We start from the raw sequence: 57,671 nt of genomic DNA on the forward strand, positions 1-57,671 counted from the left end.
GATAGCACTACTGGAACGACTGGTGCAGGTAGCACTACTGGAACGACTGGAACGACTGGTGCAGGTGGTTCAACTTCTGGGACAACCACGGCTCCTTACGGTACCACGACAACTCCTGATGCCACGACTGGGACAACCACGGCTCCTGATGCCACGACTGGGACAACTACGGCTCCTGATGCCACGACGACAACTCCTAGTGATACTACGGGAACAACCACTTACTCTGGAGTTCGTTCTGAAACACGCGATAGCAATTCCTGGGGCTGGCTAGGTTTGCTTGGTTTAATCGGTTTAGCCAACTTGTTCCGCAACCGTCAAGAACCTGTGCGTCAACGTTAATCCAAACTGCTGCGAGTGCGGATGGCAGTAAGGTTATGGTGGCGAATTCTGGCTGTTGATATTAAAACGCTTAATTTCAACAGCCTAGATAACGCCTGAGATAGACAATTCCCAAAACACACCTCTTAAGAGTGTGTTCTGGGAATTGCTGCGATCGCAAGTTTGTTTTAGTATTCAAAGCAATAAAGCTGATTTTTCAGTAAGATATTTTAAATTTAAGAGTAATGAATATATATACAGATGCCCGACTTCTTTGAGAAGTCGGGCATCTCGCATTCACAAATCGTTTAGCGCTGCTATAGACTAATATTTTTTAGATGGGTTTAAAAAAAAAGCCTGGGAGTTTCTGGGTGGAAGCCAAGGGCAATGTTAAGGATTTTTACAATAGCGAGAAGCTGCGTAATCGTGACATACGCGATCGCATAAAGCTCGACTACAACCCGGAACGCTTCCCTCACGGGGAGCGAACCTAGCAAAGTGCATTTGGGCCATTCTGCGTCAGCTCTCTTCCCAGTTCTAAAGGAACTTGTATGCTGTAGACTTTACGCTTACTGCATAGCCGGACTTATCGCATTAGTTTGTACCTTCTGGCTCATGAGTCTAGCGGAGACTTAGGAGTTAGTGCCTTATTTTCCAAACCCTTGTAGAAGCTCCCAGGAGCGTTAACCACAGGTTCTGATCTGTTGTCCTATCAACAACATAACCGCTATTGTTTTCACCACCGTCTACCTGAAGAATTGCTTCAACGTTAAGAGGGCGTGTAATTTTTGATACAAAGAAGTCCCTGGCTGACATCTAGCCACAAGTTAAAATACACTACAAAATACTAGGTTTATGAAGTTTCATTTCAACGCAAAACCTAGTGGCTTGAATGGGCAGAAGTATTTATTAATGGTTGTTACAAATGGAGTCTAGGCAATTACCAAGCCGCTATATGAATGTCTAAAATCAAAATATGATCACAAAGCGCTATAACAACCAACAAATCCAATCGTTCGCCCAATCAGTTTGGAACGATGGCTATTGCGTGTTGCCCAATTACTTCTCTCCAGCAACACTCAATTCCTGGCGTGAGGCTTTCGCGCCGATGCTCTCGGATCACATCGCCCGCGAAGGTAAGCTGCGTAATCGCGGCACATCCCGCTATTATGTCACCCTTCCCTTCACCGCTCCCTTTGCTGACCCCAGTATCTACGAAGATGACGATATTTTGGCAATTGTTGAGCTATTGGTAGGCAAAGATGCAGTCATGTGTCAGCTGGCGACGGACACGCCCTTGCTGGGATCTGAATATCAAGATGTGCATAGGGATGCGCCGCCACTTTTCCCGGAAACTGGTGAAGAAACACCAGCTTTCCAGCTTGCAGTCAACTTTCCACTCGTAGATATAACCCTGGAAAACGGCCCGATGGAGATTGTGCGCGGTACGCACATGATCTCAAAGGAGGAAGGACTGCGCCGCATGGAGTCCGGTGAAATAAAGTTAGAACCCATTACTATGCGACTGGGTGATGTGATGATCCGCGATGTGCGGGGTCTGCACCGGGGTACTCCTAACTATACGGAAACACCACGCCCGATGGTGGTGATTGGCTATAGCCGTCGCTGGCTATATCGTCCGGAGGTGTGTATTCATGTCCCGCGTGCTACTTACGATACCCTCTCGGAACGCGCCCGCCATTTGTTACGTTTTAATCCGATTGTCGAATCTGTTGATGAAAAACCCAAAGTTGAGGTTTATCAGTCTTACGCTTACTAAGAATATCTAATTAGATTAAAATCAACACCTAAATTACCCTGTTTGCCCAGCTGCATTTTGTTTAATATTTGCAGATGAGACAGGGTAATTGGTTTTAGGGGAATTTTTCTAATGTTTGGGATGGCGATCGCATTCCATCCCAAAGTTCCTTTTTACCTTAACAAAACTTAAACAATTTATCAGGGGCTAACGTAGATCCAAGCTTATGCCAGAAGTATTGTATTCAAGCCCCTAAAACGCTTCACCAAAGGCTTTTGTATAAAAATTTACAGATAAAATCAAAACTGGATCGTGCCTTTAGGCAGACGAATAGATAAAACAGCAGGGTTAATTTGTAGTAGATTGGCTAATTGGCTTCCAATGGCGATTGAGCAGCGTTAAGGGGGCAATAAGAATACTTAATAGAAAAACTACTAATACTGCAAGTTTTCCAAAAGCTGTGGAGCCGGAACTGTAGTGATATTGTGGATTGTTTTGGCTGGATACAAAAAGTCGATTATCTTATCTACACAGGTTGGTTCTGACTCATTCACCTAATCTTTAAATCTACGGCTTTCTGTCACCGTTACTGAAGAAAACAGCTGATGGATAGCAACCAGTTAGTATGTGTTTTTTAGAAAAATCCGCAGATAAACATAGATAAAGACGTTCATAAAGAAAGTGGAGCCAGAAATGATATGAATTTAAATCGATTTTCTCAAGAGATAAAGGTTGCACACTGGCGTGCAGCTACTTTGAACGAGTGCGCTCGTAAATCGCTTTTACAGCAACAAAACCTAGTATCAGAATCTTTTGAGGAACTGTATGCTGCTTTGGAAAAACTTCAAGTAGCTCAGGAGCAGTTAAGCTTATTAAATCAGAAGCTTGCTGCGGCTCACCAGGTAGCCCAAGGGGAACGCCAGCGCTACCAAGACTTATTGGAATTTATCCCAGATCCCTGTCTGGTGACTGATATGGCAGGGGTCATTCAAGAGGCAAACGGCGCTGCGGCGACGATGCTCAACGTCCCGCAGCGGTTCTTGGTTGGTAAGCCCCTGGTTCTGTTTGTAGTCGAACAAGAGCGTCGAGCGTTTCGTTGGGAACTAAATCGGCTCTGCCAAGTGGATCGGCTTGAGGAGTGGAAAGTGCATTTGCGATCGCGCGATAGGGAGCAGTCTATGGATGTGTCCCTGACGGTGGCTACTATCCGCAACTGGGGAGGCAAAGCGATCGCTCTACGCTGGCTTCTACGCGACATTACTCTGGTTGAGCGAGCAGGAGAAGAACTGCGGTTACTCAAAGAAGCTGTGCAACAGATTGAAGAGTGCATCATTATCACATCAGCCGAACTTGAAGAACCGGGGCCGAGAATTCTCTTTGTTAACCCAACTTTTACTAAAATTACGGGCTATACTCCCGAAGAGATTATTGGCAAAACACCACGTATTCTGCAAGGCGCTAAAACAGATCGCTCAGTCTTAGAGAAATTGCGTCGGAACTTGTCACAGGGACAACCATTTCAGGGTGAGACAATAAACTACAGCAAGGATGGTAAGGAATATAAGGTGCAGTTGAATTGCGCCCCGATCCACAACGAACGAGGAGAAATTAAGCATTTTCTCTCCCGCCAACGCTACATTCCTCTAGAGCATTCCAATGATGCAAATTGTTTGGAAACCCCACCCTCACCGTAAACGGTGAGGGTGGGGTTTCCAAACAAAAGTGATTTTTTTCTAAGTATGCCGATAACGCGATCGCGCTCGAAATTCCTTTGTGAACATTAACTTGTGGATAAATGGAAATTGCTGACATAATTCTGCACTGATTGCCAGCCATGTAGAAAGTGGGTTGAGTAGAGGAATCTCACCCAAGACGCATAAGTATTTGTTGGCTTTCTCAACCCAAGTAAAACTTTTCTATAATTAAGTATTAAATTGATAATTATTATTAATTAAAATTGCGATAACAAAATAAATTTTAATGTTATTCATTTTAACAATTCCTTGCTGTTGCACATCTGAAAGTTTAGAAGCACAGCCAATCTCTTGCACACGAAGAAGTTATAAATTTTAAACCTAAAACTATTTTTAAATAGACTGTATTAGTTACAGAGGAGCGGGTTTTCAAGGCGCATCTCTCATCACTGATAATCTGCACTATCGATTCTTCGGTCTTTGGGATGAGTACAACGCCGTTACCAATGCGTTACGCTGTCTGATTGCTGGGCATACTTTTGTGACTGTTGAGGATGTAGTAAGACTACCTACACCCCCGATTTTGTCGATATTAGCCTGGTGTTAATTAACTAATAAATATGGAAACTAAACAAAACCAACACAGACTACTAATTATTGCTGGTATCCTTCTTGGGATGGGCTTCGCAGGATTTTTTGATGGCATCATGCTGCATCAAATCCTTCAATGGCACCATATGCTAACAAGCGTTCAGCCTACTACGAACATCGGCAGTTTTGAAGTAAATACCTTCTGGGATGGTCTTTTCAATGCCAGCACATACGCCATGACTATAGCTGGACTCGTGTTGGTCTGGCGTGCGGGTTTGCGGGGCGATTTTGTGGGGAAGTCAAAGACTTTTGGGGGAGCTTTGCTTGTTGGTGCAGGTGCTTTCAACGTAATTGAAGGAATAATTAACCACCACATTCTCGGCATTCATCATGTAAAATCTGGGCCTAATGAACTTGCCTGGGATATCGGATTTCTCATTCTAGGTGCGCTTCTTGCTGTGGTCGGTGGGATTCTATGGCGAGATGGAGGACGGGAAATCGCACCTACTGAAATCAAAAGCTAAAATTGTAAATTTTGTGTTTTGAATTTTGGATTCAAATGGTTTTGAATTTTGGCAACAATTGGAGCCAATTTACAACTTAAAAAAATAACCATAGGCTCTCAAATTAAAATTTGAAGACAGCGAACAAATAAAAGGTAATATAACGTGTCTTAAGATAGATATTATAGATAAGTGGTAGTGCTGGATATATTGGCTTTCATGCTTTCCTAGCAATAGAATAAGCAGGGTAGGAAGCGATCGCACCCACTTGTCGGATGTATCCCAATGCTAGCAAATATATCCCTACGCTACTCAGGTACATTGCTTGTGGTTTCCCATCTTCCTTGAGGAGGAGCAACTATTGCTACTTCAGAAATGTTTTTGTATTGTATTTAACAGACTAAATTAACAGTAAGCTGTATCTCCGGTGGGAAGATAGAACAACCCCGGTAAAGGTAAGTTTAAGGTACGGCTGTGGAGTCAACGTTTCTGTGGAAAAAAGCGTGACTAGAACCACAAAAATATCAAAGTAATTCTGCATTTATAGGTGGAGGGAGATATGGAAGTAAGCGATCGCATACATGGTATTGGAGTATTTTCTAACCGTGAAGAAGCCCAACAGGGAATCAATGAATTAAAAGCTTCAGACTTCCCAATGGACAAAGTTTCTGTCATTGCTAGAGATGCAGACCACAACGATCAGCTTAGCGGTGCGGAGATGAGCGATCGCGTTGGTAGTCAAGATGTAGGATCTGCAACAGGAGTGGTGGCTGATGCTGTCACAGGCGCTACCTGGGGTACTGTATTAGTTGGGTTGACCAGTCTAGCTATTCCCGGTGTAGGCCCAGTCTTAGCCGCGGGTTCCCTTGGCGTGGCGCTACTTACTGGCGTGGCGGGTACTGGATTGGGAGCATTAGCTAGTAATAATTTGGTTAAGGCGATGACCGATTTAGGCATTCCCGAAGAACAAGCTAGAGCTTATAGCGATCGCCTCCATCTAGGCAAGTATTTGCTTATAGTAGATGGCTCAGATGAGGACATTCATCGCGCTGAAGCAATCTTAAGCAATAAGGGTATTAAAGATTGGGGCATTTTTAATCCCGCACAGGTTTAATACTCAGGACAGCACAAACAAAGGATGATTCTTGTAGGGCGGGCCGGAAGGTTCGCCCTCTTTATTAGGGGAAGCTGGGATTTTTCTCTTCACTAATTCCCAATTCCCGCCTAATACAAGTGATGTTTAGCCTACCTTTTCTATCTTAATACATATTGACTTTACCCGCCTTCCTTATTTTGGTAGAAAGTCAGCCTTAACCTGGGATAGAGGCTGTTAAAAAATATTACGTGTTACTTTATATGTAGGCACAAATATGCTCTTAGAAGGAATACCTTTCCAAAATATCTGCGATAAAACAGCGATCGCTCTTATCAAGATGTTTTATCGGGGTTTAAATTTCACCATTAAATATCCAAAGCGAGCCTACTAATACCAATTGGCTTGATTAACGCTACACTTGCGATTCTTTAAAGTCTCTTTTTTCAAGGAGAGTAGGAAAAATATAGTGTATAGCATCACACAGAAAAATTGGTAAAAGTCTAAGTAACGCTTACGCATCTATCCGGTCTACCCTTTCGGGGATAGTTTGTGCTGAGAAGCTTTAAAAATATTTTTTTTGAATTGCTATGACTAACGGTATTTTGCCCACCAAAAGTTCTCAAACCATACAGAACATTCAATCTTTAGAACTTTCTCTTTTGATGACCAAGCTCAAAAATAATATTTGGGCATTTGGAATTCCATCTTGGCTTTTTGGAATCACAGATAGAAGCTTTGCTTCATTGGCTGATGGATATATCTCTCCAATAGAAATTTTCCAATTATTGACCGCCTTTTTCTTCTTTGGAAGTTGGCTGTGTTTGAAGCCAGAGCAAAGCTTTAATAGCGGTGGTGTTGACACGATACAAAGATACCGGAAAGATTCACATCCGTATCTAGATGAAGTATATATATCTACAGTTCAATCCAGAATGGTTGAATTGCAAGATCAACATATGATCAGCCAGGAATATATTTTGCCTGTTCCCTATCTCTGTCAAATCTATCATTTGTTGAATTTAAAACATCTGGAGACGATTCACAATTTCAGCCTGAATAACTTAAAAGTCATTAATGTTAGCCAGATTCAGCCAACAGAAATGGGTGGGATGGTTAAGTTTCAGACAATTTTAGATTCTCCAGCCAATGCTCTGAGAATTTGGAGACAGCCGATAGTTGAAGCGGGATTAATATTGCATACTCCCTATACTGTAGAGCTGATAATTCCGGTCTACAACAACAAACATATAACTGTAATGTTTAATGCTATTCCTCTGAATGAGAACGAGCATAAGTTGTTTATAGACATCTACAGTAATCTGGAATGGCCCAAACCGTTGTTGCAAACCATCTTGCATTTTGCCGCTTGTTTGACACTGTTTGAAGATTTACCCTACTTGCGTAAACTAGCAGAAAGAAATATATACCGTTTAGTCAACTTAAGTGGGCTTTCAGATCGAGAAACAATGTGGCTTATGAGAAGATTCGTTGAGCTATATGGTGCGAGAAACCTAGAACCTCAAACACTTAGAGCAATTGAAGCAGTAGGAGAGTAGGTGGCTGGAAGGGAGATTTGTCAATTTCCAATCTAAAATCATCCAAAATCGATATACCTTCAGCAGGAACAGGTAGAAGCGATCGCGCAAAAATTTCATCTAACACTACAACCAGAGTATCTGGTGGTGCTGCAACCCTCGTTAACACTCCGCCCAAAACAGGGAATGAAGATGTTGGTGACTCAGCGCTAAGCGGCCTATTTCAATTTCAAAACCTCACCCAACAGCAAGGTTCCTTTGTAGGGAAGATAAACGTTCCAGACGCGATATATCGCGTCTCTACAGGGGAGGGGTTAAACCGTAGTGCATTTAAACGAGAATTGCAATAAATCAGCGCTAAACGCTGACACTTCCTTAAAAAAATGCCAGCGTTTAGAACTTCTATTGAGTAGAACTAGAGACCAGCAACTCCGCGATAAGCACTTATAACCACAGTGAGAATGGTGATCAGTCCTATTGAAGTGCTGAGGATAAATAGAACAGAGGGTTTCTTAGGAAGAGGTGTTTCGCTATCGTGCTGCACAGCGTCAGTCTGGTTGGTATTTTTTGGTTGTTCAGTTGTCATAATGCTCCGAATTTAGATTTCAATGATTTTGATTGATTAGAACAATTACCAAAGATTGCTGATTAGATTGCCCCAAGGATGAACGATGCCTTGTCCACTTAATGCCTCTATAATGAAATCTGCATAAGCTCGTTCCCAACTATTGTCCTTTAACTAGACTATTGGAAATAAATCTTATAATCTTCTTTCTAAGGCGGTACAAATTATCCCATTTCACTAATTTGTTCGTAATAAATAATCCCCCCTAACTCCCGACTCCTTTGTCTACCGCGCATCATCCTGTTAAGAGTAAAAGGGGGTGGGGGGATAACGTATTTAGCCTTAAAATGGTGAATTAGTATTGACTAAATATCTGAAGCATTTTTTCACTAAGTGTCCGCCAAAAAACCAATCCCCCCGAATTTTAATTTTTAAGACTACAGCACATCATATTGTTAAAGACAGGAGGGGGTAGGGGGGATAAACTATTTAGCCTTAAAATAGTGAATGAATATTGCCTAAACATCAGAGAAATTTTTTGGTATCAATTTCTCTGTATAAAGAATGATGTATTTTGGGAAACGCTTGGTAAGGTTTCAGTAGACAAAAGCTCTTGGCTCAACTTGAACTGGAATAGACCCAGACGCGATCGCACTGATGAATTACTACCGTGCCTTAGCAAAGCATACTGTCAGGCTTATCGCATTTCTACAGAGTATCGGGGTCAACTCCCATCTGGCGCAGTCGCTCCGCCAAACGCTCTGCCCGTTGACGCTCCTGCTGCGCTATTTGACGCTCCTGCCTAATTATTTCCTCTGGTGGAATAAGTCGATTGCCATTCTGGTCGTACCAATAGAGCCATTCCCTCATGTATCCTTCATGAGTACCCACCTCGCACCCTATTCCCAACCCAATTTCTGGCATCCACACTAGGGAACTCATCTGACGCACGTAGACACCATTCTCTAGACGATACACTTCAAACGAGTCGTGCTTGTCGCGCCTGTAATAGTCGGGGTTGTAGATGACGTAGTACAGCACACCGAGTTGAGCATACTTGGTCATCTTTTCGTCGTACTCGCCGCCTGGAGTTTTAGAGACAACTTCTAATACCCACTGCGGGACAATATTGTTTTCTTGCCAAAGTACGTAGCTTAGTCGGAGTTTACCACTAGGCTTAAATCGCTCTACTCCTAAACTCAGAAAGCTATCCGGTACAATTGCCGCTAATTGGGGTTGATAGTAAACTCCCATATTCACCCCGAAAAACCAGTCCCTGCGGTCTGCCCACAGTAGAGCTAAGATTGCTCGTAGCAGAGTGGGGATGAGAATTTGCAGTTCGTTATCCACAGGGGTATCGTCAGAGTCAGGCAGTTCTTCAGCTGTTGGAAGATATTGCAACGGGTTGTACTGTACCATGACAACTTTCTAGGAGTGGCTTACTGCTTGTATCTTAACTAGGCGGGGCAGTCGAATCCAGATTTTTGATAGACATCGTGAGTTGAAAAGTCTTTTTTGTTACTTCTAGCGACCAGCACTGAGAGATCAAACGATCAAACAGGGTTCTCACTCCTGGTAATAAATTCTTTAATTCGTTCTTCCCGTAGTTCTTCCAGTACCGTCTCTAAATTACCTATTGGCTCTGACTCAACGGCTAATGACGTGCCTGAATGATAAACTTTGGACTCTTGGGGCAAAGGCTCCAGAATCAGCTTACCGTCTTGGGCTGCCAAAGTGAACTGAGTGGTGCTGGTCACTCCGAGTTGTTCTCGTATCTCGTTGGGAATGAGAAGACGACCAAATTGGTCAAGGGTGAGTATATCCATATTCAGGGCTAAAATTGGTACACTTGTTCTATATTGTGCTATCAATGTATCAACTTACTGGGTAAGCCATGTTTGGATGCCCTATATTTAATTGTCTTGAGCTTATACTCATGTTAAAGTCCTGTCCCTATAGACGGTCTAGAGGTACCTATCTAGAATGCACTATTACAGAAGATCATGGGATAAAACCTACAAACTTAACTTCGACAGAGACTTGCAATCAATGTCTAATTCCTGAGATTCTCCAACAAGTAAATTGTATAAATCTCAAATTAGGAAAATTACACATAGGGATTCAGGTAAACACTTTCAATGGAATGCTAGAAACTCAGATTCATGAAGGTGATTGGTGTGCTAACTGTGCTGCTATTGGCTTTAATAGTCGAGAGGATTATAAGACTAAGTGTTCACATAATTGTCTTAAGTTCCAGCCAGTGCATCAGGACTTATCAAATGAATCACTTATTTCAATACCAAGTTTTGATGCTGCGAAATCAACTGATTCTAAACTTAGGCAGGCAGTATTGATGATTTTGTACGAGTATCATGCTAGACATCCTGATCGATATCATTGTTTTGATATAACATCTGATTTTATAGCTAAAAGTCTCAATATTAGGGTTGCAGATGTAGTTCGGGTTGTTTCTCCTATGGAAGAGGAAGGAGAAGTTATAACTGAACGCTACTTAGCAGACTCCTATTTTAGGTATATAAGGATTACAAGCCGGGGTATTCAGATGATTGACGAAGAACCACTATTTGGGCGGTTTGATACTGCTGAAGTGAGACGTGTTGGTCATCTGATTAATATGCCTAATTCCAACTTTGGCGCAATCGCACTTAATGTTGGTGATAATAATCAAAATTACGCAAATATTACATCTATGTCAGAGTCAGATACCTTTAACAATAATTTTAGTCAACCTAACATTGCAAATTTTGCTAACAAAAACGAGGATAATGCTCGTCAGCAAGCTAAGGTTAACCAATATAGCTATGCATCTGAACAAAAGCAAACTCTAGCCGAAGCAGCAGGAGAGATCCAACGACTTTTAAAGCAACTGGAGGAAACTAATCCTACAGCAACCGAGGCAGAACAAAAGGCTTTCGTTACGGCTTCAATTCCTAGAACAAAAAGAGAACGGGTTGTGAGTGCTGTACAAGCGGCGGGAAAGGAAGCTTTAAAGGAGTTGCTGGACAACTCTTACCTCAATGTTGCGATTGCGGCTATTGAAGATTGGAAAGAAACAGCGTAGGAGTCTTAGTTTAAATTCATCTCTCGAATAGGGCTTTGGTAAACTGGAACTGAAATAAACCTGGAGCCAGTGTTCCAATTGATGGAAGTAACGTCAAGAAGGTTTTGATCCACGTCAAGAATCTTTTATGGAATCTTTAATTGTAGAATTACAAAGAGACGCTACTGAACCATCGGTTTCAGTATTAAATCTACTTCGTAAAGCCCTAGTTGTAGCCCGAAAACTTAGGATTCAAGAATTTAAAAAATGGATAGAATTAGAGCTTAATGGCTACTATGATTGGGAAAAGGTTCCTCAATACCGCTTTATTTCAGGAAGCCTTAAGGCATGGAATCCTTGTCGCGGATGGATACCAGTCGTAGCAACTGGGGCTAAAGATTTGGAACTTCTTGAAATTATATCCAATGCAGCAATTGGACAACCTATTAGTGAACTTCAGGGCTTAGTTACATCTACAGAAAGCCGAAGAAGATTACATATTGCTATCTCCGGGGAAATGCAGAGCTATTTAATGCGTTCAGCAAATGCTAAATTTGAAGTTGTAATACACACGGATAGCTCCCAAGTATACGGCATATTAGAAGCTGTTAAAGATATCGTGCTTAATTGGTCTCTACAATTAGAGGAAGATGGAATTATTGGAGAAGGGATGACTTTCTCCAAAAAGGAAAAAGAAGTTGCTACTAGCATAACCTATAATATTGAAAGTTTTATTAATCAAAATTCACAACACATACAAAACATAGATTCAGTAAGGTTTTTTATGTCAGAAACTTTCAACAACGATCAGCGCGGAGCGCACTTCACAAACTTTGCTAACAAAAATCAAGATAATGCTCGTCAGCAAGCTATCGTTCACAACTACGCAGCTGAGGCACAGATTACAAGAGAGAAGGTTCTTGCCTGGTTAGAACAAATAGGAAATCTAATTCGAGAGGAAGAATTGCCGAAGGACGCACAAGAGGAAGCAACAACTTACCTAGAGGATACAAAGAAGGCAATAGAAAGAGAGGAGCCTAAAAAGAAGTTAGCGCTCGCTAATTTAGAGAGTTTGGAAGAAACCCTTGAAAAGGCAAGTAAGACTGTAGATGCTGGTCAGACCCTCTGGAGCAAAGTAGGCCCTATTATCCTTAAGGTAGGAGCCTGGTTAAGCTCAACTGTTGTTTAAAGACAAGACTACCCTGAGTAAGCAAGGGAGTAAGGTGGGCAATGCCTACCTTGCGTAGCTCTACCGCGCTCACCCTGTATTCTTAAATTGCAGACACGCCCTAAATATCAAGAATTACCATCGCCGTCCAACCGTCATCGGTTTTTTCTAATTGGAACTGGTGTAAAGTAACCGCTTTGACATCTACTCGCTGCTGATGGCGATCGCGATCGCCATCATCGCGATCGCGCGTTTCTCACTACGAGGTGACGTGGCTAGAGCCTTTGATTTGCTTGCCTGCTTGTCGCAACTGGCGTGTCAGTTGCAGGTTCAGTAATACCAGTATTAGTCCCAGACACGTAATTAGCAGAAAAACGTTCTCCTCGTTTAGTAAGAAAGCGAAGGGAAAGACAATAGACAGCGACAGCACCGCCAATGGAGCGAAATTGCCAATTCCCAGTACTACAAAAATAGTTGGCGGCAATAAAATTGTTGCCCCCAGCGTACCTGCTGCCCAGAACGCCCGTTGCTGAGTTCGCATGAATAACAGCAGTTGGGCTAGGCTTGCGTAAATTAGCATTAAGCCAGCCTCCAAAGTAAGACCAAACAACGCCCCAATTCTGCTCTCATTTACTTTCGCAGCAGCAAGTGTACCAGTAGCTGATTGTGCAGGGGACAGTAAAATAAATAAAGTCAAGGGGATGATAACAATCACGACATTAACAGCGATCGCTACTACTGCCGGACTTTTTTCACCCCAAATTAAGTCCTTTACCAACAAGCTATCAGCAAATCTCTTGCTATTAGAACCCTTCTTGCGCCGAGCGCGTAGCCAATCCTGTAGAGTTTGGCGATGAGGCGTCACAGCAGCAATTAAACAGAGGTATAGCAACAGATTCAACAATGATAGCGCCAAGAGGTTTTCTGACAGCGGCGTAGCGTAAACGCTACGATTTTCTATGGAGTTGTAATTGGCACATCCTAGAGTCAAAACTGTAAAGCAAGCAGTTAACAAATAACTTTGCTGCTTGCTTAACATAGTGGCATTGGGTTCACGAAAGCAACGCTGCCAAGCTTGCCAAATAAACCAAGTCAAAATGCCGTAATTCAACAGCACAAAGCCGACGGCAGTTAAAACACTGTCACCCAATGGTAAACTAAACCACTTAAACCCTTCTAACTCTGTGGCGAAGGATTCATTAAAAGAACTGGCGGACAAATGTGGGATTAGGCAAAAGGGGTTAAGTAACTTTAGCCAAGTAGTGGAATTATAGTAACTGGTCGTACTTATTCCCTTAGTTAGCATTAGTAAAGCCAGAACCATACCACTGCCCAACCAACCTTGAAAACCGCCTAGCCAAGAACTGACAATCCCATATAGCAACGCAGCACTGTAAAAGAAAATACAGCTACTAACGAGAACCCCATAGAAACTCAAAATTTCTCCCAAAGGAATTTTAGCGGCGAGTCCAGCCCACAAATGGAGAGGAACTGCAACGACAGCTACCAGATAAATCAAAATCGGAACCCCTAGCAGTTTTCCCGTCAAAATACCCGCAGTAGAGTGAGGGCTGAGGCGAGTAAAATTCAGGGTGCCGCGACGTTGTTCAGTAGCCAAATCACTAATTAGCGAATAGGTTCCTGCTAGTAGCAGGATTAAGATGCCAATAATGCTCAGGGATATAAATCGGTCTAGTGACCATAATTGCGAGTTGATGATCAAATTGCCCAATCCATCCGGCAGGCATAGCGGTTCATTACTATTAGGAAGGGGCTTACCCGTGCAATATTTGTTGTAGATATCCGCAATTCGGTTAACAGAATTCGGCAGCTGGGTTTGAAAATACATGAAGATTCCAAATTGACCCAGCACAGAGATAACAGTTGCCAGCAGAATGTTTTGAGGTTTAAGACGTCCTTTGAGTTCCCGCAACAGTTGGGGATTCCAGTTACCCAGTGGTTCTATAAAATCGTGCATTATGGACAAAATCTCCTCTTGAAAGGATGTTTATAAAGACGCACTGCGATTGGAAGGATAAGGGTATCCTGTAAGTTATGGACATACAGACGAAATCTGCCTTCGCAGGTTTCCAAAGTTGGGTTTTTGGCGAGTCGGCGTTAGCGTAGCGTGCCGTAGGCTAAATGAGGCTTAGCTTGGGTAATATTTTCCCCTGTCAGAGTTTTTAAATCGAATGTCACTGACTTAGAGGAGAATTAGTCATTCTTTGAAAAACTACAGAGTAGGAGCGCATGAATTGCTCCTACAAACAACCTATTTTCCACTCGATAGAGAATTGCTATATTCGCTGCAATCTTAAAATATCCGCATCGGCATTTACAATTTGCAAAGCCTTTTTGCAAACACGTGCTAAATATCAAGAATTACCATTGCTGTCCAACCGTCATCGGTTTTTTCTAATTGGAACTGGTGTAATGTAACAGCTTTGACATCTACCCGCTGCTGATGGCGATCGCTATCTAGCTTTTCTCCCTTCGTAACCGCGCTTAGTTGATGCACTCCATCTTTCTCGGAAATCTCAACTTGTTGCGCTCTCAGCAGTAGTAACTCGCTGTCCTTGTAGTAGATAAATTCTTGCAGGAAATTAAACAGCAGCATATCCAACTCATCGTTTTCTAAGCTGAAGGTGCGTGTCTCACTTAGCGCGATCGCATCCAGATTATCAATCATCACGTTCATGGTTGCATCACCCGCCGCGATGAAAAGCTCCTCTAAATCTTTTCCCCAAGCGTGAAAAGCAATATCAGCAGTGGCAACATCTTCAAGAAACTCATAAGGCATAGGACTATTGCTCACACGACTTTAACTGACTAATAATTTCTTCTTTGCGATCGCTTACCTGTTTGCCGATAAAAACTAGCTCCGTCCCCTCTTGTTCAAATGGCTCCAGATCCCAACGTCCAGCCACGAAATTAAATAGGTAGTTTCCTTCAGGAAATCGTACAAAACCTTTCGCCCGGTAAACATCTGTCCCAAGGGAGTCGGCAAATTCTTCAAAACATTGTCGCTCGAAAGTGGCAGGACTTGTCGTGCTAAATGATTCAAATTCAAGTTGGTGAACGTGATGAGGTTGCGGTTGCACTCGCTCTCGACCAATCCCAAATAGCAAATCTGGGTCTACTTGGCATCGCTTAGTATGCAAAATTGATCCGACTTCGTTGAAGGAGCGCAATTTATCTTCTATTGCCTTTAACTCGCTTTCGGAAACCAAATCAACTTTATTCAGAAGCAGGGTGTCTGCTGCTTCAATTTGTATCCTAGTGGTATGTCCCACAGACGGATATTTCACCATTGCATCTGCATCGATAACCGTCACAACCCCATCCAGCCGCACTTTGGTTAAGCTTTCTTGAATGTCGAACACCAGCGCATCTGGTTCTGCAACTCCAGTTGTCTCCACTACAATATTATCCGGGTCAACACTATCAATGATTTCATTGACAGCGGCTTCAAATTCCCCTAGCAGCGAACAGCAGACGCAACCACCACCGAGATCCGCCATTTGGACATTTTTGCCTTGAATGATTTTAGTATCGATACCAATTTCGCCAAATTCATTCATCAAAATGGCAATCTTTTTAGGAAAAGAGTCAAGAATGTGACGAAGTAGAGTTGTTTTTCCGCTTCCGAGTGGCCCCGTAATGACTGTAAGTGGCGTGCGTACCTGCATAAACTATCCCTTTGATGAAACTGCACTGCGATGATTGAAGAAATACCAGCGAGAATACATTTACTTCCGGCGAAAGGCTCCCCCTACGTCGCTGTAATCAGACGAAAGCCGTCAAAAGTTTTCCACATCATTCGGTGGAATACAGAAGACGATTGCCTAGAGTATGGGTCTTGGTTTAACGGTAAGTTATATCCAAAAAGATGCGATATATCTTTTGACGGAAAATGGATGGTTTATTTGGCGATGGGGGGAAAAAATGGCAACACCTGGAGTGGGGTTTGTCTGTTGCCTCGGTTGAAAACCTACTTGGAGGCAGACAATATTGGAACGTGGTTTGGAGGAGGCTATTGGAAAGATGAGAAAGAACTGTTATTGAATGGTTGGGGACAGCCAAAAGGAAGCATTCCTTTTAAATTGGGAAAGTTGAAGTCTCAGTTTGGAGGAGAAGATTTAGGCGTACTATACCCCAGGTTAGAGCGGGATGGCTGGATAAGAGCCGGAGACAATTACGGTGCTGATGTGAAAGTTGATAATTCCAAAAAGTATATCGTTAAATGCGAAAATGACGACGGCTGGTATTGGAAGCCGAGTCGGGAGCATCCCACATTAAGAATGTATTACAGAGGTTATTTGAAATATGGGTACACTTTTGAGTTTAGGCTAGATGATTATCCCGATCTTCTCGATTGTATTGACTGGGCGACTTGGGATTTCCTAGGGAATTTAGTCTTTGCCAAACAAGGAACGCTCTACAAATACAAGCTGAGTGACTTCAAAACAGGTAAGCCTAGTTTCTGTATAGATTTGGAGTTTTTACAACGTAAAAAGCCAGCAATTTAGGAAGCGATCGCTCAAGGAATTCACAAGCGGTTTCGCGCAAAAGCACTACTCAGCTAATTCTCTATCATCAAGGTGCAAGTCTGCTTCTGTCTCGAAAAAGTCTACTGCACCGCTACTGATTTCGTAGTATGCACCAATCACTGCAATTTGCTGATTTTGAAGGGCTTCTAAAATAACTATGCATCAGGCGATCGCTTAAGTGCTAAACCTTCTTTATCCTTTAATATTGCCAATCGGTGTCAACCGCACCACCTTTTTGCTAATCCCCGCTAACTCCGCCGCTTCAATTACATCATCGATGTCTTTGTAAGCTGCACCCGCTTCTTCTGCTAGTCCAGACATTGAGGTACTGCGGACATAGATGCCCTTCTTCTGCATATCCTTCAGGAGTGTTTCTCCCTTCCAAGCTTTTCGCGCCTTGGTACGACTCATTGTGCGTCCGCTTCCGTGTGCAGTGCTGAAGAAAGTTTGGTCGCCGGTGGGTACGCCAGTTAATAAATAAGATCCGGTTTCCATACTGCCGCCAATAATAACCGGCTGACCAATATTCTTGTAGCGTTCCGGAACATCTTTCATTCCCGGTGCGAAAGCGCGAGTTGCACCTTTACGATGGACGAGGAGCGATCGCTTTTTCCCATCCACAATATGACTCTCTAGCTTGGCGGTATTGTGTGCGACATCATAAACCATGTGCATCCCCAAGTCTTCCGCCGAACGTTCAAAGATTTCCGAAAATACTTCGCGGATGCGATGCAGAATCACTTGACGATTGGCATAAGACATATTGATGCCACATTTCATCGCCGAAAAATAGGCTTGTCCTTCTGGAGAATCAAAGGGCGCACAAGCTAATTCTCGGTCTAGTATTTTAATTCCATACTTGCTATCCATTACCTTTAAAAATCTTTGCAGATAGTCAGTTGCCACCTGATGACCAAATCCCCGACTACCACAGTGGAACATTACCACCACCTGATCCGGCATGGTAATTCCCATTGTCTTGGCTAACTCTGGATCGAAAATATCTAGCTTTCGAGCAACTTGAATTTCTAAATAATGATTGCCAGATCCTAGAGTTCCAATTTGATTAAAACCCCGGTCAATTGCCTTGTCACTAATCTTTGCAGAATCAGCACCTTTAATGCAGCCGTTTTCTTCAATGAGTTCTAAATCTTCTTCCCAACCATAGCCATTATTCACGCACCACTGAGCGCCTTGTTCGACCACTTTGCGAAAGTCATTCCGCGATAATTTCACAAAGCCACTGCTTCCTACTCCAGCCGGAACCCTTTCATAGAGCCTATCTACCAGCTTTTTGATATAAGGTTTGACTTCATGGTAGGTGAGGTTTGTAACCATCAAGCGCATTCCGCAATTGATATCAAAACCGATACCGCCGGGGGAAATCACGCCCCCCTTTTCCACATCCATCGCCGCCACGCCACCAATGGGAAAACCATAGCCAAAGTGTCCGTCGGGCATACACATAGCATATTTGGTTATCCCTGGCAGCGTCGCTACATTCGTAACTTGGTCGTAAACCGCTTCATCTAATTCGGAAATTATCTTTTCTGTCCCATAAATCCGGGCGGGAACGCGCATCCCTTCCTTGTAGGAAACCGGAATTTCCCATACCGTGTCAGAAATTTGTTCTAAAAATTCCTTAATAGGCATCTCGGTTTTACTCCTAAAAGGTGTGTGGAAAATAAAGGCAACCGTCTCAAACCCTATCGTTTACAGACTCTACCTGAGCAAGAGCTTTTGGAAGTTCTGGTCGCCCATTATTGAGAGTGGGGAAAGAGATGAGTGGTAGGAGCGATCGCATATTCCCCACCAAGAGAAACAGTAAAAGTCCTTGCACCACTAGCAGGTTCGTGACTAAAAAGAACGTCGCCTCCTCAATTGGCAACCCGAACAGCTTAAATCCCGTGCTATAAGTCTCCGAAATGCTCCAAATGCCCTGTCCGATGGCGATGCGGTCGGCTATCCACAGGTAAACTGTCGGGGTCAGAGTGCCAATCAGCCAAGCGTCTTTTCTCGCCCAGAGGTGCTTTGCTCCAACTCCCCACTGTAGCGCCAGTACGGGGCCTGCCCAAGCTAAAATTAGCCCCATGTACACAGTCTTATCCGACTGCAACATGAAAGCTCCCGCAATGCTGAGAACGAGCCAGAAAACGATGCCCGATGCTCGCATCCAAGGAGAATCATCCTGCTTCACTGGTTCGCTGGTGCGAGGAAACAGCCAGTACAGCCAAAGACCCGTTAGGAGTGGCTGAAGGATAAAGAATAAATATTCTTCAATGGGTACGTAGCCAATTGTACCCACTACCCGATCCGTGCCGTAGTTCCACACCTCGCGCCAAACCAGGTAATTGTCCCACGGTGTCGTATAAATCAGTGCAACCAGTGCAATCAGGGGCAGCCCTAACCACGCTCTAACTCCTCCAATACCAGCCAGAGGTTGGCGTTGAAGCCATGCCAGTAGGAGGAGCGGTGGCAGGATAAAGACAAGGTGAAACGCCAAATAGGTCATTGTTGCTGCTGATGTTCTAGACGTTAATGATGCCGAAGTAAAAGCCAGCAAAAAGCAAAAGAAGCAGCAGGCTAATTAGGGTAATGCTGATACGAAATGGCTTTGGGGGCAAGTCTTCAGAGGTAATTACACTATCCCGTTGTACCTGAGTAATTGGATCAGAGTTCTTGTCTTCCGGTTTTACCAGATCCCGTTCTGTATTTGTATTGCCGTGTGTCGGTTCCATTGGCGGTTCTATTTGCGTCCTACATAACTCTTCTGCTATCTATCTTCGAGAAACTGCTCTTAGGCTACCTCGTTCTTAAGAACTACCTTAGCGTGGAGAGTAGTTCTGCCAGAGGAGTTAGCTTTGTGTGAAGTTCAGTTGTTATTATAAATACAGAAATTTTCAGGCAAGAGGCTTAAAATTATCCTTATATGGAAGAGTTAGGAGTTGTTCCAGAGGCGATTTATCGTATCTAATGCTTTTGGTAGTTAGGTTCTGTTAGTCAACCTACGCTAATTTTCCGTAGTCTAGTTTTATCGTTTTATCTGCTAGATGAAAATAGCGATCGTCGTGACTAATTACCAGTATAGTTTTACCTTTATTTTGAAGTTCTGGTAAAAGTTGTTTATAGAAGATTTCCCTAAAGAAAGGGTCTTGATCTGATGCCCATTCATCGAATAGGTAAATCGGGCGGTCTTCCAAGTAAGCGGTGAGGAGAGCAAGACGCTTACGCTGTCCTTGCGAAAGGTCTGTGGTGGAAAGTACGCCATCTTTTATTTGGACTTTATGCTCTAACTGAAGTTGCCTTAAATACTCTTGGGCTTGGGTATCGAGGTTATTAATATTAATTCCTAAAATTCGCTCAAATAAATAAAAGTCCGAAAATACTGTGGCGAATAACTGACGATATGATTCTCTATTATTATCAGTGATTTTTTCTCCATTCAGACTAATTTTCCCGGATTCGGGAATGTATAAACCAGCAATAATTTTAGCAAGGGTGGACTTACCACTGCCATTACCGCCAACAATAAAAACCAGTTCACCTGGATGAAAAGTTAAACTAATTGGGCCAAGGGTAAAATTACTTTCTTCCTGTTCTCTACGATAAGTGTGGCTGATTTGGATGAGTTCTACACTTTTGAAAAATGGCTGCGGGTCAGATTGATATTTGGGAATATTTTCGGAACGGCTGGCTAAAGATAAGCCTAAAGTATCAATTTTTTGTAACGCAACGCTGGCTTGGCTGAGTCCGGGTAGTATTTGTAAGATGCTCTGAATCGGCCGCATTATAAAGGTAAGGGTGAGGACATATCCGGATAGAACTGATGTGTTAATTGTTGTAAGTTGGGGAAGACCAAATACTAATAAGGCAAGAAGGATGAAAAAGAGAAGGTCGCCAAAACTAGAAGCGATCGCTAAAATCCTTAAACTGGTGACTCTGTAATCTCGTGACGATGCAGCAGTGACTTGGAGTTCTTCTGTCAGGAAGGCTTCGCGGCGACGAACGTTTAGTTTGAGTTCTTTAATTCCGTCTGTGATGGCGCGAAAGTGTTTGAATAGCCGATCCTGTTCGTCACGAGCAAGTTTCAGAAGACGCTCGGCTTTAGATAATAGAAATTGAACGCTACCAATGGCGACAACTAAAAATACTAGCGTTATTAGTAATACTACCCAGGAAAGCGAGCCTAAATAAACTAAACAGCCGAAAATTATGGCAATGTCAATGGAAAGGAAAGGAATGGTGAAGACTGCGGTAGAGATTGCTTGTATATCTTCTGTTAATGTTGCTAAAATCCGGTTCGCTCCTAGTTCTTCTAGGTGGCGCAAGGGGCATGATAAAATTAAACCGCTCAAGTGCAGTCGCAGTTTATAAACGGCTTCTTGCGATAAACTAACCAGCAAAAATCCGGAGATTAAGCTAGTTACAAGGGTGACGATTGCTAATCCCACAAAGCCCCAGAGTAGTTGATTTGTGGATGTATTGTTGCTGCTGAGGGCGTTGTTGATCGAGGCGATGAGGAAAGCACTACAAGCTCCACTGACGGAACCTGTAAAGGCTGCGATCGCTACTGTAACCCAAGACTCACGCAGAAGAAACCCGATTAGATTCATTTTTGTCTGGCTTGTTGGGTGCGATACATCTAGAGGGACATGGCATTGTCATGTCCCTACGTGACTAAAATTTTGGATTCCATCCTCATACACAGCATACACACAACCAATCTGCAAAAAAAAACCAGCCACTCGCGTGGGCTGGTCAAGCTTGCTGTGTTGGGAGGAGGAAAACCTGATGCCAAGACGGAAAATCGGCCCTTGCGATCGTTCCAAAAGCGAAGCTGCGTCTAGCATAATGACTTTCCTATGTAAATAAATGTAACATACTTACTAGGAAAATCGCAATTTTTCGTTACAAATTAGTACCAATTAATTGTTTTTTGTCAATCGTTGTCGTTTGTTTTACTCGATCGCAGACAACCGATGACTCTCCCCAAGTGTAGATTTATGGAATAGATGCACAAAAACCTGAGATATTTACTAGCCGCGCCAAATAATGTAAATTCCCCAAGCCGCAGCTGCACACGCCAAAATCGTTGACCAGATAGGGTGGTAGGAGCGAGTGGTTATACCGCTTTGCGATCGCAGGGTTTCCAAATCGATCCAGGGAGTTGCCCCCCGCCGAAACCAGCCGATGGCTGTGACAGGAAGGTTTACCAGGTCGCCAGGACGAGATGATGGTAAAAGATTGCCAATTGGGCCTAGTTGGGAGCAATGGTGTAATTTGATTAAACCCGTGTCAGTTTGCAAGATTAAATCCTGTCCCAGCCAATTACTCATCCCTCGCCGCCCTAAGAGTTTTCCTTGCATACGTACTGGCTTACTATCCACAGGGAGAGTGGCGGTACTGGCGTAGAGCTTTGGCAGGTTGGGGTCTTGCAAGTTGCCTGGTTTGATATCCGGGAAGAAGGCATTAATCCGCAAAAAGGTGCCAAGGCCAAAACCTATCGGTAAGCAACCGATAAGAATAGTCCAGTAATCGTCCAGCATCCAAACAAGTTGCCGGATTCCGAAGAAACTACCAATCCAACCCAACAGCCAAAATAAACATCCCAAGGCTAAACCGAACAAGATGCCAAAAAAGGGCGCACCTTGTAAGAGGAGTTTGGAGTTTGGAGTTCTTAGCTTCGTTTTTGGGGTTTTGAGTGAGGGTATTTGAGTGAAGTTTAGTTCTGTTTCCAGCTTCCAGTGACGGGCGTAGAGGGATATTAAGTACAAGCGATCGCCTATTAAAGGATGAGAGTTATTAATCGTCATCCACTGACGAGACGGGTTGAGACAATCCCATTGCAGAACTGATTCAAAGGTAGTAAGAGGCGTGACACTGCCCAAAGCGATCGCCTGTCGGTGTCCCACTGGCATCAGTAAGTCGAAGCTTTCTAAAAGCCAGCTAGTTGATTGATGTTGTTGGACATCAGCGGCAATGCCAATGGCAATTTTAAGTAAAGCACGGGTAAGTCCATTGGGGTTGCCAGTGATATCTGTCGCCACGCGATCGCTATAATTAAATCGCGATCGCGACAACCACAAACCTAAAGCGCGAGTTAGCCAAAATAAGCCGTAACTCAAAGCCGAAATAACCGCCGCAGGTATTTTTAGTACAGGGCTTTGAGTGCTGTCTCCCCAACGCGCTACTTGCCAATAAACTATGTAAGCAAGCTGTGCGACTAAGACGACGAGGGAAATTACTGCCAAATTCGCTCCCAACGGCAAACACGCTAAGGCAATCCACCAACAATTAAACGCCCAATCCGGGTTTCCTAACAAGTAGAAAAAACCGCCGATTAGAAACATCCCAAATGCGATCGCAATCCCTACCAGCCTATTTTGGACAATATGCCCCAACTCACCTGCATAGATGGCGGCAATTTCCTCATCTGCCAGTTGATCTAATAGCCCTTGACTAACTACGATGCGGGCAGTTTGGGGCAAATTTCCATAAGTGAGTGCAACTGGGGCGCTACTAGGTAATATCTTTAAAGTTGGCAACTTTAAGCGCTTTTGTCCGCAATAGCGCGGTAACATTTTAGCTGCCTCTGGGCTGAATTTAGACAGCCCAGAAAGAGACAAGGGTTGGATGCCATAAAAGTGCTTGAGTATAAGATCCAGTATCCAGGGCGACAGACACGCAAGCAACAGTAAAAGTATTACTACAACCCCGGTTGGTTGTTCGTAAAAAGCTTGGATAGGTTGCAAAAAGGGAATATTGAGCAAGAAGTTGTTCGTCGTCGTCATTACGAACTGAAGTAAAAGCGAAATCGCCCAAAATAAAGCGATCGCAACTCCAGCCTGAAGCAACCACAAACGCTCTTGTTGTACTGCTTTCATAGCTTTCCATCCTTGGGCGCGTCCAGCTTGCTTCCATTGTAAAGACGCAGGCGATCGCGTCTGTTCAACAGGCAATTCATCCGCATCTTTACTGCTGTCATCAGTTCCAAATGTCTCAGAAATTGCCGCCGCTAAGAGTGGTTTATTCTCGTTCGCATCTGACCGGGAAGGAGATCGGGGAGACTCTGCTTGTGTATTCCCCTTTACTGCCTTTTGTACAGGCGCACTTACGTCTTTTTTATCAGACTGGGATGTGTCCCTTGGTGTCGCTGGACTTGCAGTTGTTTGTAAAGGCACATCAGCAATATTAGAACCCGTCCCCGTGCGGATTTGTGGGGGTAGGGTTTCGTTGAGAGGGACAAACCCCGTGACATCGGATGCTGGTGGTGGTTCTAGTGCTGGCGTTGTTTCGTTGAGAGGGGCAAACCCCGTGACATCTACCGTTTTTGGGGAAGGTTCAGATTTTGGGGGCGGTTGAGGATAACGTTGATCCAATTTAGCTTTGATAGGCTCCGCCCAGCTTTTAACTTTGGGATATTTGCTTTGACTGAGGGCGACACAAAGCGATCGCGCTTTCTCAATTTTGCCAGTGCGTTCGTAAGCAACCACCAGTCCCATCTGAGCGCGGACGACTGACTTTGAACTGAGATCAACTTCGCAGACACCTTCAAGGTGAGCGATCGCATCTTGGTAATTTCCCTGTTTCAGGGCTGTTAGACCATCGTCCAGAGATGGGTCAGGTAGAGAAGCCATAAAAATTCTTTCACTCGGCGTCCTTCCAAGATACCCATACTTCTGCTCTCAAGTATCAAAATTTGGGATTTTGCCTCGCCCAAAATCTTTCCTATATCCGTAGCATCTTGGCTACAATTTGTATCATTTATTCTCTCCCTCTGGGCTGGCAGGAAGGCAGGGTGGTTTCATACAACCCTTAGAAAATTGCGACATTTTGTAGGGGCATGGCAATGCCATGCCCCTACCGCACAAATTATCCTTAACTTACAACTCCACTGGTTGTTGTCCCGCAACTACAGGCGCTGCGACATTCAACTTCAGCTCTGGGTGATCTGCTTGCACCTGCTGACAATTCCATTCATTTCGGAATAACAGCACCGGACGACCCCAACTATCCTTCACCGTGACAGTGTTGAACAATCGCCCAACTTTTTGCAACGCTTCCCAACCACCATCAACCCAACGCGCCACACTATAAGGTAACAATTCCAACAAAGTCTCAACGCCGTACTCATTCTGCATCCGGAACTGCACCACTTCAAATTGCAGTTGTCCCACTGCTGCCAGAATTGGGTCGCGTTTGGCATCATCCGCCGAGTACATGATTTGTACCGCGCCTTCTTCCCGCAGTTCGGAAACGCCTTTGTGGAATTGCTTGAACTTGGAAGGGTTGGGATTTTTCAGATAAGCGAAGATTTCCGGCGAGAAGCAGGGAATCCCTTCATATTCCAGCTTCTGACCAGTATAAATTGTGTCACCAATCGCAAATACGCCGGGATTGTTCAAACCAATCACATCGCCAGGATACGCTTCTTCAATTGATTCTCTGTCTTGGGCAAATAGTTTTTGGGGACGAGACAGACGAACAGCTTTGCCAGTACGGGCGTGATTTACCGTCATATCTTTTTCAAACTTACCAGTACAGACGCGCACAAAGGCAATGCGATCGCGATGCTTCGGGTCCATATTCGCCTGGAGTTTGAAGACAAAGCCAGAAAATTCTGGATAAGTCGGGGGAATTTCGCCGTTGGTGGAGTTGCGCGAACCCGGCTTCAAGGCATAATCCAGAAAGGCGTTTAAAAACGGCTCCACACCAAAGTTGGTCATGGCGCTACCAAAGAATACGGGTGTCATTTTGCCAGCGTGAACCAAATCTAAGTCAAGTTGTGACCCCACGCCTTCTATGAGTTCTAAATCGTCTTTGAGTTGGTAGTAAAGCTCTGGCTCTAAAAGTTCTTCAATCCGAGGATCACCTAATTCTACAACCGTATCAATGGCTTCGCGCTTGCCGTGTTCGCTGCGCTCGAACAGGTGAATTTTTTTCTCTCGTCGGTCGTAGACACCTTTGAAGCGATCGCCCATCCCAATCGGCCAGTTTACCGCATAAGTCTGCAACCCTAACTCCCGCTCGATTTCATCCAGCAGATCCAACGGTTCGCGTCCTGGTCTATCGAGTTTGTTTACAAAAGTAAAAGTGGGGAGATTTCGCATCCGACACACTTCAAACAGTTTCCGTGTCTGCGGTTCCAAACCCTTAGCCGCATCAATTAGCATCACGGCATTATCTGCTGCTGCCAAAGTGCGATAAGTATCTTCACTGAAGTCTTGGTGTCCGGGAGTGTCCAGCAAGTTAATCTGACAATTTTCATACTCAAACTGCAACACCGTCGAGGTAATCGAAATTCCCCGTTGTTGTTCCATTTCCATCCAGTCAGATGTTGCCTTTTTTTGCGCCCGTCGCGCCTTGACTGCTCCCGCCTCGTGAATTGCGCCTCCGTACAGCAAAAGCTTTTCCGTCAGCGTCGTTTTACCCGCGTCGGGGTGAGAAATAATCGCAAAGTTGCGCCGCCGCTCAACTGCTTGTTGTAATTCGGCTTTAATTGTCGTTTCTTGGAGATGTGAATCAGTTACCATTCTGATAATTTGTTCGTTGCTTTACAAAAATAATAATTATCAAAGCTAATAATTATAAAGCTTAAAGTTTCTCTTTATATATTTACTATATCATGTAGGTGCCAATAACCACCTAAAGTACCCGTATTTTTAACGTTCTCAGGGATATTGCGATCGCTACTTTCCGTATATTTTCGGATTAACAGCCCCACTTTAATGAGCCAATTTAAAATGAATCCTATTACTGCACTTTAGGAGCTTCAGCCGTCAGCAGCTGTTATAACTATGGCTCCGGTCGATAATTGGGCAATTCTTCTGAAGAGAGCCTATCTACCCTCTACAAAAAGAATGAATTACCCATGCAGTCCCAAACATTGGCTCGATACTCGTTCTTAGTATCTGGGTAAAAGCGCCAAAAATAAGAAAATTTTATGTTAGAAATTTTACAAAATATTTTTACTTCAAATCAATTTATTCCTCACGGACACTGCTACCTCTGGAAACCAGGGCTAGTGGGGCTAAATATCCTGTCAGATTCTTTGATTGCCCTAGCTTATTATTCAATTCCCTTGCTACTGGTGACAATTGTCCGCAAGCGAGGCGATTTGCCCTTCGACTGGATTTTCATCTTATTTGGCACGTTTATTGTTGCTTGTGGCACAGGGCATCTTTTGGAGATATGGACGCTGTGGCACCCGATATATTGGATTTCGGGGTTGGTGAAAGCACTAACTGCTATAGTGTCCGTTGCTACCGGAATTGTGCTGATGTCGTTGATTCCGAAAATCTTAACCTTGCCCAGCCCCGTCCAGCTAGAAGAAGCCAATCGCAAACTGGAAAAGGAAATTGAGAAGCGCTATCTTGTCGAGGAAAAGCTCCAACTGGCAATGGACAACATTCCGCAGTTCTTGTTCTGGAAAGATAGAAACTCAGTTTACCAGGGTTGTAATCGCAACTTTGCCCTCGCAGCTGGCTTAAACAATCCAGACGATATTATTGGTCTTACAGACTATGAATTGGCTTGGAAGCGTGAGGAATCTGATTTTTTCCGCCAGTGTGATGCGCGTGTGATGGAAAGAGATACACCTGAGTATCACATAATCGAAACCCAACTTCGAGCTGATGGTACAGAAGTTTGGGTAGATACAAATAAAGTCCCGCTACATAACGCGGAAGGTAATGTAATTGGAATTCTTGGTACATACGAAGATATTACTGCTCGCAAACTAGCAGAACAAGAATTGCAAGCTACAGTCGCTGAACTGAGAGCATTGTTTGCAGCAATGTCTGATGTAATTATAGTTATGGACGCTAAAGGTAGCTATCTAAAAATTGCTCCAACAAATCCTTCACTATCGTACAAACCGCCGATAGAGTTACTAGGCAAAACCCTGCACGACGTTTTTCCGAAAGCAGAAGCTGATGCCTTTTTGGGCAATATTCGCCGCGCCTTGGAACAAAGGCAGATGGTGAATACAGAATACAGCATGATAATTGGAAACAATGAATATTGGTTTGCCAATAGCATTTCACCAATTCAGGAAGACTCGGTTATCATTGTGGCGCGAGATATTACCGAGCGTAAAATCCTAGAAAAAGAATTAGCAATGCGCGAGCAATTGTTAAATTTATTTATCACCGCCGCACCTGTGGGAATGTGTATTTTAGATGACCAACTGCGGTATTTGCAAGTCAACGAGGCGTTAGCAGAAACAATCTGTGGCTTGGATGTGGAAAGATTTATCGGAAGACCTATTGGTGAAGTTATTCCCCATGTTGCACCACTAATTGAGCCGATTTATCGCCGGATACTAACAACAGGAGAATCGGTTCTCAACGTTGAAGGGTGTAGCGAAAAAGCGGAGCAACCAGGGGTAATGTGTCATTGGGTGGCTTCTCAATTTGCCATACCCGGAGAGGATGGTAAACCGATGGCTATTGGTGCCATCGTAGCTGATATTAGCGATCGCAAACGAGCAGAAAACGCCCTGCGACAATCAGAAACCGAGTTGAGAAAAAAGAACCAGCAGCTGGAACATACTCTCCAAGAACTCCAACGCACACAAGAACAACTGATTCAAAGCGAAAAAATGTCCAGTTTGGGACAGTTAGTGGCGGGTGTGGCTCACGAAATTAACAATCCAATAAGCTTTATCTACGGCAATCTCACTCACGTCAGCGAGTATACCCAAGAGTTGCTTTCTTTGGTATGCCTTTACCAGCAACACTATCCCCAACCATCCGCTGAAATTGAAACTTTGAGTGAAGAACTCGATTTGGATTTTCTGGCACAAGACTTGCCCAAAATTCTGTCATCAATGAAGAATGGAGCAACCCGCATCCGCGAGATTGTCTTATCTTTGCGGAACTTCTCGCGGCTAGATGAGGCAGAGGTGAAGGCTGTCAATATCCACGAAGGTATTGACAACACGCTGCTAATTCTGCAAAACCGCCTGCATTCTCAGGCGCTAGCTTGGGAAAAAGGAGGAAGACACGCCGAAATTAAAATAATTAAAGAGTATGGGAAACTGCCGCCAGTCAAGTGTTATGCAGGGCAGCTGAATCAGGTATTTTTGAATATCCTCACTAATGCCATTGATGCTCTGGATATGAAGGCTGGGGACTGGGGACAAGAGACAAGGGATTGGGGGCTGGGGACTGGGGACAAGGGACAAGGGACTGGGGATTGGGGACAAGAGACAAGGGACAAGGGACTGGGTAAGAGTCCTTCCAATTCCCAATTCCCAATTCCCAATCCCCAATTCCCAATTCCCAATTCCCAATCCCCAATCCCAAAAATTCGGATTAGCACCGAATTTCAGGGAAACGATTGGGTAGTGGTTCGGATTGCTGATAATGGTTGTGGCATGACCCAAGAGGTTCGGCGTAGGCTGTTTGACCCATTTTTTACCACTAAACCCGTTGGCAAGGGGACTGGTTTGGGGTTGTCAATCAGCTATCAAATTGTGAAAAAGCATGGCGGTATCTTGCAGTGTGTTTCCGCACCAACTCAAGGGGCGGAATTTGTCATCCGGATTCCGATTCAGCAAAAAGTGGGAATTGGTAATTGCTAATCGGTAATTGGGGGAAAAATAAGCAAAATTTATTTGTGCTTATTTACTTTCGCAGGAGAGCCTTTTTCAGGTACGGGAAGCCGCTTTAAGAGTGCGGCTCACCCCCGGCGATCGCGTGTTACATTCAAGGCAACAGAAAAGAATTATCTGCATTAGGGGGAAGGATGTACGACACAGACAAGCGGAAGTTGCTATCGGCACTGGCTCATGGCTCAATCTTTTTTAGCACCGCACTTGTGTCTATCGGACTACCGATTGCGATTTGGTTCGTATCCGAAGACCCAGTTGTGAAAGAAAATGCTAAGGAAGCCATCAACTTCCACTTCAATGTATGGTTGTATGGGGCGATTATTGGAGTGTTAGTTTTTCTAACCCTTGGTTTACTAGGCCCTATCCTGGTGCCTTTAGGGTTTCTTCTCCACTGGGGGCTAACAATTTTGGCAATTACCCATAGTTTGAGCAATACTGACCAAGCTTACCGCTATGCCTTTATTTTTCGCTTACTGTAGTCTTTAGGCTGTTGCGATCGCTAAATCTTTCGTGGCTATAGTTAAGTAGACACATAAAACAGAAATATAAAACCCGTTTTCTCTCGGAAACGGGTTTTATGTCTTAGATACTGGGTCGCTTGGTGCATCCTGATTGCGAATGCTTGTGATGTGCGATCGCTTGCAAAATTCACTGCCCCAAAACGGTAAAATCCTAGTCTGAACCTAAATCTTACTCCTCCTTACCCTAGAAATGGCAGAAACTTTATTCTTCAACGCCCTCCGCGAAGCCATAGACGAAGAAATGGCACGCGATTCAGCTGTATTCGTTCTCGGTGAAGACGTTGGTCACTACGGCGGCTCTTACAAAGTTACCAAAGACTTATACAAAAAATATGGCGACCTGCGCGTACTAGACACCCCCATTGCTGAAAACAGCTTCACAGGGATGGCAGTTGGTGCCGCTATGACCGGACTAAGACCAATTATTGAAGGCATGAACATGGGCTTTTTGCTCCTCGCCTTCAACCAAATCTCCAACAACGCCGGAATGCTACGCTATACTTCCGGCGGTAACTTCAAAATCCCGATGGTGATTCGCGGCCCCGGCGGTGTCGGTCGTCAGTTGGGTGCAGAACACTCTCAGCGATTAGAAGCTTATTTTCAGGCAGTACCCGGTCTAAAAATTGTCGCTTGTTCCACACCTTATAACGCCAAAGGACTACTAAAAGCCGCCATCCGCGACGATAACCCAGTTTTATTCTTTGAACACGTCCTCCTATACAACTTGAAAGAAGATTTACCAGAGGAAGACTATGTGTTGCCTTTGGATAAGGCAGAAGTGGTGCGACAAGGTAAAGATGTAACAATTCTTACCTATTCGCGGATGCGTCACCACGTCATGCAAGCCGTGAAAAACTTGGAAAAGGAAGGTTTTGATCCAGAGGTGATTGACCTGATTTCCCTCAAGCCTTTAGACTTTGATACCATTGGCGCTTCCGTGCGGAAAACCCACCGGGTAATCATCGTGGAAGAATGTATGAAAACTGGTGGAATTGCTGCGGAATTGACAGCATCAATTAGCGATCGCTTATTCGATGAGCTAGATGCACCAGTGCTGCGACTTTCTTCCCAGGATATCCCGACACCTTACAACGGAAATCTGGAACGGCTGACAATTGTGCAACCAGAGCAAATTGTCGAAGCTGTGCAGAAGATGATGGCCTTACAAGTTTAATTTGTCTAGGACAGGTATCTCGCCTGTCCTACTAGACTAACCATCAAAACTGCTGGATTCGCCCAAAAGGGATTATCATAGCATTTGTTTGAGCAAGTTGTGGTATGCAGAGACAGCGTTCCTTATTAGCCCTAATCCTGGTTTTGGTGATTGCTTCCATCACCGTGCTTACCAGAATACCTATTCGGCTGGGATTAGACCTCCAGGGTGGGTCACAATTGACAATTCAGGTGAAACCCACAAAAGAGGTCAAGGAAATCAAGCGCGAAGATTTAGACGCGGTTTTGAAGATAGTAGAAGGCAGAATTAACGGTCTTGGGGTGTCAGAACCCGTGGTGCAAACTGTCGGACAAGACCAAATTTTGGTACAGTTGCCGGGGGTGAGCGACCCGCAGCAGGCGGAACGGGTACTAGGTGGTACCGCGGTGCTGGATTTTCGCCGCCAGAACCTGGTAGTAGGAACGCAACTGGGTGTCAGAGAAACCGAGTTGCAGGAATTACTGCTAAAACAACAGCAGTTGCAGGCGAAAGGAGATGCGACAGCGATCGCCGAAAATAAAGAAGCGATCGCCCAAAAGCAACAACAAATCGCTGAACTCGAACGAGAAGCATTTGAACCCACCGGGCTGTCAGGCAAAAACCTGAAAAATGCCCTTCCTCAACCCACACCAAATGGTGACATTTGGGCTGTAGGTATCAGGTTTGATCCTGACGGAGCCGAAAAATTTGCACAATTAACCAAAGATGTAGCCAAAAATGGCGGCAGGCTGGGTATCTTTCTGGATAATAAGCTGATTAGCGCTCCCGGTGTTGATCCAAAATATGCCCAAACTGGAATTACAGGCGGAAATGCCGAAATTTCCGGCGATTTTACTTTAGAAACCGCTAACGAATTAGCCCTTCAGTTACGAGGCGGTTCCCTACCCTTCCCAGTAGAAATAATCGAAAACCGCACAGTAGGAGCAACGCTAGGACGAGATAGTATCCAAAGCAGTATCTACGCTGGTGTTGGGGGTCTAAGTTTGGTACTGATTTTTATCGGTGTCTATTATCGGCTACCAGGCGTAATTGCTGATGTCGCTTTGGTTATCTACTCGCTGTTGACATTAGCTACCTTTGTTTTATTAGGTGTCACTTTAACCCTACCGGGAATTGCTGGGTTTATTCTCAGTATCGGGATGGCAGTTGATGCCAACGTCCTGATTTTTGAGCGGACGCGGGAAGAATTAAGAGCCGGAAAGAGTTTATATCGCTCTGTGGAGTCTGGCTTTTACCGGGCGTTTTCCAGCATTTTAGACAGTAACGTGACCACCTTGATTGCGTGTGGAGCCTTGTTTTGGCTGGGTTCAGGTTTGGTGAAGGGTTTTGCCCTCACTCTGGCTATTGGAGTTTTGGTGAGTATGTTTACAGCAATTACCTGTAGTCGTACCCTGCTAATGACAGCAATAGGATTTCCACAATTACGCAAACCGGAACTGTATGCTCCGAAGTTGCAGGCATTTGGAAAATCTCAGGCAGGGGCAGGACAATGAAAATAAGTGTAGTCAAAAGGCGATCGCTCTGGTGGACAATTTCCGCCGTCTTCATGCTCGCGGGCATCATTGCGATGGCAATCAACTGGACGCAGATAGGTGCGCCCTTACGTCCCAGTCTGGATTTTGTCGGCGGCACGCGGTTACAATTTGAACTCGACTGTTCTAAGCCGGACAACTGCAACCAACCCATCGACATTCCCGCAGTTCGGGAAGTTTTAGCCGCTCAAGGTTTGGCAGACAGCAGCATCCAAGTTTTAACTAAAAAAGTTGGTGGTGAAACCCAGTATGGGTTATCAATTCGCAGCAAAGCACTCGATGTTGAACAACGCACCAAGCTGCAAAATGCCTTAAGCGAACTCCGAGCCTTCGACCCCCAAAAAACTCAGATAGACACTGTTGGCCCTACCCTCGGACGACAACTTTTTGCCTCTGGACTCCTGGCACTCATCCTATCCTTCGCTGGCATCACCATATACCTAACATTTCGGTTCCAGCTAGACTATGCCTTCTTCGCCTTTGCAGCCCTTTTTCACGATGTTTTGATTACCGTGGGCAGCTTCGCCATTTTAGGTTTGGTTCTAGGTACTGAAGTTGATAGCTTATTTGTCGTGGCGCTGTTAACCATCATCGGTTTCTCCGTCAACGATACCGTAGTGATTTATGACCGAATTCGGGAAGTTGTCAAACTCAATCCAGAGTTGCATATTAATCAGATTGTCGATGATGCTGTTAATCAAACCCTAACGCGGTCAATCAACACCACCTTAAGTACGCTGCTGACCTTGTTTGCCCTCTTTTTCTTTGGCGGCGATACCCTGAAAAACTTTGCCTTAGCCTTGATTATTGGATTCTTTGCTGGTGCTTATTCCAGTATCTTCGTTGCCAGTACCCTATTGGCATGGTGGCGAGAGCGCACAGGTCAATCCAAGGGCATTCCCGCCACTGAACCAAGAACTTCCGATGAAATCTGAATTGGGTGAGGCAAGAGAATGAATCAGCCAAGAGGTGATCAATCAGACCAGAAGCCAGAGGAGCAAACGATTCATCCCTCATGCTTCATCCTTCATCCCTCGGATGATCCCAGCTTTGGGCAACAAGTGCAAAGGTTACACCAGCTGACTGTCTACGGCAGATGGTTGGTTGCCGGGTTACTCTGGATTACTGTTGGCCCCTTAAGCTTGTGGGGCTTGCGTTACCCAATTTCTCTGATGTGGGAACACTTTACTTGGGCGGCATTGCGATATGGTCTTTTTTACAATCCGGTGCCGACACTGGGACTCGCCTTCTGTGTTGGCATGACCGTATCCGTTTTGGTCTGGCAAAGTCGTAACATTTTGTTGGGAATGCCTCATCGGGAACAACAACGCTTAGAGCAACAGGTGTGTCAAATTCGCCGACAAGGGAAAACACACCCACTTTGGAAGTGGGTTTGTCAATAAAATTCTCTCGTTCCCAGCCTCTGACTGAGAACGCATAAAGGGAGGCTTTGCTCACGGTTAGCATTCCCAGCCTCTGACTGGGAATGAGAACTTGTGATTTCTTTTCACGCGCACCGAGACAGAATTGGTTGAGAACGGTACTGCTGAATGGGAATTTTAATCACAAACTCTGCACCCTTCCCTGGTTCGGAAACACAGGTTAATTGACCGCCGTGCTTTTCTACAATAATTTGGTAGCTAATAGATAAGCCCAGTCCTGTCCCTGCGCCCACTGGTTTTGTGGTGAAGAAGGGGTCAAATAACTTTCGACGTACTTCCTCGGTCATCCCGCAACCGTTGTCAATAATCCGGATGAGCACATGATCTGAATCTACAACCTCGGTGCAAATCCGAATCTCTGGGGCTGGGGACTGGGTATTAGGGATTAGGGATTGGGGATTAGGAACCCTTGAAGATTCTTCACCCAGTCCCCAGTCCCTAGTCCCCAGTCCCCATTCCCGATTCCCCAGTTCCAAAGCATCAATGGCATTACTAAGGATATTCATCAATACCTGATTGAGCTGACCAGCATAACAGTCTATGGGTGGCAGGTCGCCATACTCTTTAATGATGGCGATCGCTCTCTGGCCTGGAGTAGCCTTTAAGCGGTCTTGCATCAATTTCAAAGTGCTGTCAATGCCTTCGTGAATATTGACAGACTTCTTCTCTGCTTGGTCGTGGCGCGAGAAGGAGCGCAATGATAAGACAATTTGACGGATGCGATCCGCCCCCAATTTCATTGAGGACAGCAGTTTGGGCATATCTGCCATCACAAAATCTAGGTCGAATTCTTCGAGGAAATCTTCGATTTCCGCAGCTGGTTTGGGATAATGTTTTCCATACAGCTGCAACAACTCCATCAAGCTTTCAATGTAGTGACTGGCGTATTCCAGGTTTCCGTGGATGAAGCTGACGGGGTTGTTTATTTCGTGGGCGACACCTGCCACCAGCTGCCCCAGACTGGACATTTTGGCACTGTGAATCAGCTGGGCCTGAGTTTGTTTTAATTCGCTCAAGGCTTGTTTTAGCTTGGCCGCTTTTTCTCTCAATTGGGCTTCTGATTGCCCTCTGGCTTCCTCAGCCGCTTTGCGCTCGACAACTTCTTTTAAAAGAAGCTCGTTGGCTGCTTTTAGCTCAGTGGTGCGTTCTTCGACTCGTCTTTCTAAATCGTCGTTAGCTTTTTCCAGTGCAACTTGTGCAAGTTTGCGCTCAGTGATATCGCGCGTCACGGTAGCGAAGCCGCGCAGCCATCCGTCTTCGCCTCGCAAGGCTGTTACTACGACATTTGCCCAAAACTGCGAACCGTCTTTGCGTAAGCGCAATGTTTCGCATTCAACCCGGCCTTCCATTGCCGCTTTTTTCAGGACTTGCTCTGGCTTGCCTTTTTGGATATCTTCGCTGGGGAAAAAGCTGGAGAAATGCTGACCGAGAATTTCACTGGCTTGATAGCCGTTAATTCCTTCTGCACCTTTGTTCCAGCTGATAATCTTGCCGGTGGTATCCAGCATATAAATGGCATAATCTTTGACATTCTTGACTAGCAAGCGGAAACGCTCTTCACTTTCCCGCAGCGCCTCGTCTGATTGTTTGCGCTCAGTAATATCACGGGCAGTGGCGTAAATCAGTTGTTCTTCATGGCAGACGGCGGCGTTCCACAAAAGCCACTTGTAGGAGCCATCCTTGCAGCGAAAGCGATTCTCAAAGGAAATAGTTTCTGTGCTACTGGAAATTTCCTGCAACTGAGCGATGGTAGCTTGACGGTCTTTGGGATGGATAAATTCGATCCACTGTTTAGCCGAAAGCTGATCGGTTGTGAATCCCAGCGTTTTTTCGCACATCGGGTTAAGTTGCTTGAAGTAGCCGTCGAAACCGGCTACGAAAAACATATCCAGAGAGAGCGTAAAAAAACGGTTTTTCTTGACTTCCAATCCTCTGCTATCGCTAATTCGGGGTTTTGCCGCCTGCATTGTCATTTTTCACCTACCTATTTTCCTTAAATGCACTCCTCCATGCTTCCCCTGATTTCTACTGAGACTTAGGTCTTTACTAAATTGACATCTTTATGTGGAGTTTACACATAATATAGTTTTTTATGGATGCCTTGACAATTATTAACGAAAATTATATAAAGTATTCGGATTTTGCTGTAGAATCCCTGCTGCCCGGTTAGAGAGGATTGGGATTTTCATCCCAAAGGAAAATCGCGATCCCATATCTAACACCAGGGAACAAGCTTTGCCAAGGGTTTTCCGCCACGATTGGCGCAGCCTGCGTGGGGTGCGCTTATAAGGGCGAACAAACTCTCGTCCGCGCAACGGGAGGCTAGGACGCGATCGCGCTCAATCTCTGGGTGTGCGTTTCTCAATCTCAGCGATGGGTAATAATAGAGTGTCTTCAATATGCGATCGCGTTTTGTCACTTACATCACCGCTACTATTCAGGCAATCCACCAGTAACCGATTAGCATCATAGTATTGCCTTAGCTTTTGCTTCTGTTGAGGGCTGAACTGCCAACTATCGCTGATATTTTTACGTGGAATGCTTGACATCACATCTGAGAGTTGCTGAAGCCAAGCTTCACCCTTTGCTTGAAACCATGTCTCAAGTTTTTCTATACCTTCACGTACCTTAGGTAAATGGTGTTTTTTGAGTTTTTTCAGTGAAACTAATTTAAGGTTAGGTTCGCTTGTAATTAGCTCAGGCTTATCTATACTAATTAATTGACGAACCATCCATATAAAGTCAACTTCGTCTGGTAATTGATTTTTGATATCTTGCAGAGAGCGACGCAGCTCAGGTTTAATGTCTAGTTTAGGATCGAGGCTACGGTCAATACCGGACACAATCTCTAATGCAAAGTCAATATTGTCAAGCTCGGTAGTCTTCAATTCACTGAACGGGGAGGTAGGGTCAAGAGGAAGGAGAAAGTTAAGGATGTATCCAAGCGCACTTGCAAGGTCAAAAGTGATCTCATAATCAATAGCTAATATAATGTCCATGCTATGAGCATCTGCGGCTGCTTCCGAAATTTTATTGTCAATTTCAACGCTCAAATACCAGGAAATTTTAAGGGCAAGGGCAAGGTATAAGGCTCGAATAAGTGCTGATTTATAGGGAAGTTTGGAGAAAAGAGCTTGCTGTTTTTGGTATACCCCTGTTAGGAAATTCTGCAATTTTTTATCATCAGCTACCATGACATCAATCTGTTGCTTAATTAATGTCATGATCTTGTCAATCGATTCTTCACTCGATTTTAATCTCGCTATCGCTTCCGCCTGTATCATTGGATGGAGCCAGTATCCTGCTGGTTGAAATGCCACCAACTTCCCTTGAGATTGCAGGTTTTCAAAACCTAGCATCCATCCTTGTTTTTTTGGAAAATGTAAAAATAACTCATTTTCCCAAAATTTAGGGATATCCTCTCGTTTTTCTTTTTTATATTCAACTAAACAGCTACGTTGCAAGGATTCAATGGCTTGTCTTTGTTCTTCTTTGGACAGATCCCAAAGTAAACAAGAAAGTCCAATATAGGGAATTTGAGGAATGTTTTGATAGGGATATAATCCTAAGCGACAAAGTAATTTATAGGCTTTAATATCGAACTCTAGCAGACGATCGAACTGACTAGCAATTAAATCTTTTATCTCTCCCTTTAACAAAAATTCTTGATTATCTTGCCAATAAGCTTCTAAATCACCGTCATAATCTGATTGGATCAGATTATGGAGAACTTTCATAGCTAGGGCGTTTCCCCCGTAGGCTTTGTGGATGGAACTCAAAGCTGAAGAATGAGTATTAATCTCGAATCTGCTGAAAAACTCTTGCCACGCTTCCTCGTCTAGCCCTGGCAAGGGGTAAGGCTTAATTAAGGTTAACTTAGCCTCATTCAAACGAGCGCGGCTCGTAATCAATGTGATAGACTTTACCGTTGGATGAATTAAGACTCTACTAAGTAGTTCTACATAATCACGATGGGGTTTATTCAACTTGCCGTTTTCATCTAGAGCAGTTTCAATATTATCAATTAGTACTCCAATTTTTTGATTCTGGAGCTTGCATCTAAGTTGCTCCAGTAGCATATCAAAATTATCCTCTAGCTTCTCTACCTTGAAGTATTCTCTTAGTTGAAACTTAATCCAGCGTTCTACAGAAGTTATACACTGGGCATCCATTCCTACCTGGAGTTCCAGATACTCTAGTCTTTGAGTCTTGAAGTATTGGTGAGCCAGGGTTGTTTTGCCTACGCCGCCTTTGCCATAAATGCCAATAGTTTTTGCATTCTGACTACCGACAAGGGTGTTGAGGTGCGCGATCGCTTCCTCACGCCCCACAAAATCAGCATTCTTTTTCCCTTCATCTGGCTGTGGGGGTTGTGGGACTTCTGCTGAGTGTTGTGATCGCCATCTCTCCAGCGCTGTCCGAAAATTCGTTTTTCTAACCTTTTCCCCTAATACTTCTGACAATAGCTTCCATAACTCAGAACCTTCATTTTTTATGTGTTGAGAAGTATAGTCGTGGGTTTCAGCAATATCATCATAATTTTGACCTTGCCAAGAGCCTCGAAGGATAAGCACTTCGATATCTGCCAATTTTCTTCCTTTTTTGGAAAAAATGGCTTGATTTGCAACTTTTAATGCTACTTCCAATGCTTCTTCGGCGTTCATCAAGCAGTGAGTATAAAATTGATTCTTTGGCATAACCTTACTTTTTTGGACTAAATCGGACTATCAATCTCCTTAATTTATAGTACCGACAAATTTTTAGATTGGAATCAGAATGATTGCATGAGTTGACTAATGCAACTATCGAGGATTTCAAGCAAACTATGAATATTCAAGTCACACCCACCATAGAAGTTTTAAATGTTGACTGCATGGAATTAAAATTTCAAGGTCATTCCTTGCGGTATGCGGGAACGGCAGAGGATTTAAAGTTGGTTGCTGAAGACTTGTGTTTAGCACTTCGTCTCAGTAAGACTGCTTGGATTAAAGTGCCACTAGAGTTCAGGGATTTAGTGCGTGTCTATGTAGGCAGACATCTACAGGGACTTTTACTACCAGAAGAGGTCCAGACAGTCAACCAGAATGGAATTGATTATCTGATGAATTCTACCAATAAACGAACTGCACTTCAGTTTATGAAGTGGTTTTACGAGGAGGCGCTTCGCTCTATTCACAAGAAAGCTTAATACTAATCTTGAAGCCCGCGCAGGCGGGCTTTGTTTGTATAGCCGCGAATTCTATTCGTTCGGTATTTTCACGCACACCGAGACAGAGTAGATTCACAATTGGACTGCTGAATGGGAATCTCAATTAAAAACTCTGTACCAATCCCTGGTTCGGAAACACAGGTCAATTTACCGCAGTGTTTTTCCACTACAATCTGATAACTAATTGATAACCCTAAACCACTACCTTTGCCTACAGATTTCGTTGTAAAGAAGGGGTCAAATAGACGTTGCTGCACTTCTGATGTCATCCCAACGCCGTTGTCTGTAATGCGAATTAATACTTGATTGTTATCTCCTACTTCGGTGCGAATCTGAATCTGTGGGATTGGGGATTGGGGATTGGGTATTAGGGATTGGGTATTAGGAATTGGGGATTGGGAATTGGAAGGACTCTTACCCAATTCCTTGTCCCCTGTCCCTTGTCCCTTGTCCCCACTCCCCAGCCCCCAGTCCTCAGTCCTCATTTCCACAGCTTCAATGGCATTGCAGAGGATATTCATAAATGCTTGATTGAGTTCTCCAGCATTGCAAGCTACTAACGGAAGGTCGCCATACTCTTTATGCACAGAAATGTCGGGGCGTTGCCCTTGTCCTTTGAGCCGGTTTTGCAAAAATAGTAGTGTGCTGTCAATGCCTTCGTGAATATCGACTGGCTTACCTTCGGCTTCGTCGAGTCGAGAGAAGTTTCGCAAGCTAAGAACAATATCACAAATGCGTTCTGATCCCAGTTGCATTGATGATAAGAGTTTCGGCAAGTCCAATATCAGAAAATCAAGGTCAATTGCCTCCATTTCTTCTTGAATTTCTGGCACAGGTTCGGGATAATGCTTGGCATAGAGATACACTAGGTGCAGCAAATCGTAGGCGTAATCGCTGGCATGAGCTAAATTACCGTGTATGTAGTTGACGGAGTTATTAACTTCGTGGGCGACACCTGCAACAATTTGCCCCAGGCTGGACATCTTTTCTGTTTGAATTAGTTGGGTTTGGGTGCGCTGGAGTTCGTACAGGGTTTGTTCTAGTTTGGTTGCTTGTTGTCTAGATTGCGCTTCTGATAACCGCAGAGCTTCTGTTGCTAACTGATGAATTTGCGAGTGGGCGTATAGTAACTGATGCACGTCTAAGAGTTTGTAGGCTCCTGATAGTTGCACTACAATCGGTTCGCACATTGATTCAGGCGATCGCTCTAATGACTGCTGCACTGTTTCTACAATTGAGGCGTTGCGATCGCATACTAATGTTTTGCTTTGGGCAAAGCTGTATAGCGCCAGTACAGGACGTTTGGAAAATAATTCTAAACTGTAGGGACGGCTCATGCACTCAAAAAACTGCCGCCGCGAAATCATCCCTACGAAATTACCCCCGTCGGCAATAATGATGCCTGGAAGCAACGGGTTAGCTTCAAAAAGCTTACTTACTTCCTCGGTGGTACATTCCAAATCGATGCAAGCGTCGTGGAGAGTTAATTCCTCCAATGTAGAATCCAAATTTAGAGGCGATGCTTGGAGGGACGCTTCTACTGGGTGTTGTTCAAACTCTTGAGTTGGTTGGCAGGCTACTAGGGTTTCTGATGCTTTATTAGTCCATGACAACGGCGTTGCTTGCTTTTGGCAGCCACGGGCTTCTTCTGAGTAGATGCGCCAGTTAGAAGTGTTTTCTGGAAAAGTTTTAGGCATCAGTACCATAAGCACCTCTCTAAATTTACTGAATCGCTATGCTACTATTCAGCTTTTTCAAAAACTGCGTGTTGACACTGATCAATACAGTCTTGCGATCTGACGTTCCGGATTTTGTGATAAAGATCAACAAAGTAAATTTACTTAAACTTGCTTAAACTTTACGAAGTGTTCATGAATTAAGCCTCTATCTCTGGAATAATTAGGCAACTAGCCAGGGTAGCCAGATTGCCAAAGTTAAGAGTGTTACAAATAGCACTGGCAATGTCAGGATGAAGGCAACGGGAATATACTCACCCCAGCTGATGAAGAGTCCTTTACGAGCTAGAATGTGCAGCCATAGCAGAGTAGACAGGCTGCCGATGGGCGTTATCTTTGCCCCCAAGTCGCAGCCTATGACATTTGCATATATCATTGCCTCGCGGATCTCTGGGGAAGAACTACTGATATCTTTAATTGCCAAGGCATTAATTAACACAGTGGGCAAATTGTTCATTACGCACGACAGCAGGGTTGCCAAAAAGCCTGTACCTATTGTGGTAAGGGTGATTCCCCAGTGAGATAGATTTTCTAAACTCAAGCTGAGGAAAGTTGTTAAGCCAGCATTCCGCAGCCCGAAGACGACTAGATACATTCCCAAGCTGAAGAGAACTACTTGCCAAGGGGCAACTCGCAAAACTTGGCGGAGGTTAATGACTGGGCGGACTGAGGGTTGGAACCATCGCCCCGCTAAAGCTAGCATGACAAATGCGCCCAACCCAGCGACTAAGGAAACTGGTATGTTTAAGGGTTCGGCTAAGAAGTATCCGCTTAGTAGCAAGCCTAAAATGGGGAAACTCCAACGGAACACTAGGCGATCGCGTATGGCAGTAGACGGGTTTGGCAGAGTGGCACTATAACTACTGGGAATGTTTCGCTGAAAGTAGAACCAGAGGACGCTTAAACTGCTGACAACTGCGACAACATTCACTGGCACCATCACCAAGGCGTAGCGCAAAAAGGAAATCTGGAAATAGTCGGCGGAGATGATATTAACCAGGTTGCTGACGGATAGGGGCAGACTGGTGGCGTCGGCAATGAAGCCGCAAGCCATGATAAAGGCAAGGATAGCTTGACTACCAAAGCCCAGTGCTAGCAGCATTTCCATCACCGTTGGTGTCCAAATTAAGGCGGTGCCATCGTTGGTAAATACCGCTGTAATAGCTGCTCCCAATAAGACAATCAGGGCAAAAAGTAAATTGCCTTTACCCCTGCCCCACCGGGCGATATGAAGTGCCAGCCAAAGGAAAAATCCAGCTTCATCCAGAATTAGGGAAATTACGATCAGTGCCACCAGGGTGAAGGTGGCGTTCCAGACAATTTGCCAGACTTGGGGGATGTTCTGCAAGGTGACGACACCTGTGGCAAGTGCCAGCAATGCTCCTCCGCCGGCGCTAAAGCCGATTCCCAAACCTCGCGGCTGCCAGATGACGAGGGTAAGAGTGAGGATAAAGATAGCGATCGCCCAAACAGAAGATGCTGTCAAGCTCATGGCTATTTGTGCATATACTTACTTCGCTTTTGGCATAATACTAAATCTGCCTAAAGGTGTAATTAATACGAAAAAAAGCCTCTCTAGGAGAGGCTGAAATAAATTTGATTCATCTCATTCCCAGACGGGAGCCTGGGAAGTATAGAAGGTTTCTACTTTTAATCGACTCCGGCGACGGCTAAAGCGCCAGCGATCGCGCTGACAATACCTGAAACTGCCGCAGTCCCAAACAGCCACCAAGCAGCAGAGGCGGCAGCTTTGCGGGTTTCTTCCGCTTGTCGCTGCGCTTGATACTTCACTTCGTCTAAGCGGCGTTGGGCTTGCTGTTGGAGGCGATCCACTCGTTGCAGTACGCTGTTGCGTGCGCCTTCAATTTGATCGACAAGTCGGTTAGCATCTGCCTCGGAGATATCCTCGCGGGAAGACATAATGGCAACCAGAGTGTTGCGATCGAAATGGGAGAGGCGATCTTTAAGCGAATCAAACCCAGCTTGCGGATCGTCAAACAACTGGCGAACATCTTTCTTGATGCTGTCATAGTTGAGCTCCGGGCGATCCAAGGAGTTGAGGTAGTTGCGAATTTGGGCAAAAATGCCGTCAATCGTGCTTTGAATTCGTCGCTGAATGCTGCGAATTTGCTCAACAAATTGGTCGCGTACCGAGAGGACTTGATCCACAATTCGGGCAGCTTCTTCCTCAGAGATATCCTGGCGTTGCGACAGCAGAGAGATCATCGTATCGCGGTCGATGTGGGACAGACGATCTGTAATGCTCTCAACTCCGGTGCGCGGATCGTGCAGCAACAACTGCAAATCGCGCTTAATTGCTTCTGGGTTGAGTTCGTCTTTGCCAGTATTCCGCAGGTAGTCTTCCAGGGTGCTTTGGAAATCCTGAATTTGTGCCTGAGTCCGGGTGGCAAGGCGACGGGGCGCTTTGACGATGCTTTTGATCGTACCCTGCACCTGATCGATGATTTGATTTACCTGATCTTCACTGAGGTCTTGCCGCTGACTCAGTAGCTTCACCAAGGTATCGCGGTCTACTTGAGAGAGACGTTGCCGCAGTGCGGTCGCACCTTGTTTGGGGTCAGAGAGCAGTCTGGTCAAATCCCGCTGGATGCCTTCGGGATTCAGTTCATCCTTGCCTGTGTTTCGCAGGTACTCTGTTAGAGCAGTGCTGGTTTTGTCTACCTGCTGTTTGGCTTTATCCATGACCATTTGCGGTGCATGGACAACGTTGCTCCAAGAATTTTGTACCTGATCGATGATTTGATTGACCTGATCTTCGCTCAAGTCTTGCCGCTGACTTAGTAGCTGGACTAAGGTATCGCGGTCAAAGCGAGAACCCCTTGCTTGTAGCGCCGATAGTCCGGCTTGCGGGTCGGAAAGGAGAGTTTTTAGATCCCGCTGGATGCCTTCCGGATTCAGTTCGTCTTTACCTGTGTTCCGGAGATAGGACTCTAAATTCACCCACAGCGCCTCGGTTTCGGATTTTACCCGGTCTTGCAGAGCTTGGGATTCAATTAGGACGCGATCGCGCGATTGTTCCAGATTGGCACTGATTTGATCGGCTTGTTCCTCGGTGATGTCTGTACGTCCCCGGAGCAATTGCATTAAAGCATAGCGATCGTACAAAGCAAGGCGACGCTCAAGTGTGTCGTGGTCGGCATCTGAATCTTCCAGCACCCGTTTGAAATTGTCATTGATGCCTTGTGCAGTCAGTTCAGTTGTGGGAGCCGTTTGGATATATTCTTCCACTCGGCGACGCAGATCCTGCGTCTTTTCTTCTTCCTCAGCTGCCCGCACTGTCACCAAAACTTCTTGGCGGATACCTTCTAATTGATCGGCAATGTCGTTGATTTTGTCTTGGGTAAATACGCCCCGTTGTTGCAGCAGGTTGGCAAAATATCCCCTGTCTACTTGCTCTAATTCGCGGCGAATTGTCCCCGGATCGGCTTGGGGATCGTAGATGACTTCTTTAAATTCCCGGTTGAGTCCTGGTCGAGTGATCTGCCAGGAGTAGGTGTTGAGCAGGTAGTTTTCTACATCGGCTCGAATGGTGCTGTAGGGGAGTTCTGGTTTAACTCCTGCTTGTGTCGCTAGTTTGTCAGTTTGCTCGGTTACTTTGTCTTTAGCTTTGGAGAGTGAACTTAAGATGGTTTGCACATCTAAATCTGAGAGATCCGTGCGCCCCATTGCCAATCCCATGAGGGTAGTTAAACCCTGCTGAACGGTTAGCTGAATTGGGCCTGGAGCTGCTTCGTCAGCTGATTTTTGATCGGATTTCTTAGAGTCGCGCACCTCTGCAATCAGCTGGTCGAGTTTGGCGTTGATGTCATCTGACTTCACTTGACCCGGTTGTGCAGACTTAAGATAGTTGAGCAGTTCGCCCATCCGATCTGTTTGTTGCTCTCGCGATCCCACGGCTTGCCGCCATACACCTTCGAGTTGGTCTACGATGCGGTTCATGTCGCGTTTTGAGAGGTCTGTGCGATCGCTTACCAAATTTATAAATGTTTGGCGGTCGATGTTGCGGAGATTGTCGGTGTTAGCGATCGCTTTTAGTTGCGGGTCACTCAGCAATCTTTCAAATTCACCCCGAATCTTTTGCATATCGAGTTCTGGGGGACGCAAAGCGCCTAAATAATCCTCCAGCGTCTCGCGGATGCTGGAAGGATCTATCCCCGATCCCAGTTCTCGCCGCACTGCTGCTGCTGCCGCCTCTGCGGTTGACACAACTTGATTGTTGACGGCTTGTGCGCCAATTGCTGCGGTTGCTGTGCCGACAATTGCTTGAAAGCCACTGGTTGCAGTATTAACGACCGAACCCACTAACGATCCCACTGTCGTTGAACTTACCCAAAATAGCAGGCAGAAGTAGGTTGCCCAAATTACCAAACCAATAATGGCACCTAAACCGCTACTGCTAACCAGGGTGAGTTTCACAGCCAGGAAACACGCGATCGCTAACGCAATTGTGACAGTCACCAGCGTCCAAATTCCGACTGCTGTCCCTATTTTACGAATTGTCCCGCCCAAGCTGCCAGATTCATTATCACTAGAACTTGAATCTGATTGATGACCTAAGTAAGAAATCCCGGCGGCGACGGAGAGGTTTGTTAACAGTAATTGCAATGCAAACGCCAGCACCACCCCAGCAATCAGCGCCACAAAAAACTCTGGCCCTGAAAATACAAGTGCCGCTCGTTCTGGCGTGTTCACTGCTGGATCGACTGGCGTAAGTTGCCCTATCCAAAATAGCGCTTTGTCCAGTTCCATTATTCCTGACGTAGTTTCAAACATGGTTTTTCCTTCCCAGAACCTTAAAGCCAGCGCAAATTATAAATTAAGTAAGTAGTCATTATGAACTGCCTCCACTATCAGCCACGAAAATCTGCGTTTTTGGCACCCTTAGCCTACTTTTTTTCTGCCACTTTTTCACTCATTCTTGATTCTTGGTCAAGTTATGCTGGTCAATTTAAGAGTATAATGACCACGACATAACCCGCTTTTTTCAAAAAAACGGGTTTTTTGTGTTTTTGGCTTCTTTCTACTCACCTACTTAAGCAGGAACTCTGTATTTGTGGCAAAAATCGCCTATGTACGTCAGAATCGCCGACTACGGCAGGTTACAGCATCCTCCTGAGGTCTGAAATATATGCCTTTGGTAGGATGAGGGGCCTAGGCTACAGGAGGATAGCTGCTCAAAAGAGCAGCTAGAGGGAGAGGATGCGATCGCGACTGACAGTTCAATTTAAGTAGTAAAACAATAATATCTAACGAAAGCCTAGCTTTCTCTATTTAATTTGTTTGCTTAAAACACCCAGGAGTAATTTATAGCTAATTCAAGTTTTTACAACTGGGAAATTATTGTCGATAAGCTAAATTTTATAGGTATTAACACTTGATTCAATTTATACCTATTTTCATTAGTAATGCTACACATTAGCCATCTTTTTTGCTTGGTTGAAGGAATTGGTTGGTAGCCCATCAAATCTCTACACAAATGATATTCCCACCCGCCGTTAGCAACAAAAGCGTCCTATCTTAGTCGAGAATAACAATTTTGTCGCCCTGACTCTTTCTTGCCCTCTTTCGGTAGGCTTACCTTTCCCAAAATACCTCAAAAGCGTCCTATCTTAGCCGAGAAAAACAATTTTGTCGCCCTAGCTCTTTCTTGCCCTCTTTCGATAGGCTTACCTTTCCCAAAATACCTCAAAATCCTCCCTTAGAAGGGTGTGCAGGTTGCTACTACAGGCAGAGAGCCTATTGAGTGAGGATGCTTAGTATAAAAGTACAAAGATTTATTAAGGACTGTAAACAATGGAAACTCGCCCTACTGATTTACCTACAACTTCCAAAGCCTTTAATGGTATTGACCGTAACGCCTTTATCTTTGGCTGGAATCCCCAAGCAGAACTGTGGAACGGACGCTTAGCAATGATTGGTTTCCTTGCTTACCTACTGTGGGATTTAGCTGGTTATAGCGTACTTCGCGACGTGCTGAACTTGGTTGGATACTAAATTCCTCAAGTTCGCATTTTGATTGATCGTTAGGAGCAAAAACAATGGAAAAAAACACCCTTGATTTACCTCCTGTTGCTAAAGCTTACAACAACGTTGACCGTAACGCTTTTATTTTTGGTTGGAATCCCCAAGCAGAACTGTGGAACGGACGCTTAGCTGCCATCGGTTTTATTGCCTACCTAGTGTGGGATATTGCTGGCGTTAGCTTCCTTCGTGATGTACTGCCAATCATTAAATAACAATTAAATCCTTCACTACACACTTTATTCAGGAGCCAAAAACTAATGCAATCTCGCCCTACAACTACAACTCCACCTGTTGCTACCGAATTCAATGGTAAAGATCGTAATGCTTTCCTCTTTGGCTGGAATCCCCAAGCCGAACTGTGGAATGGACGCTTAGCTATGATCGGTTTTCTTGCCTACTTACTTTGGGATCTGGCTGGCTATAGCGTACTTCGCGACGTGCTGCACCTGGTTTCATACACCCACTAGAAAAGCAAAAATAAAAAGGCAAAAATAAAGAATAATTTTTGCCTTTTTATTTTTCCTAGCTAATATACTAAATTTGCATCGTCTAGAGTAAAAATCGCACTATCATATACAAAGCTGCGCCCATAAGTTGTATCGCCATCACTGGGATGCCGTAACGCAGAAAAGTTTTAAACGAAATTCGCCGTCCGTGTAACTCAGAAATTCCCGCTGCTACGATGTTGGAAGATGCTCCAACTAAAGTGCCATTTCCTCCTAAAGTGGCACCAAACATCATGGCATAAAATAAGGGTAGAACTTCCGGTGGGAACTGCCCTTGAAAGCCCGGTTCTAGCACTTCTGATCCTACGAAGCCGACGTTAACCACATACTGTTTGAGTAAAGGCACCATTGCCACCACTAACGGGATATTAGGGACAACGCTCGATAATATCCCTACTAAAAATAGCAATAGTAGGGAACCCAAGAAAATATTGCGTCCTAATATTGTTGCTAATACTCCTGATAATCCGTTAATAACTCCGGTTTTTTCTAAACCCCCAATTAGTACAAAAGTACACATAAAAAATAGCAAGGTACTCCAGTCAACATCCCGCAATATGTTGTTGACTGTATCAATCTTGCTATGGTGAGAAAGGAGCATTGCCAAAGCTGCTCCTAATAAAGCAACTGTGGCAGGTGACATAGGAATTGGTAGCGTTTCTCCTACCACAAAAAATATCAGTACGAAAGCTACGATTAAGGCACCTACTGCCAAAACTCGCGGATGATTAATTTTAGGGTGTGGCAGATGCTCCAAATCGTCCAACTTTTTGCGCCAAGTTTTGGGAAATAAGAAAGGTAACATGATGCAAACTGTCAAAACAGAAATTAATCCACCTAAACTGAGGCGAGTTAAGTAATCTGTAAAGCTGATATTGACTGCATCACCCACAATAAATGTTGCTGGATCTCCAACTAGCGTTAATAGTCCAGCACTGTTGGCAACAAATACCATTAGAATTAGTAAGGGAACAAAATCTACCCCTACTTCTTGTGCCATTGGGGGAATTAAAGGTGCCAACAACATTACTGTTGTAGCATTGGGTAAAACTGCACAAATTGGGGTAGTAATGCCTACAATACCTAGTAATAGGCGTTTGCCTTCCCCTTTAGCTAGCAGCACCATTTGAGTTGCTAAGTAGTCAAATATCTTGGTTGGCTCAAATGCCCGCACGAGTACCATGACTCCAAAGAATAAGCCCAGCGTTCCATGACTTTTACTGATGTAGTCAATAGCTTCTGTCAAAGTCATGACGTTGGTAAACACCAGTAGCAATGCTCCCAGAAAGGCAGCAATTGTTAGGTGCAGCCATTCGGTCATGATTAATACAATGACACTTATAAATGTGACTGTAGCAATAATGCCTTGCCAGTTTTCCACACAATACCTCAAGGGCTAGATTTTATTACTGCTTGCATCTTACTGGAAAAATTAGTTAGTAAATAATAATTGTAGTGTCACACATTCAAAGAATGATTAAGGAGAGTGGGCAATCAAGATCCGTGTAAATGGATCTTGATTGCCCACTCTCCTTAATTGCATTGATCCCAAGTTGCATTCATTGATAGCAGGTTGGGTTTCCCTATTGCCTAACCTAAGAGAGTTAACAGCAATGTGTTTTAGGGCAACTCGGTATAAGTAGTAAAGTAGTAGCGAGTTTTCACAACAACTATGGCTACTGGTCTTGGTTAAAATCCTCCTGCAAATTTAGCATAGTAGGAATACCCAATACCGGACAAGGGAAATCATCACCTAGTTGCTGCACAAGCGGATGATTCACAGAATGACAGCCTAGCAGCAATGCCGCCGCCGCTTCAGATTCAACAGCTTTCTTTAGTTCGGCCGCAAGGCAACCAAATCGGAGATGAGCCTTGAAAGAACTGCTCCATTCTTCAGCAAGACTTCTGGCTTGTGATAAGACTCGGTTTGCTTGCTCGAATTGATCCTGATAGAACATTGCTCTGAAATAGGAAGGATCTACCGATGTTACCCGTGGGCTTGCGGCTACTGGCTGATGTGTTGGTTGAGTAAAGACAGGTGTTGCAGACTTGAATGCGGATGCTTTGGAATTTAATGGGCTGTATTGAATTGATGGGTTACTTGCAGGCTTAAAGTTGAAGAAATTTGGATGATTATTGCTGGAATTGTCATCTACAACATAGACAACTTGAACTGTGACTTGCTTCTTGGTGACTAAACGAGTTTGATGGGCAATCCACAGAGCGACATCCAGAGCCGTTTGACTGCTAGGGGATCTGTTATAGCCAACAATTAAGTTGACAGATTTTTTAGATTCAGTGTTAACAGAAGATGATGAAACTGACCCAGGCAGCAACATCATTTGTTCCATTAAATCATTTCGACCGATTGCGCTTTCAAGGCGTACCAACATTGGCTTAATATTCACAGCTTTTACCTCATTCAAATAAAACAAATGATGGATAAGAGGCGGGCGGAATTTACTCGTCTTGGGTGAAGTAGCGATCTAGGAAATTTAGAGCATGGTTGCGTAGCTCATAATATTCCTTAGATTCGCGGATTTGTTGGCGATCGCGTGGATGAGGAAAAGGCACTTCCAAAATTTCCCCAATCTTAGCGTGAGGGCCATTCGTCATCAGCACAATCCGATCTGACATATACAACGCTTCATCCACATCATGGGTAATCATCATTACCGCTTGCCGTTGTTTTTCCCAAATATCGAGTACCTGTCGCTGCAATTTACCCCTCGTCAGCGCATCTAATGCCCCAAAAGGTTCATCCATTAACAGCATTTTAGGGCGAATTGCTAAGGCCCGTGCAATGCCTACCCGCTGTTTCATACCGCCGGAAATTTCATCGGGATATTTGTCGGCGGCGGCATTCAAATTCACCATTGCTAGGTGTTCATTAACAATGCTGATTTTTTCGGCACGGGTGGCTTTTTTCAGGACTTCATCCACAGCCAAACGGATATTTTCTTTCACCGTTAACCACGGCAACAGAGAGTAATGTTGAAATACCATCATTCTCTCAGCTCCGGGTTTACGAATCTCTTTACCCTCCAGTCGCACTGAGCCGGAAGTGGCTTTTTCTAAACCAGCTACCATCTTGAGTAGGGTTGATTTGCCACAGCCAGAGTGACCAATCACAGAAATATATTCGTCTTCCTTTATGGTGAGATTTACACCGTCCAAAACTACAAACTCACCTCCATCGGCAGTTGGGTAGGACTTGACGATATTTTCAATCTCCAGAAAACCATTACCGGGTAAGGTTTCATTGGTACCTGTTGAGTAAGAAGTAAATTGAGTCATAAAAGCCTCCTGAATGTTAGTAAATTGCTACTTTGTAATTGCCTTTTAACGCCTGCCCAATTACCTAATGGCTATTAATTAAGACATAAAGAAACGAGTAGGACGGTTCGCCCGAATTTCAAAACTGTTGAGATAGCCGACTGGATTGCTGGGATCAAAGCCTTTTTTGTCGATGAATACATCAGGTGATTCTACTTTGTAATCATCTTTAGGACACTCAATTCCCATTTCTGCGGCAATATTGCGATAGAGGTCGGTTCGCCAGCCTTTGCTTGCCAGTTGTTCGGCATTTTTAGGAAATTCCTTAATTTGTCCCCAACGAGCTGCTTGAGTCATCAACCAAATGCTTCTGGAGCGCCAGAGAAATGTTGAATGTTCTCCTGGCTCTTTGGGAATACCGTTAGGAATATCGAAGAAAATTGTGCCGTCAGTTGATTTTATAGTGCGGTCTTTGCCATCAAAGCCCCCATAGTTGTATTCACCCATAATTGCAGGGCGCGTAAATTTATCCACTGGGCCTTTTTTAGGTTTTGCACCCGTAAACGAGCGCTCGGTAAGTAGCGTGGCAACTTCTTGGCGGTTTTCGGGTTTGCTGCAATACTGGCACGCTTCAATCATTGCCTTAACTAGCGAATTATAGGTTTTGGGATTTTTGTTGATGAAATCTTCCATCACTCCCAAAAGTCGGTCTGGGTGTCCGAGCCAAACTTCTTTACCTTGAGCGAAGGTAAAGCCGATTCCCTGTTCGCCAGTAGTTGCTTTTTCGTAAATGGCTCGTGTATTCCAAGGCTCTGCAACCATGTAGGCTTGCATTGCTCCAATCCGCACGTTACTAACCATCTGCGGTGGGGGAACGATGATGACACGAAATTCCTTGAGGGGATCGACTCCGGCGGCGGCAGATAAATAGCGGACGAAGTATTCGTAAATGGATGAACTGAGTACAACAGCCCAAACTCTCTGTTCTGGTGGTTGACTGTCAAAGTAGGCTCTAAATTGTTTACCAAATTCTTCTAAAGCGCGATCGCCATACTGTTGTTGGTACTCATGCCAGGGACGCAACCCAAAATCCCACATAGCTTTGTTCATCGTCATGGCATTACCGTGACGGTGAATTACCATAGCGGCACACATGGGGGCGTGGCGTGCGCCTTCGGCTCCGATTCTGGCATTAGTTACGGCTCCGGAGACAACAGGCGCGGCATCGGTGCGCCCAAATATTAATCCGTCGCGGGAGGTTGCCCAGCTAGCTTCGCGGACGAGTTTGACGTTAAGGCCGTATTTGCGGAAAAATCCTTTTTTCCATGCGATCGCAAACGGCGCGCAGTCATTAACGGGAACGTAGCCAACGGTAATGTCAGATTTTTCTAAATCGCCAGGGTTTACTATTTGTTTGATAGCCCTAGCTTCTTCGGTGAGTCCTTTGGCAGAGCGATCGCCGCTAATTGCACATGAAGATAATGCCATCCCTGCTGCGGTGGCACCCATGCCTTCAAGAAATTTTCGTCGCGTCCAATCTGGGGTGTAACTCATAGTTTTGGTTTTTTAATGCTTTAACTCAACCAAACGCCACTGGGTTTAACAGTTACCTATTAGTCATCACAGGAATTGAGTATTTAACACCAATTCCTGTAGAAAGCGCACCTTAGCCTTAGCGAAGATAATTTGCAGTGATACAAGTTAAGTCCGCAGAATGCGAGACTATGTAAGTATTAAGTATTTTGAAACCGCAAGCCTCGGCGAGTTTTGTTTGCGTAGCTGCGAATTCTATTCGCTAGGTGTTTTTAAGACGCTTTAGGACGGCGGTGAGTCACTAAAGCCTGAAGTTGACCAACTGCGTAGTCTAAAAGTAACCCAGTTAAGCCAATTACCAGTACTGCTAAAAATACGGAACTCAGGTTTAAGCGACTCCATTCATCCCAAACAAAGAAGCCGATTCCAATCCCGCCAGTGAGCATTTCTACAGCAACAATCACCAGCCAAGCAATACCTAAGCTGATCCGCAAACCAGTAAAAATGTATGGCAAACTTGCAGGCCAAATAATCTTAGTTATCCGTCGCCAGCGTGGCATTTCCAGCACTCGCGCTACATCTAAATAATCTTTGGAAACGCTAGAAACCCCCAGTGCGGTGTTGATAATCGTAGGCCACAAGGAGGTGATGAAGATAACAAAAATTGCTGAGGGATCTGCCAAGTTGAAGATGGCTAAGGCGATAGGTAGCCAAGCTAGCGGCGATACGGGTTTCAGAATTTGAATTATGGGATTGAGTGCCATCATCGCTGGTTTAGACATCCCGATCAGAAAACCAATGGGAATTGCAACCAGCGCACCCAGTCCAAAACCAATTAATACCCGTCGCAAACTGGCTAGTAATAACCATCCAATTCCCAAATCTCCGGGGCCGCGTTCATAGAACGGGTTGAGAATAAAGTCCAAATTGGCAACTAAAGCCTCCGCTGGGGTGGGCATCAAATCGCTTCGCCACAAGGCTACCATCCACCACAGTAATATCAACCCCAAAAAACCAAGTGCAGGTAGTATAACTACATCCCGGACTATCACAGGTTTCGCTCGTTTCCAGGCTACCTGCCCAGCAACAGCGATCGCAGACAGATTCAGCTGCAATATCATTATGAAGCTCCTCAGAGTCACTCTTTTTGGTACACGAAACCAGAGCAGTACCAGCCGGGGACACTGACAAGTTCAGAACATTCCGAAAAATGCTGACTTTACCAGTCTCCTCTCAATGCCTACGAAGTTAGCTGACGGGCTAGGGCTGAGAGATGCCCTTCTAGACGTTGGATGAAGAATCAAAGAGTAAGGATGAATAATCTTTTTTATTCCACCTTGCGCCTTTCACCTATCACCTTGTTCCAGATATGCCCCAAAATTTGGTTCCTCCGCTCCAGCTTCCACGCCGACTTATAGGCTGCGAAACACTGGATTAGGCTGACTTACTCAAACCTTTGTCGAGTTTAACACTCCTCTGATGATTCGTCTATCTTACTCACGGCATATAATTTTTTATATTTATTGCCTCCGTATTTGTACTGAAAGGTTGACTGTCATTTATTCTGAATTTTTGTGATGTTGAATACAGCTATACATTGATGCTTAACCTATCACCTTTCTTTAGGCAGATAGTGTGGCGAAGTGCAAATACATTATGTTAAAAATAGTAGAGATAACTAAACATTATAGGAGTTATAAGGTGGCAACAATGCTTGAAACACTTTCCCCTCTGGCTTCTGAATCCTATGAGCAAATTCTTTGCTTCTATACCAACTCTACTAGCCAAATTCAAATTGCACGCCTTACTAATATTGAAAAGTTTAGTTTTGAAAAAATAGTTTTTCCGGGAGAGCGTTTATTTTTTGACGCCATGCCAGATGCTCAACTTGAAATTGAGAAAGGCATGAAAGGAACTACAAAATTAGTCGATAAAATCAGATGCGATCTCCTGCGCGTTTATGAAAAGAGCAGTGGTATGGAATGAAAACAGTCAGTTAACTAGCCCTAAAATTGATTATGAATTAGAGGCATAAAACTGAGTTTTCAATGCCTAGGTAGGCGCTCAAAAAGATTGGGCTTAGTCAGCTCGTGTGATCCTTAAGGTAAGGTAAATTTAGGAAGTGCTACGCTTAAAGACTCAAGAGCGCCTAAGCCATAATGGATTTTAGTCAACTACTGATCGATAAATCTCAAACAATTACAGATAAATGGATTGAAGCCGTTCGCAGTGATAGACAGATTCAAAGTGCCGACGATCTATCCCGCACGGCTATACAGAATCATCTTCCCGATGTTCTCAGGGCGATGGCAACCGTGCTGGCCAAATATCAGGAAAGTGATATTAATACTTTAGTAGAGGCGAGTTTGGAGCATGGCGTTCTCCGAGCTGGACAAGGCTTTGAACCAATAGAAATTGCGCGGGAGTATCGTCTACTGCGCCAGGTGACATTTTCTACTTTAGAGGAGGATCTGAAGCAGGCCTCTTCGATAGACGTGATGCGAGCGGTTCGTTTAATTGATGCTGTAGTGGATGAAGCGATCGCGCAATGTTTTAAAAGCTACATGGAGCAGCGCTTAGGGGAATTACAGCAGCTGCAAAGTCAGTTACAACTTAACAATCAGGAACTGACTCGCTTAGTGAGAGCTAATCAGGAAAGCCTCTCTCATCTAGCCCACGAACTGAAAACCCCTTTGACCTCAATTATTGGCTACTCAGAGCTGTTTTTGCGCCAACAAAGAAATAAAGATCAGGTGAACGACAACCTTCGCAATTTGGAACACATTGATAAAGTGTTATGGGGCGGGCGACAGTTACTTCGTCTGATCAACGATACTTTAGAAATTTCCCGCTATGAAGCCGGGAAGATGAAATTGCAGCCATCATCCACGAATGTGCGCTCTTTAATTAACAGCGTTATCGAGATGGTGCAGCCTTTGGCAAACTCAAAACAGCTACAGATGATCGTAGAGTGCGATTGGGCTACCGCCGATAGCTCCGCGACTCTTCGAGAAGGGCTACGCCCAAGACCGGCTCCGGAGCGGGTTTTCACAGATCCCTTGCGATTGCAGCAGATTATCACAAATCTACTCTCAAATGCGATTCGTTACACCGAGGCGGGAAGTATCAAATTAACCTGTCAAACAGTATCGCCAGAGGAATGGGCGATAGCGATCGCTGACACCGGAATTGGCATAGAACCAGAAGACCAAATCCGCATCTTTGAACCCTACTTTCAAGCTGGTTCCAGCCAGCAATCCTACCACCCTCACAGTACAGGACTGGGACTGGCAATAGTCTCTCGGTTAGTCAAACTATTGCAAGGCAAAATGGAACTTGTTTCCGAAATCGGCATTGGCTCCACCTTCACCGTTATTTTTCCCTTAGAAGTCCAAATCTAAAATCAGTTCTGATTCCCAACCTAAGCCTAGAAGGAATTCATGAATCGCCTCTACTCTGCTCCTAAAGCTACTTGCAAAACTGCTCTAGGAAGGCGAAACCAAAAACACGAACCACCTTGAGGACGAGTTGAATAACCAATGCTACCACCCCAGCGTTCAACCGTAATCCGGCAAAAATATAGCCCTAATCCAGCTTTGCCAGATTTCTCTCGTCCTTGGGAAAATTTTTGAAATAGATTTTTAGAAATATCCTCCGGCACGCCAGGCCCTTCATCGTCCACAGTAAACAGAATAAATTCGCCATCTTGGTTTACGTCAACCGTCACAGTAGAACCCAACGGACTGTGACGAAAAGCATTTTCCACCAAATTAAAAAGCACCCTCTCCAAACGTGAGTTTTCACCAACTACCTTCCAATCTTGAGCCATATCAATATTTGGCTCCAACTGCAATATTCTTTTGTTTAGTGAAAAAGTCGGCAACAAAGCCTCTACAACCTCCCTTGCACACCTCACCGCATCGGGAGCTTGGGCAGAATCGACAGTAAAATCCTCAAGGGATTTTACCTCAGCAGAAAATGCCTTCAATATCTCCTGAATTAGCATTTCTTGCTTGATAGATTGCCTTTTGCCAATTTCCAGGCGATCTCTTCCTTTAGCTGTCAAATTTTCCATAGCCAGCAGTGCAAAACAGCAATTTATTCCCGTTAATTGCCCCGCCACATCGTGCAAAATGCAGTGAAGTAAAATTTCTTTTTTCTGAGTTTCTTTGAGTAAATAGTGATAAGTTAAATTATTTTGCCTAGCCTTCTGTATAAGAGACTGTTTTTCTTCATAAGCAACACCTAATAACTCAATTAATAGTATTTTCTTATTTTCCAAACGAACTGCTGAAGCCTCAAGATGGCATTCCTGCCCAGACATATCAATTTCACTCCACAATCCCGACTTCAGACGTTGGGCAATATTATCATGCCAAAAATCCTCAGCGTCGATGAGAAAGTTTTCCAGAAAAGGAAACTTTGTCTGTATATTTATTTTATTCTCTTCAGAAGTGGCATTCGGGTAAAATTGGATGAACCATTTTGGTACATTGCCAACGACTTGAAAATAACAGTCATTAAGATGTTCTAAAACTACAGTGTCCAGAATTGCAAAAAGTTCATCCGTGATAGATTTATTCATGATTTTACCAAGCAAGAATATATTTTTATTGGTTCAACTATTCCTGTCAGCGACAGGGTGGGTTATGAAAATTTTTCTTGTAAGCTATCAATCTTTTGAAAAGTATTTTCATCGATAAGAATCTCCCTCGGACGCGCTAGGCTTTCCAGCCTTGCAGCCAAGTTCCCTCCCCAATTAGACAAGCAACCATTTTTTTTCACGAAAAGATAAGCAGGAGAACGATTTTGTATTGTCAGCTTATAAAGGTAATCAAGTATCGGATACGGAAGGTCAAGCATCTATCCCTCCATGATTTGTTGTCCAAGAGTCAGAAAAGCTTCTTCTACACCTAAACCTGTTTTTGCACTTCCTTTAATTACTGTCCAGTTCCTTTCTGCTAGTTCATCCATTGAGCTATCGTCAATATCCCATTCGTCTTTTAAATCCCATTTGTTGAGGACAAGGATAAAAGGAACTGTCCCGATAGTATCTTCTACCCGTTTTTGGAGGTTAAAGGCTTTATCAAGGGTAGTACGACGGGTTCCATCTACTACTACAAGATAACCGGATGAGCCGCGCAAATAAGACATTCGCACCTTTTGAAATTCGTCTTCTCCATAGAGATCCCAGAGAAT

Annotated in this window: 49 protein-coding genes, 1 pseudogene and 1 riboswitch (2 of these 51 running past the window's edge); of the genes and pseudogenes, 23 read left to right on the plus strand and 27 right to left on the minus strand. The window is 44.5% G+C overall.

The features are described 5' to 3' along the window. From NDI42_RS08490 to NDI42_RS08525, 8 genes are all read left to right on the plus strand, one after another. A protein-coding gene (locus tag NDI42_RS08490; protein WP_190458091.1) for a WGxxGxxG-CTERM domain-containing protein crosses the window boundary here: on the plus strand, positions 1-342 show its end. The gene continues 546 nt to the left of window position 1, outside the view; the window shows 342 of its 888 coding nt (coding positions 547-888); the start codon falls outside the window, past its left edge; its stop codon occupies positions 340-342. A gap of 317 nt (positions 343-659) precedes the next feature. Continuing rightward, positions 660-815, plus strand: coding sequence for a hypothetical protein (locus NDI42_RS08495; RefSeq protein WP_190458092.1), 156 nt, complete (start codon positions 660-662; stop codon positions 813-815). Positions 816-1,297: 482 nt separating this feature from the next. Beyond that, positions 1,298-2,101: a phytanoyl-CoA dioxygenase family protein gene (locus NDI42_RS08500; protein ID WP_190458094.1), complete on the plus strand. Its 804-nt coding sequence runs from the start codon at positions 1,298-1,300 to the stop codon at positions 2,099-2,101. 677 nt (positions 2,102-2,778) lie between these two features. Beyond that, entirely contained in the window at positions 2,779-3,774 is a 996-nt protein-coding gene (locus NDI42_RS08505; protein WP_190458097.1) for a PAS domain-containing protein, read from the plus strand. A 620-nt stretch (positions 3,775-4,394) separates the two neighbouring features. Further along, positions 4,395-4,889, plus strand: coding sequence for a DUF2243 domain-containing protein (locus NDI42_RS08510; RefSeq protein ID WP_190458098.1), 495 nt, complete (start codon positions 4,395-4,397; stop codon positions 4,887-4,889). A gap of 538 nt (positions 4,890-5,427) precedes the next feature. Then, positions 5,428-5,982: a general stress protein gene (locus NDI42_RS08515; protein ID WP_190421216.1), complete on the plus strand. Its 555-nt coding sequence runs from the start codon at positions 5,428-5,430 to the stop codon at positions 5,980-5,982. A gap of 569 nt (positions 5,983-6,551) precedes the next feature. After that, on the plus strand, positions 6,552-7,520 hold the full coding sequence (locus NDI42_RS08520) for a hypothetical protein (RefSeq protein WP_190458100.1): 969 nt from the start codon (positions 6,552-6,554) through the stop codon (positions 7,518-7,520). A 17-nt stretch (positions 7,521-7,537) separates the two neighbouring features. Next, the gene (locus NDI42_RS08525; protein ID WP_190458102.1) at positions 7,538-7,849 is read left to right on the plus strand and encodes a hypothetical protein; all 312 of its coding nucleotides are present in this window, start codon (positions 7,538-7,540) and stop codon (positions 7,847-7,849) included. Positions 7,850-7,914: 65 nt separating this feature from the next. Here NDI42_RS08525 and NDI42_RS08530 read toward each other — a convergent pair whose 3' ends face one another. The 3 genes from NDI42_RS08530 to NDI42_RS08540 all read right to left on the minus strand — a co-directional run bounded on the left by NDI42_RS08530 (position 7,915) and on the right by NDI42_RS08540 (position 9,890). Next, a complete protein-coding gene (locus NDI42_RS08530) occupies positions 7,915-8,085 on the minus strand; it encodes a hypothetical protein (protein WP_190421210.1) in 171 nt (56 codons plus the stop codon). Between the two features lie 687 nt (positions 8,086-8,772). Next, the gene (locus NDI42_RS08535) at positions 8,773-9,483 is read right to left on the minus strand and encodes a Uma2 family endonuclease (protein WP_190458103.1); all 711 of its coding nucleotides are present in this window, start codon (positions 9,481-9,483) and stop codon (positions 8,773-8,775) included. A gap of 134 nt (positions 9,484-9,617) precedes the next feature. Next, complete coding sequence (locus NDI42_RS08540) at positions 9,618-9,890, minus strand: AbrB family transcriptional regulator (RefSeq protein ID WP_190458105.1); 273 nt, start codon at positions 9,888-9,890, stop codon at positions 9,618-9,620. A gap of 317 nt (positions 9,891-10,207) precedes the next feature. On the opposite strand from NDI42_RS08540, the gene NDI42_RS08545 reads away from it, so the two are divergent. Further along, complete coding sequence (locus tag NDI42_RS08545; RefSeq protein ID WP_190458107.1) at positions 10,208-11,146, plus strand: hypothetical protein; 939 nt, start codon at positions 10,208-10,210, stop codon at positions 11,144-11,146. Between the two features lie 127 nt (positions 11,147-11,273). Next, on the plus strand, positions 11,274-12,314 hold the full coding sequence (locus NDI42_RS08550; protein WP_190458109.1) for an AbiTii domain-containing protein: 1,041 nt from the start codon (positions 11,274-11,276) through the stop codon (positions 12,312-12,314). Positions 12,315-12,414: 100 nt separating this feature from the next. Here NDI42_RS08550 and NDI42_RS08555 read toward each other — a convergent pair. From NDI42_RS08555 to NDI42_RS08570, 4 genes and pseudogenes are all read right to left on the minus strand, one after another. Further along, positions 12,415-12,525, minus strand: a pseudogene (locus NDI42_RS08555) (archease); the annotation flags it as partial. A 27-nt stretch (positions 12,526-12,552) separates the two neighbouring features. Next, on the minus strand, positions 12,553-14,271 hold the full coding sequence (locus tag NDI42_RS08560) for a hypothetical protein (protein WP_199311326.1): 1,719 nt from the start codon (positions 14,269-14,271) through the stop codon (positions 12,553-12,555). A gap of 390 nt (positions 14,272-14,661) precedes the next feature. Continuing rightward, entirely contained in the window at positions 14,662-15,093 is a 432-nt protein-coding gene (locus NDI42_RS08565; protein ID WP_190458111.1) for an archease, read from the minus strand. A 4-nt stretch (positions 15,094-15,097) separates the two neighbouring features. Further along, positions 15,098-15,982: a CobW family GTP-binding protein gene (locus NDI42_RS08570; protein ID WP_190458112.1), complete on the minus strand. Its 885-nt coding sequence runs from the start codon at positions 15,980-15,982 to the stop codon at positions 15,098-15,100. Positions 15,983-16,012: 30 nt separating this feature from the next. On the opposite strand from NDI42_RS08570, the gene NDI42_RS08575 reads away from it, so the two are divergent. Further along, positions 16,013-16,822 (plus strand): hypothetical protein, encoded by an 810-nt coding sequence (locus tag NDI42_RS08575; protein ID WP_190458114.1) that lies wholly within the window; start codon positions 16,013-16,015, stop codon positions 16,820-16,822. Between the two features lie 213 nt (positions 16,823-17,035). On the opposite strand, the gene NDI42_RS08580 is transcribed toward NDI42_RS08575, so the two are convergent. From NDI42_RS08580 to NDI42_RS08610, 7 genes are all read right to left on the minus strand, one after another. Further along, complete coding sequence (locus NDI42_RS08580; protein WP_190458116.1) at positions 17,036-18,496, minus strand: RtcB family protein; 1,461 nt, start codon at positions 18,494-18,496, stop codon at positions 17,036-17,038. Between the two features lie 46 nt (positions 18,497-18,542). Next, positions 18,543-19,355 (minus strand): lycopene cyclase domain-containing protein, encoded by an 813-nt coding sequence (locus NDI42_RS08585; protein WP_190458118.1) that lies wholly within the window; start codon positions 19,353-19,355, stop codon positions 18,543-18,545. Between the two features lie 16 nt (positions 19,356-19,371). Further along, entirely contained in the window at positions 19,372-19,581 is a 210-nt protein-coding gene (locus NDI42_RS08590; protein WP_190458120.1) for a hypothetical protein, read from the minus strand. 267 nt (positions 19,582-19,848) lie between these two features. Further along, positions 19,849-21,456, minus strand: coding sequence for a cyclic peptide export ABC transporter (locus tag NDI42_RS08595; protein WP_190458122.1), 1,608 nt, complete (start codon positions 21,454-21,456; stop codon positions 19,849-19,851). Between the two features lie 48 nt (positions 21,457-21,504). Continuing rightward, complete coding sequence (locus NDI42_RS08600) at positions 21,505-21,693, minus strand: hypothetical protein (protein ID WP_190458124.1); 189 nt, start codon at positions 21,691-21,693, stop codon at positions 21,505-21,507. 186 nt (positions 21,694-21,879) lie between these two features. Beyond that, the gene (locus NDI42_RS08605) at positions 21,880-24,480 is read right to left on the minus strand and encodes a zinc metalloprotease HtpX (RefSeq protein WP_190458126.1); all 2,601 of its coding nucleotides are present in this window, start codon (positions 24,478-24,480) and stop codon (positions 21,880-21,882) included. Between the two features lie 246 nt (positions 24,481-24,726). Further along, on the minus strand, positions 24,727-26,376 hold the full coding sequence (locus tag NDI42_RS08610) for a peptide chain release factor 3 (RefSeq protein ID WP_190458128.1): 1,650 nt from the start codon (positions 26,374-26,376) through the stop codon (positions 24,727-24,729). Between the two features lie 410 nt (positions 26,377-26,786). On the opposite strand from NDI42_RS08610, the gene NDI42_RS08615 reads away from it, so the two are divergent. The 6 genes from NDI42_RS08615 (at position 26,787) to NDI42_RS08640 (ending at position 34,128) form a co-directional block, all read left to right on the plus strand. Then, positions 26,787-29,429, plus strand: coding sequence for a PAS domain-containing sensor histidine kinase (locus NDI42_RS08615; RefSeq protein ID WP_190458130.1), 2,643 nt, complete (start codon positions 26,787-26,789; stop codon positions 29,427-29,429). Positions 29,430-29,593: 164 nt separating this feature from the next. Then, positions 29,594-29,938: a DUF4870 domain-containing protein gene (locus NDI42_RS08620; protein ID WP_190422322.1), complete on the plus strand. Its 345-nt coding sequence runs from the start codon at positions 29,594-29,596 to the stop codon at positions 29,936-29,938. Positions 29,939-30,170: 232 nt separating this feature from the next. Then, positions 30,171-31,154, plus strand: a complete 984-nt coding sequence (locus tag NDI42_RS08625) for an alpha-ketoacid dehydrogenase subunit beta (RefSeq protein ID WP_190458132.1) — start codon at positions 30,171-30,173, stop codon at positions 31,152-31,154. 104 nt (positions 31,155-31,258) lie between these two features. Then, positions 31,259-32,686: a protein translocase subunit SecD gene (gene secD / locus NDI42_RS08630; protein WP_190458134.1), complete on the plus strand. Its 1,428-nt coding sequence runs from the start codon at positions 31,259-31,261 to the stop codon at positions 32,684-32,686. Continuing rightward, positions 32,683-33,660 (plus strand): protein translocase subunit SecF, encoded by a 978-nt coding sequence (secF, locus tag NDI42_RS08635; protein WP_190458136.1) that lies wholly within the window; start codon positions 32,683-32,685, stop codon positions 33,658-33,660. Before secD ends, secF begins: the two co-directional genes overlap by 4 nt. 18 nt (positions 33,661-33,678) lie before the next feature. Continuing rightward, the gene (locus tag NDI42_RS08640; RefSeq protein WP_242017762.1) at positions 33,679-34,128 is read left to right on the plus strand and encodes a hypothetical protein; all 450 of its coding nucleotides are present in this window, start codon (positions 33,679-33,681) and stop codon (positions 34,126-34,128) included. 104 nt (positions 34,129-34,232) lie between these two features. Here NDI42_RS08640 and NDI42_RS08645 read toward each other — a convergent pair whose 3' ends face one another. Beyond that, entirely contained in the window at positions 34,233-36,140 is a 1,908-nt protein-coding gene (locus NDI42_RS08645) for a PAS domain-containing sensor histidine kinase (protein ID WP_190458138.1), read from the minus strand. Positions 36,141-36,506: 366 nt separating this feature from the next. Then, entirely contained in the window at positions 36,507-38,864 is a 2,358-nt protein-coding gene (locus tag NDI42_RS08650; RefSeq protein WP_190458140.1) for a helix-turn-helix domain-containing protein, read from the minus strand. A gap of 128 nt (positions 38,865-38,992) precedes the next feature. On the opposite strand from NDI42_RS08650, the gene NDI42_RS08655 reads away from it, so the two are divergent. Further along, positions 38,993-39,355 (plus strand): hypothetical protein, encoded by a 363-nt coding sequence (locus tag NDI42_RS08655; RefSeq protein WP_190458142.1) that lies wholly within the window; start codon positions 38,993-38,995, stop codon positions 39,353-39,355. 68 nt (positions 39,356-39,423) lie between these two features. On the opposite strand, the gene NDI42_RS08660 is transcribed toward NDI42_RS08655, so the two are convergent. From NDI42_RS08660 to NDI42_RS08670, 3 genes are all read right to left on the minus strand, one after another. Continuing rightward, positions 39,424-41,082 (minus strand): ATP-binding protein, encoded by a 1,659-nt coding sequence (locus tag NDI42_RS08660; protein ID WP_199311328.1) that lies wholly within the window; start codon positions 41,080-41,082, stop codon positions 39,424-39,426. A 193-nt stretch (positions 41,083-41,275) separates the two neighbouring features. Continuing rightward, positions 41,276-42,604 carry an arsenic transporter gene (locus NDI42_RS08665; protein ID WP_190458146.1) on the minus strand — a complete coding sequence of 443 codons (1,329 nt, stop codon included), beginning with the start codon at positions 42,602-42,604 and terminating at the stop codon, positions 41,276-41,278. A 158-nt stretch (positions 42,605-42,762) separates the two neighbouring features. Beyond that, positions 42,763-45,906, minus strand: a complete 3,144-nt coding sequence (locus NDI42_RS08670) for an MFS transporter (RefSeq protein WP_190458148.1) — start codon at positions 45,904-45,906, stop codon at positions 42,763-42,765. A 1,020-nt stretch (positions 45,907-46,926) separates the two neighbouring features. Between NDI42_RS08670 and NDI42_RS08675 the strand changes: the two genes are divergently transcribed. Genes NDI42_RS08675 through NDI42_RS08685 form a run of 3 tightly spaced genes read left to right on the plus strand, consistent with a single transcriptional unit; the run spans position 46,927 to position 47,624 of the window. Beyond that, complete coding sequence (locus NDI42_RS08675) at positions 46,927-47,127, plus strand: chlorophyll a/b-binding protein (RefSeq protein WP_190422335.1); 201 nt, start codon at positions 46,927-46,929, stop codon at positions 47,125-47,127. Positions 47,128-47,171: 44 nt separating this feature from the next. Next, positions 47,172-47,369: a high light inducible protein gene (locus NDI42_RS08680; protein WP_190422337.1), complete on the plus strand. Its 198-nt coding sequence runs from the start codon at positions 47,172-47,174 to the stop codon at positions 47,367-47,369. 45 nt (positions 47,370-47,414) lie between these two features. Beyond that, positions 47,415-47,624: a chlorophyll a/b-binding protein gene (locus NDI42_RS08685; protein WP_190422339.1), complete on the plus strand. Its 210-nt coding sequence runs from the start codon at positions 47,415-47,417 to the stop codon at positions 47,622-47,624. A gap of 82 nt (positions 47,625-47,706) precedes the next feature. Here NDI42_RS08685 and NDI42_RS08690 read toward each other — a convergent pair whose 3' ends face one another. The 5 genes from NDI42_RS08690 to ntrB form a co-directional block, all read right to left on the minus strand. Next, positions 47,707-49,044: an ArsB/NhaD family transporter gene (locus tag NDI42_RS08690; protein WP_190458149.1), complete on the minus strand. Its 1,338-nt coding sequence runs from the start codon at positions 49,042-49,044 to the stop codon at positions 47,707-47,709. Positions 49,045-49,339: 295 nt separating this feature from the next. Further along, positions 49,340-50,071 (minus strand): hypothetical protein, encoded by a 732-nt coding sequence (locus tag NDI42_RS08695; protein ID WP_242017763.1) that lies wholly within the window; start codon positions 50,069-50,071, stop codon positions 49,340-49,342. 52 nt (positions 50,072-50,123) lie between these two features. Continuing rightward, on the minus strand, positions 50,124-50,960 hold the full coding sequence (locus NDI42_RS08700; RefSeq protein WP_190443901.1) for an ABC transporter ATP-binding protein: 837 nt from the start codon (positions 50,958-50,960) through the stop codon (positions 50,124-50,126). Between the two features lie 78 nt (positions 50,961-51,038). Next, positions 51,039-52,493 carry an ABC transporter substrate-binding protein gene (locus tag NDI42_RS08705; protein ID WP_190458151.1) on the minus strand — a complete coding sequence of 485 codons (1,455 nt, stop codon included), beginning with the start codon at positions 52,491-52,493 and terminating at the stop codon, positions 51,039-51,041. A gap of 251 nt (positions 52,494-52,744) precedes the next feature. Then, positions 52,745-53,593, minus strand: a complete 849-nt coding sequence (gene ntrB / locus NDI42_RS08710) for a nitrate ABC transporter permease (RefSeq protein WP_190458153.1) — start codon at positions 53,591-53,593, stop codon at positions 52,745-52,747. Between the two features lie 101 nt (positions 53,594-53,694). Further along, positions 53,695-53,923, minus strand: a riboswitch (cyclic di-AMP (ydaO/yuaA leader). A gap of 259 nt (positions 53,924-54,182) precedes the next feature. Between ntrB and NDI42_RS08715 the strand changes: the two genes are divergently transcribed. Both NDI42_RS08715 and NDI42_RS08720 read left to right on the plus strand, forming a co-directional pair. Beyond that, on the plus strand, positions 54,183-54,458 hold the full coding sequence (locus NDI42_RS08715) for a DUF1830 domain-containing protein (RefSeq protein ID WP_199311333.1): 276 nt from the start codon (positions 54,183-54,185) through the stop codon (positions 54,456-54,458). A 173-nt stretch (positions 54,459-54,631) separates the two neighbouring features. Then, on the plus strand, positions 54,632-55,873 hold the full coding sequence (locus NDI42_RS08720) for a sensor histidine kinase (RefSeq protein ID WP_190458157.1): 1,242 nt from the start codon (positions 54,632-54,634) through the stop codon (positions 55,871-55,873). Between the two features lie 50 nt (positions 55,874-55,923). Here the strand turns inward: NDI42_RS08720 and NDI42_RS08725 are convergent, their stop codons facing one another. The 3 genes from NDI42_RS08725 to NDI42_RS08735 form a co-directional block, all read right to left on the minus strand. Beyond that, positions 55,924-57,057, minus strand: coding sequence for a sensor histidine kinase (locus NDI42_RS08725; RefSeq protein WP_190458159.1), 1,134 nt, complete (start codon positions 57,055-57,057; stop codon positions 55,924-55,926). Positions 57,058-57,119: 62 nt separating this feature from the next. Next, complete coding sequence (locus NDI42_RS08730) at positions 57,120-57,335, minus strand: hypothetical protein (RefSeq protein ID WP_190458160.1); 216 nt, start codon at positions 57,333-57,335, stop codon at positions 57,120-57,122. Beyond that, positions 57,336-57,671, minus strand: partial view of a Rab family GTPase gene (locus tag NDI42_RS08735; protein ID WP_190458162.1) — the 3' portion only. 162 nt of this gene lie beyond the right edge of the window; the window shows 336 of its 498 coding nt (coding positions 163-498); its start codon lies off the right edge, out of view — the gene reads right to left on this strand; its stop codon occupies positions 57,336-57,338.

The organism is Funiculus sociatus GB2-C1 (genome assembly GCF_039962115.1).
Classification (GTDB): domain Bacteria; phylum Cyanobacteriota; class Cyanobacteriia; order Cyanobacteriales; family FACHB-T130; genus Funiculus; species Funiculus sociatus.

Excerpts from the sequence above, each read along its gene's own strand:
- NDI42_RS08625 (WP_190458132.1), top strand. The coding sequence starts at position 30,171 with ATGGCAGAAACTTTATTCTTCAACGCCCTCCGCGAAGCCATAGACGAA.
- ntrB (WP_190458153.1), bottom strand. The coding sequence starts at position 53,593 with ATGATATTGCAGCTGAATCTGTCTGCGATCGCTGTTGCTGGGCAGGTA.
- NDI42_RS08515 (WP_190421216.1), top strand. The coding sequence starts at position 5,428 with ATGGAAGTAAGCGATCGCATACATGGTATTGGAGTATTTTCTAACCGT.
- NDI42_RS08530 (WP_190421210.1), bottom strand. The coding sequence starts at position 8,085 with ATGACAACTGAACAACCAAAAAATACCAACCAGACTGACGCTGTGCAG.
- NDI42_RS08670 (WP_190458148.1), bottom strand. The coding sequence starts at position 45,906 with ATGTTTGAAACTACGTCAGGAATAATGGAACTGGACAAAGCGCTATTT.
- NDI42_RS08705 (WP_190458151.1), bottom strand. The coding sequence starts at position 52,493 with ATGAGTTACACCCCAGATTGGACGCGACGAAAATTTCTTGAAGGCATG.
- NDI42_RS08505 (WP_190458097.1), top strand. The coding sequence starts at position 2,779 with ATGAATTTAAATCGATTTTCTCAAGAGATAAAGGTTGCACACTGGCGT.
- NDI42_RS08550 (WP_190458109.1), top strand. The coding sequence starts at position 11,274 with ATGGAATCTTTAATTGTAGAATTACAAAGAGACGCTACTGAACCATCG.
- NDI42_RS08665 (WP_190458146.1), bottom strand. The coding sequence starts at position 42,604 with ATGAGCTTGACAGCATCTTCTGTTTGGGCGATCGCTATCTTTATCCTC.
- NDI42_RS08585 (WP_190458118.1), bottom strand. The coding sequence starts at position 19,355 with ATGACCTATTTGGCGTTTCACCTTGTCTTTATCCTGCCACCGCTCCTC.
- NDI42_RS08700 (WP_190443901.1), bottom strand. The coding sequence starts at position 50,960 with ATGACTCAATTTACTTCTTACTCAACAGGTACCAATGAAACCTTACCC.
- NDI42_RS08500 (WP_190458094.1), top strand. The coding sequence starts at position 1,298 with ATGATCACAAAGCGCTATAACAACCAACAAATCCAATCGTTCGCCCAA.
- NDI42_RS08565 (WP_190458111.1), bottom strand. The coding sequence starts at position 15,093 with ATGCCTTATGAGTTTCTTGAAGATGTTGCCACTGCTGATATTGCTTTT.
- NDI42_RS08590 (WP_190458120.1), bottom strand. The coding sequence starts at position 19,581 with ATGGAACCGACACACGGCAATACAAATACAGAACGGGATCTGGTAAAA.
- NDI42_RS08680 (WP_190422337.1), top strand. The coding sequence starts at position 47,172 with ATGGAAAAAAACACCCTTGATTTACCTCCTGTTGCTAAAGCTTACAAC.
- secF (WP_190458136.1), top strand. The coding sequence starts at position 32,683 with ATGAAAATAAGTGTAGTCAAAAGGCGATCGCTCTGGTGGACAATTTCC.
- NDI42_RS08730 (WP_190458160.1), bottom strand. The coding sequence starts at position 57,335 with ATGCTTGACCTTCCGTATCCGATACTTGATTACCTTTATAAGCTGACA.
- NDI42_RS08545 (WP_190458107.1), top strand. The coding sequence starts at position 10,208 with ATGCTAGAAACTCAGATTCATGAAGGTGATTGGTGTGCTAACTGTGCT.
- NDI42_RS08495 (WP_190458092.1), top strand. The coding sequence starts at position 660 with ATGGGTTTAAAAAAAAAGCCTGGGAGTTTCTGGGTGGAAGCCAAGGGC.
- NDI42_RS08715 (WP_199311333.1), top strand. The coding sequence starts at position 54,183 with ATGCTTGAAACACTTTCCCCTCTGGCTTCTGAATCCTATGAGCAAATT.
- NDI42_RS08595 (WP_190458122.1), bottom strand. The coding sequence starts at position 21,456 with ATGAATCTAATCGGGTTTCTTCTGCGTGAGTCTTGGGTTACAGTAGCG.
- NDI42_RS08655 (WP_190458142.1), top strand. The coding sequence starts at position 38,993 with ATGAATATTCAAGTCACACCCACCATAGAAGTTTTAAATGTTGACTGC.
- NDI42_RS08610 (WP_190458128.1), bottom strand. The coding sequence starts at position 26,376 with ATGGTAACTGATTCACATCTCCAAGAAACGACAATTAAAGCCGAATTA.
- NDI42_RS08600 (WP_190458124.1), bottom strand. The coding sequence starts at position 21,693 with ATGCTAGACGCAGCTTCGCTTTTGGAACGATCGCAAGGGCCGATTTTC.
- NDI42_RS08650 (WP_190458140.1), bottom strand. The coding sequence starts at position 38,864 with ATGCCAAAGAATCAATTTTATACTCACTGCTTGATGAACGCCGAAGAA.
- NDI42_RS08615 (WP_190458130.1), top strand. The coding sequence starts at position 26,787 with ATGTTAGAAATTTTACAAAATATTTTTACTTCAAATCAATTTATTCCT.
- secD (WP_190458134.1), top strand. The coding sequence starts at position 31,259 with ATGCAGAGACAGCGTTCCTTATTAGCCCTAATCCTGGTTTTGGTGATT.
- NDI42_RS08580 (WP_190458116.1), bottom strand. The coding sequence starts at position 18,496 with ATGCCTATTAAGGAATTTTTAGAACAAATTTCTGACACGGTATGGGAA.
- NDI42_RS08675 (WP_190422335.1), top strand. The coding sequence starts at position 46,927 with ATGGAAACTCGCCCTACTGATTTACCTACAACTTCCAAAGCCTTTAAT.
- NDI42_RS08575 (WP_190458114.1), top strand. The coding sequence starts at position 16,013 with ATGATTGAAGAAATACCAGCGAGAATACATTTACTTCCGGCGAAAGGC.
- NDI42_RS08725 (WP_190458159.1), bottom strand. The coding sequence starts at position 57,057 with ATGAATAAATCTATCACGGATGAACTTTTTGCAATTCTGGACACTGTA.
- NDI42_RS08570 (WP_190458112.1), bottom strand. The coding sequence starts at position 15,982 with ATGCAGGTACGCACGCCACTTACAGTCATTACGGGGCCACTCGGAAGC.
- NDI42_RS08640 (WP_242017762.1), top strand. The coding sequence starts at position 33,679 with ATGAATCAGCCAAGAGGTGATCAATCAGACCAGAAGCCAGAGGAGCAA.
- NDI42_RS08660 (WP_199311328.1), bottom strand. The coding sequence starts at position 41,082 with ATGGTACTGATGCCTAAAACTTTTCCAGAAAACACTTCTAACTGGCGC.
- NDI42_RS08685 (WP_190422339.1), top strand. The coding sequence starts at position 47,415 with ATGCAATCTCGCCCTACAACTACAACTCCACCTGTTGCTACCGAATTC.
- NDI42_RS08520 (WP_190458100.1), top strand. The coding sequence starts at position 6,552 with ATGACTAACGGTATTTTGCCCACCAAAAGTTCTCAAACCATACAGAAC.
- NDI42_RS08510 (WP_190458098.1), top strand. The coding sequence starts at position 4,395 with ATGGAAACTAAACAAAACCAACACAGACTACTAATTATTGCTGGTATC.
- NDI42_RS08645 (WP_190458138.1), bottom strand. The coding sequence starts at position 36,140 with ATGACAATGCAGGCGGCAAAACCCCGAATTAGCGATAGCAGAGGATTG.
- NDI42_RS08720 (WP_190458157.1), top strand. The coding sequence starts at position 54,632 with ATGGATTTTAGTCAACTACTGATCGATAAATCTCAAACAATTACAGAT.
- NDI42_RS08605 (WP_190458126.1), bottom strand. The coding sequence starts at position 24,480 with ATGGCTTCTCTACCTGACCCATCTCTGGACGATGGTCTAACAGCCCTG.
- NDI42_RS08540 (WP_190458105.1), bottom strand. The coding sequence starts at position 9,890 with ATGGATATACTCACCCTTGACCAATTTGGTCGTCTTCTCATTCCCAAC.
- NDI42_RS08560 (WP_199311326.1), bottom strand. The coding sequence starts at position 14,271 with ATGCACGATTTTATAGAACCACTGGGTAACTGGAATCCCCAACTGTTG.
- NDI42_RS08620 (WP_190422322.1), top strand. The coding sequence starts at position 29,594 with ATGTACGACACAGACAAGCGGAAGTTGCTATCGGCACTGGCTCATGGC.
- NDI42_RS08535 (WP_190458103.1), bottom strand. The coding sequence starts at position 9,483 with ATGGTACAGTACAACCCGTTGCAATATCTTCCAACAGCTGAAGAACTG.